The 45,109-nt window shown below is 66.8% G+C and carries 33 protein-coding genes; 15 read left to right on the top strand and 18 right to left on the bottom strand.

The genetic code is table 11. The features are described from left to right. On the bottom strand, window positions 1-1,048 hold a 1,048-nt coding region (locus ACODTW_RS01905), incomplete at its 3' end, for a two-partner secretion domain-containing protein (RefSeq protein ID WP_488944179.1). A gap of 30 nt (window positions 1,049-1,078) precedes the next feature. Continuing rightward, on the bottom strand, window positions 1,079-2,707 hold the full coding sequence (locus tag ACODTW_RS01900) for a ShlB/FhaC/HecB family hemolysin secretion/activation protein (protein ID WP_488944178.1): 1,629 nt from the start codon (window positions 2,705-2,707) through the stop codon (window positions 1,079-1,081). 452 nt (window positions 2,708-3,159) lie between these two features. Between ACODTW_RS01900 and ACODTW_RS01895 the strand changes: the two genes are divergently transcribed. Beyond that, a complete protein-coding gene (locus ACODTW_RS01895) occupies window positions 3,160-5,229 on the top strand; it encodes a PhoX family protein (protein ID WP_488944177.1) in 2,070 nt (689 codons plus the stop codon). Window positions 5,230-5,397: 168 nt separating this feature from the next. On the opposite strand, the gene ACODTW_RS01890 is transcribed toward ACODTW_RS01895, so the two are convergent. Further along, window positions 5,398-6,960 carry an MFS transporter gene (locus tag ACODTW_RS01890; RefSeq protein WP_488944176.1) on the bottom strand — a complete coding sequence of 521 codons (1,563 nt, stop codon included), beginning with the start codon at window positions 6,958-6,960 and terminating at the stop codon, window positions 5,398-5,400. Continuing rightward, the gene (locus ACODTW_RS01885) at window positions 6,957-8,129 is read right to left on the bottom strand and encodes an HlyD family secretion protein (protein WP_488944175.1); all 1,173 of its coding nucleotides are present in this window, start codon (window positions 8,127-8,129) and stop codon (window positions 6,957-6,959) included. Before ACODTW_RS01885 ends, ACODTW_RS01890 begins: the two co-directional genes overlap by 4 nt. Before the next feature lie 181 nt (window positions 8,130-8,310). Here ACODTW_RS01885 and ACODTW_RS01880 point away from each other — a divergent pair, with 181 nt between their 5' ends. The 7 genes from ACODTW_RS01880 (at window position 8,311) to ACODTW_RS01850 (ending at window position 16,137) form a co-directional block, all read left to right on the top strand. Further along, window positions 8,311-8,775 carry a MarR family winged helix-turn-helix transcriptional regulator gene (locus tag ACODTW_RS01880; RefSeq protein ID WP_488944174.1) on the top strand — a complete coding sequence of 155 codons (465 nt, stop codon included), beginning with the start codon at window positions 8,311-8,313 and terminating at the stop codon, window positions 8,773-8,775. Window positions 8,776-8,879: 104 nt separating this feature from the next. After that, window positions 8,880-10,451, top strand: coding sequence for a thiol reductant ABC exporter subunit CydD (cydD, locus tag ACODTW_RS01875; RefSeq protein ID WP_488944173.1), 1,572 nt, complete (start codon window positions 8,880-8,882; stop codon window positions 10,449-10,451). Then, complete coding sequence (locus ACODTW_RS01870; protein WP_488944172.1) at window positions 10,451-12,130, top strand: amino acid ABC transporter ATP-binding/permease protein; 1,680 nt, start codon at window positions 10,451-10,453, stop codon at window positions 12,128-12,130. The genes cydD and ACODTW_RS01870 overlap by 1 nt, the downstream gene beginning before the upstream one ends. 96 nt (window positions 12,131-12,226) lie before the next feature. Beyond that, window positions 12,227-13,801 (top strand): cytochrome ubiquinol oxidase subunit I, encoded by a 1,575-nt coding sequence (locus ACODTW_RS01865; protein ID WP_488944171.1) that lies wholly within the window; start codon window positions 12,227-12,229, stop codon window positions 13,799-13,801. A gap of 5 nt (window positions 13,802-13,806) precedes the next feature. Then, complete coding sequence (gene cydB / locus ACODTW_RS01860; RefSeq protein ID WP_488944170.1) at window positions 13,807-14,961, top strand: cytochrome d ubiquinol oxidase subunit II; 1,155 nt, start codon at window positions 13,807-13,809, stop codon at window positions 14,959-14,961. A 24-nt stretch (window positions 14,962-14,985) separates the two neighbouring features. After that, window positions 14,986-15,102, top strand: a complete 117-nt coding sequence (cydX, locus tag ACODTW_RS01855) for a cytochrome bd-I oxidase subunit CydX (protein WP_488944169.1) — start codon at window positions 14,986-14,988, stop codon at window positions 15,100-15,102. Window positions 15,103-15,225: 123 nt separating this feature from the next. Further along, complete coding sequence (locus ACODTW_RS01850) at window positions 15,226-16,137, top strand: aldo/keto reductase (protein ID WP_488944168.1); 912 nt, start codon at window positions 15,226-15,228, stop codon at window positions 16,135-16,137. Here ACODTW_RS01850 and ACODTW_RS01845 read toward each other — a convergent pair. Further along, on the bottom strand, window positions 16,107-18,590 hold the full coding sequence (locus ACODTW_RS01845) for an ATP-binding protein (RefSeq protein WP_488944167.1): 2,484 nt from the start codon (window positions 18,588-18,590) through the stop codon (window positions 16,107-16,109). The two genes, ACODTW_RS01850 and ACODTW_RS01845, sit on opposite strands and share 31 nt — an antisense overlap. Before the next feature lie 199 nt (window positions 18,591-18,789). On the opposite strand from ACODTW_RS01845, the gene ACODTW_RS01840 reads away from it, so the two are divergent. From ACODTW_RS01840 to ACODTW_RS01830, 3 genes are all read left to right on the top strand, one after another. Beyond that, window positions 18,790-19,614, top strand: a complete 825-nt coding sequence (locus ACODTW_RS01840; protein ID WP_488944166.1) for an alpha/beta fold hydrolase — start codon at window positions 18,790-18,792, stop codon at window positions 19,612-19,614. 100 nt (window positions 19,615-19,714) lie between these two features. Beyond that, on the top strand, window positions 19,715-21,046 hold the full coding sequence (locus ACODTW_RS01835) for an ATP-binding protein (protein ID WP_488944165.1): 1,332 nt from the start codon (window positions 19,715-19,717) through the stop codon (window positions 21,044-21,046). Beyond that, window positions 21,043-22,557 (top strand): peptide ABC transporter substrate-binding protein, encoded by a 1,515-nt coding sequence (locus ACODTW_RS01830; RefSeq protein ID WP_488944164.1) that lies wholly within the window; start codon window positions 21,043-21,045, stop codon window positions 22,555-22,557. The genes ACODTW_RS01835 and ACODTW_RS01830 overlap by 4 nt, the downstream gene beginning before the upstream one ends. Window positions 22,558-22,589: 32 nt before the next feature. Here ACODTW_RS01830 and ACODTW_RS01825 read toward each other — a convergent pair whose 3' ends face one another. From ACODTW_RS01825 to ACODTW_RS01795, 7 genes are all read right to left on the bottom strand, one after another. Beyond that, window positions 22,590-23,840 carry an alginate export family protein gene (locus ACODTW_RS01825; protein WP_488944163.1) on the bottom strand — a complete coding sequence of 417 codons (1,251 nt, stop codon included), beginning with the start codon at window positions 23,838-23,840 and terminating at the stop codon, window positions 22,590-22,592. After that, on the bottom strand, window positions 23,837-25,411 hold the full coding sequence (locus ACODTW_RS01820) for an MFS transporter (protein ID WP_488944162.1): 1,575 nt from the start codon (window positions 25,409-25,411) through the stop codon (window positions 23,837-23,839). Before ACODTW_RS01820 ends, ACODTW_RS01825 begins: the two co-directional genes overlap by 4 nt. Then, complete coding sequence (locus ACODTW_RS01815) at window positions 25,408-25,827, bottom strand: DoxX family protein (protein WP_488944161.1); 420 nt, start codon at window positions 25,825-25,827, stop codon at window positions 25,408-25,410. The genes ACODTW_RS01820 and ACODTW_RS01815 overlap by 4 nt, the downstream gene beginning before the upstream one ends. 203 nt (window positions 25,828-26,030) lie before the next feature. Then, on the bottom strand, window positions 26,031-27,986 hold the full coding sequence (locus ACODTW_RS01810; protein WP_488944160.1) for an amidohydrolase: 1,956 nt from the start codon (window positions 27,984-27,986) through the stop codon (window positions 26,031-26,033). Then, on the bottom strand, window positions 27,983-28,231 hold the full coding sequence (locus ACODTW_RS01805) for a DUF1427 family protein (protein WP_488944159.1): 249 nt from the start codon (window positions 28,229-28,231) through the stop codon (window positions 27,983-27,985). The genes ACODTW_RS01810 and ACODTW_RS01805 overlap by 4 nt, the downstream gene beginning before the upstream one ends. A 279-nt stretch (window positions 28,232-28,510) precedes the next feature. Beyond that, entirely contained in the window at window positions 28,511-29,167 is a 657-nt protein-coding gene (locus tag ACODTW_RS01800) for a hydrolase (RefSeq protein WP_488944158.1), read from the bottom strand. A gap of 193 nt (window positions 29,168-29,360) precedes the next feature. Next, window positions 29,361-30,254, bottom strand: a complete 894-nt coding sequence (locus ACODTW_RS01795; RefSeq protein ID WP_488944157.1) for a LysR family transcriptional regulator — start codon at window positions 30,252-30,254, stop codon at window positions 29,361-29,363. Between the two features lie 98 nt (window positions 30,255-30,352). Here ACODTW_RS01795 and ACODTW_RS01790 point away from each other — a divergent pair, with 98 nt between their 5' ends. After that, entirely contained in the window at window positions 30,353-31,549 is a 1,197-nt protein-coding gene (locus ACODTW_RS01790) for an MFS transporter (RefSeq protein ID WP_488944156.1), read from the top strand. On the opposite strand, the gene ACODTW_RS01785 is transcribed toward ACODTW_RS01790, so the two are convergent. After that, window positions 31,550-32,032, bottom strand: coding sequence for an Lrp/AsnC family transcriptional regulator (locus ACODTW_RS01785; RefSeq protein ID WP_488944155.1), 483 nt, complete (start codon window positions 32,030-32,032; stop codon window positions 31,550-31,552). A 91-nt stretch (window positions 32,033-32,123) separates the two neighbouring features. Continuing rightward, window positions 32,124-32,777, bottom strand: a complete 654-nt coding sequence (locus tag ACODTW_RS01780) for a YitT family protein (RefSeq protein WP_488944154.1) — start codon at window positions 32,775-32,777, stop codon at window positions 32,124-32,126. Between the two features lie 368 nt (window positions 32,778-33,145). Here ACODTW_RS01780 and ACODTW_RS01775 point away from each other — a divergent pair, with 368 nt between their 5' ends. Next, complete coding sequence (locus ACODTW_RS01775) at window positions 33,146-34,450, top strand: APC family permease (RefSeq protein ID WP_488944153.1); 1,305 nt, start codon at window positions 33,146-33,148, stop codon at window positions 34,448-34,450. Window positions 34,451-34,714: 264 nt separating this feature from the next. On the opposite strand, the gene ACODTW_RS01770 is transcribed toward ACODTW_RS01775, so the two are convergent. The 4 genes from ACODTW_RS01770 to ACODTW_RS01755 all read right to left on the bottom strand — a co-directional run bounded on the left by ACODTW_RS01770 (window position 34,715) and on the right by ACODTW_RS01755 (window position 42,101). Then, complete coding sequence (locus ACODTW_RS01770) at window positions 34,715-36,826, bottom strand: amidohydrolase family protein (RefSeq protein WP_488944152.1); 2,112 nt, start codon at window positions 36,824-36,826, stop codon at window positions 34,715-34,717. Further along, window positions 36,823-37,785, bottom strand: a complete 963-nt coding sequence (locus ACODTW_RS01765) for an ornithine cyclodeaminase family protein (RefSeq protein WP_488944151.1) — start codon at window positions 37,783-37,785, stop codon at window positions 36,823-36,825. The genes ACODTW_RS01770 and ACODTW_RS01765 overlap by 4 nt, the downstream gene beginning before the upstream one ends. Before the next feature lie 14 nt (window positions 37,786-37,799). After that, a complete protein-coding gene (locus ACODTW_RS01760; RefSeq protein ID WP_488944150.1) occupies window positions 37,800-40,760 on the bottom strand; it encodes a TonB-dependent receptor domain-containing protein in 2,961 nt (986 codons plus the stop codon). Between the two features lie 171 nt (window positions 40,761-40,931). Beyond that, window positions 40,932-42,101 (bottom strand): pyridoxal phosphate-dependent aminotransferase, encoded by a 1,170-nt coding sequence (locus ACODTW_RS01755; RefSeq protein WP_488944149.1) that lies wholly within the window; start codon window positions 42,099-42,101, stop codon window positions 40,932-40,934. Window positions 42,102-42,409: 308 nt separating this feature from the next. Between ACODTW_RS01755 and ACODTW_RS01750 the strand changes: the two genes are divergently transcribed. Beyond that, a complete protein-coding gene (locus tag ACODTW_RS01750) occupies window positions 42,410-44,095 on the top strand; it encodes a M61 family metallopeptidase (protein WP_488944148.1) in 1,686 nt (561 codons plus the stop codon). A 150-nt stretch (window positions 44,096-44,245) separates the two neighbouring features. Then, complete coding sequence (locus ACODTW_RS01745; RefSeq protein ID WP_488944147.1) at window positions 44,246-45,061, top strand: DUF2189 domain-containing protein; 816 nt, start codon at window positions 44,246-44,248, stop codon at window positions 45,059-45,061. Window positions 45,062-45,109: the final 48 nt, after the last annotated feature.

Genomic DNA, 45,109 nt, shown 5'->3' with positions numbered 1-45,109 from the left:
GCTTCAGCGCACTGGTCGCGCCAACGGCCCCATCCAGGGCCACCTTGCCCTTGCCAGCGTCGGCGATCAGGGCGTTGGCGCCATTAACCGTGCCCGTGATGCGGATATCGTCACCGGCACCGCCGGCCGTCACCAGGGTGCTGTCACCCGTCAGCGTCACGGGACCCAGGACGCGGATATCGCCGCCGGCAGCAGCGCTGTTGTCCAGCGTGCCGCCCAGGGCGACGACGCCCAGCCCGCCATCCAGAACGATGTCGCCGCCATCCTGCCGGGCCGACCGGGCTTCCACCACGCCCGACATGTCGATGACATTATCGACAACGCGGGAGGCCGTCGCCGCCGACAGCAGGACGCTGCTGCCACGGACCAGGCCCGATTGAACGACGCGGGCACCATCGATGGCGGAGGACGCATCGAAGCTGATCAAGCCATCGCCGGCCAGATCCAGGGTAAAGCGCTGGGCCGCCCCCAGCGTGGCGCTGCCCAGCGTGGCCTGAATGGTGCCGCTGTTGCGCACCTGCGGGGCCACCAGGGCGGCCATGCCGGCATTGATGGTGCCGGCATTGGCGATGCTGGCGCCGGCCACAGGGGATGCGATGTCGAACCGGTAATCCCCGGCCAGGAACCGGTCATTGGCGATATCGGCCGTGGTGGCCACCAGCGCGCCTACATCCACGGACGAACCGGCGCCGAACAGGATGCCGTTGGGATTGATCAGAAAGATGCGGCCATTGGCGGTCAGGGCGCCGTCGATGCTGGAGGCCTGCCCCCCCGTCACGCGGTTCAGCGCCACGGAACCCGCCCCGGGCTGGACGAAACGCGTCGTCTCCCCGGCGGCGATGTCGAAGCCGCGCCAGTCGATGATGGCCTTGTCACTGCCCTGCCGCACCTCCAGCACCGAACCATCAGTGCCGAAACCGACGGTGCCGCTGATCACGGTCGGATCGGTCGGGTTGGCGGCAGCGGACCCGGCGAAGGCCAGGACCATGCCGGTCAGGGCGGTGCCGGCCAGCAGGCGGCCACGGGCGGAAATCATGTCACGAACCATGGGACATCCCCTCGGGCGCAAGCGGTCGGATCAGAAGCGGCTGGTGACGGAAACGAAGAAGCGACCATCCCGGTCGCCCTTCGTCGCCACGTCACGGCGCAAAGGTTTGGCGAACTGGACATCGGCAGACAGGCTGTCGGCCAAGTTGGCGCGCAGACCGACACCGACGGATGCCAGGTCCACGCCGTCCATGCGCGTCACCGGATCATCGTTCCAGACCTTGCCCTGGTCATAGAAACCATAAAGCTGGGCGGCCACCGCCTCGCCCACGGGCAGGGCGTAGCGCAGTTCCACCAGACCGGCGACACCCTCGTCACCCGACAATTCACCATCGTCGAAGGCCCGGCCGAAGGCGGCACCACCCAGCTTGAATTCCTCCGACGCCAGCAGGGCGCGGTCGGCGATCTGGGCCGACAGGGCGATGCGGGCCGACCAGCCCTCGCCCAGCGCCTGCACCCGCTCCGCATCCAGAGTCATGCGGGTGAAGTCCGACGATCCGGCGGCACGCGACTTGTTCAACGACCCGTCCGGCGTGGCGTTCAGCAGATCCAGGCCCCGCACGGCGCGCACGGCGATGCGGTTGGCCCCGCCGGCCTTGTCGACCAGCCGGTAATCGGCGCCGATGGACAGGGTACGCAGCGTGTCGGCCGCGAAACGCTGGCCGAAGAAGGCGGTGCGCGTCTCATAGGCGGTGAACTCGCTGTCGATGATCAGCGTCTGGGCCCGCGAGCGCACAAACGGATGGGCGGCGCGCAGGGTCAGGCTGTTGGACCGCGTGACCACATCCAGCACGGCCAGACTGTCGCCCGGTTCCCCACGCTGCACCGACGCGCGCACGCCGATCAGCGTGCCGGCGCTGCCCACGGCCTGATCCCAGGCCAGGGTCATGCCCTGCTGTTCTTCGGTATCCTCCAGCGCGGTGGTGCCGCTCAGCATGAAGCGGCCGCCATCACTGGCACCGTTGAACGCGACACCGGCCGTCAGCCGCCACGGACCGGTATAGACGGACCCGCGATTATCGATGCCGGCATAGGCCTGGACGACATCCTGTTCGATCTTCAAGGTCAGGGTGGTTCCGCCCGTCTGGCCGGCGGCCGGTGACAGGACGGCGCGGGCCTGGACGCCCGGCAGATCGTTGACCAGCAGCAGCCAGCGTTCCAGGTCCTGGATATTGACCGGTCCCTTGGTGGCCGTCAGATGATCCAGATAGGCCTGGACACGGCCCGTCTGGTTGCCGGCATCGCCATCGATGACGGTCTTGGCGACGTAGCCTTCAACGATGCGGATGGTGGCAACACCGTCGCTGATGCGCTGGGCCGGCACCACGGCCCGGGTCAGCACCCAGCCGGCCGCACGATGGCGGGCCGTAATCGCGTCGGCCGCCGCTGTGAGGTCGGCCAGTGTGATCTGGCGGCCCGTGATGCCGGCCGTAATGTCCTTATACGCGGCCTCACCCAGGACCGACCCGCCTTCGACCACCACCCTGGTCAGGGTCAAGGTCATGCCGGCGGCACCGGCAACCGCCGCGGCACCGGGCGTCGGCACAATCTCGATACCGCCCGACGATCCGGTGCGGGGGGCCGTCGGCGCCGGCAGATCAGGGCGGCGCGGCTCGGCCGCCGGCGGCAATGCCTGCTGCGCCGCAGCGGACAACACCATCAACATCGCCATGGCCGTACCGGCCGCCAAGGCCCCACCCGAACGACGGAGATGCCGCGAAGAATGCGCAATACCCATGGTTGCCGCCAACCTTCCCCAGTTTCCGAAGCGATGCGCCGCGAGCCGGCGTCCGCCAGGGCCGCCCCCAGGGGCAGCGTGAAGACAGACCATCCCCCGTCCATGTGCAGGAGATGCGCCTAAGCTGTCCTGGCTTCTAACGGGATTATGTTACGGATTCATGAGAGTTTCGGGATGTATAGGCGCTAAAGACAGCAGCAGATCGGATTATGCCCGGGAAGGCATTTCAAATTTGATCTATCTGTCAGATCAAAAAACTGACGCATAAACTTCATACATCTCCAAAATTATCGACTTGTTTATGGGTGTAGTTGATGCCCGATCCATGACACCCCCCCCGGTGTCAGCGACCTCTACATCCAGGGAGCAAGTCCGTGAGCCAGATCGACGTCCCCGAAATCGACCGCGACAACCTTGAAGAGCGCGGCATCGGCGCGGACAAGACCTTCGACAAGGTGCTGGAAGCCAGCGTCGGCCGCCGCCACTTCCTGCGCGGTTCGGCCGCCACGGCCGCGGCGTCCGCCGCCCTGGCCACGTCCGGCATTTTCCTGACGGGCAACGAGGCCCAAGGCGCCACCGCGGCCCTGACCTTCACGTCGATCGGCGAGTCCAAGGCCGACAAGGTGGTGGTGCCGACCGGTTATGAAGCCAACACCCTGATCCGCTGGGGCGATCCGCTGGTCCCCGGCCTGGCCCCGTTCGACCCGACCAAGCAGAGCCCGGCCGATCAGGCCAAGCGCTTCGGCTTCAACTGCGACATGGTCGCCATGTTCCCGGAACGGTTCGGCGCGCCGGCCAAGCTGGGCCGCCTGCCCTACCCGTCCTATCTGATGTGCGTGAACCACGAATACACGTCGGGCACGAACATGTTCCCGAACTACAGCGCCACAGAGAACGAGGCGCTGACGGAGATCGAGGCGCATGGTGTCAGCGTTCTGAACGCCCGTGTGCTGAACGGCCGCTGGACCTATGACGTCACGTCGCCCTACAACCGCCGCATCACCGGCACGACGCCGATCAAGATCACCGGCCCGGCCGCCGGCCATGCCAAGCTGAAGACCCCGGCCGACCCGACGGGCACCGTGGTGCTGGGCACTTTCAACAATTGCGCCGGCGGCTTCACGCCCTGGGGCACCTATCTGGCGGCGGAAGAGAATTTCGACCAGTATTTCGCCAACCGGTCCAAGATCACGGACGCCAAGGTGGCGCTGGATCACCAGGACTACACGATCACGTCCGGCGCCACGGGCCGCAAGTGGGAGAATTACGTCGCCCGCTTCGACTGCGCCAAGGCGGAGGGCGTGAACGAGCCCTACCGCTTCGGCTGGATGGTCGAACTGGACCCGTATGATTCCACCTCGCAGCCCAAGAAGCGCACTGCCATGGGCCGCTTCAAGCATGAGGCTGCGACCATCGCCCTGACCAAGGGCACCAACAAGGTCACCGCCTATTCCGGCTGCGATACGACCTTCGAATATGTCTACAAGTTCGTGTCGTCGGGCACCTACAATGCCACCAACCGCGCCGCCAACATGGACCTGCTGGAAAACGGCACGCTCTACGCCGCCCGCTTCAATGCCGATGGCACGGGCGTGTGGCTGCCGCTGGATCTGAACGATCCGGTATCGGGTCCGCTGCTGGCCGCCTCCACCTATCCCGATGGCACCAAGCGCTTCCAGACCCAGGCCGACGTGCTGATCAACAGCCGCCGCGCCGGCGACGCCGTGGGCGCCACCCCGATGGACCGCCCGGAGGATCTGCAGGCCCCGGTCGATGATGACTTCTACGGCAACGGGAAGATGTACATCGTCCTGACCAACAACAGCAGCCGTCAGGCCGCCACCAGCACGGCCACCTATGCCAGCAGCGCCCGTTCCGGTGCCGGTCGCGGTGTGCCGGCCAAGGCCGATGCCGCCAATCCGCGCGGCCCCAATCGCACGGGCCACATTGTCGAGGTGACGGAGACCGGCGCCAACCACGCCGCCACCACCTTCACTTGGCGCATCTTCCTGCTGGCGGGCGACCCGGCCGCGGCCACGGGTGCGGTCGACAACAATGCGCTGAACGGCATGTCCACCTTCACCGGTGACCGGTTCGGTTCGCCTGACAACATCACTTTCGACAATAGCGGCAATATCTGGATCGCCACGGACGGCACGCCCAGTTCCTATCCGTTCAATGACGGTCTCTACGCCGCCCCGCTGACGGTCACGGCCGTCCAGCCGGTGCCGGTGAAGCGCTTCCTGGCGGTTCCGGCCGGGGCGGAATGCTGCGGCCCGCTGCTGTCGCCGGACAATACCTCGCTGTTCGTCGCCGTCCAGCATCCGGGCGAGGATGTCAGCGGCGTCTATGACAACAGCCAGTCCAAGTGGCCGGATGGCGACTATCCGCGCCCGTCCGTCGTGTGGGTCCGCCGTACGGATGGCGGCCGCATCGGGTCGTAAGAACAAGCCCCCGACTGGGGCCACGGCCACCGGTCAAAAGACCGGTGGCACGGCGGCGACCGCCGCCGCGCGGCACATGCCGCGTAAGCCAAGCCAACGGATGTTGGCGCCGGCGCTTGAGGTACAGCAAAACTAAACAACCCGCCCGTCGCAAGACGGGCGGGTTTCCTATTTTCGCGCCGGGTTCAAGGGTCCGTTGGGTGTCGGCCCGATGAAGGCCACCAGGAAGATGGCGACCAAGGCGATGAAGAAGCACAGCCAGAAGCCATCGATATAGGACAGCACCGTCGCTTGCCCCTGCACCATGGCCGATAGGGTAGTCAGCGCCCGGTCGGCACTGCCCAGCTTGTGCGTCAGGCCGGACAGGGTGGCCGTGACCGTAGGGTCGCCCTTCAGGACGTGCTGCCCGATCAGGTTGGAATGGACCTGTTCGGACAGGCGCAGCCAGGTGCTGGTCAGCGCCGTGGCCATGACCAGCCCGTCGATGCGCAGCACCTGGATATAGGCGGAGATGGAGGTGGCGCGCGCCGGATTGCTGTTGGCCAGCGACAGGATGACGATGGGCAGGAAGGTCAGGCAATGACCGATGGCCTGCAACAGCACCATGCCGGTGAAATCCTCCGTCCGCCATTCATTGGTCAGGCGCGTGCCCCACAGGGCGGAGATGGCAAAGCAGGTCAACCCGACAATGACCATATAGCGCCCATCGATACGGCCCAGCAGCCAGACCGCCACCGGCATCAGCAGGAACAGCGGGGCCGCCCCCCAGGCCATCAGCAGCGGGCCCGACTGCTCGGGTCGCAGATGCGCAACATTGGCGAGGAAATTGGGCACCAGGGAGGAGTTGGAGGCCGAGGTGAAGGTGTAGAGGAAGGCCACCAGCAAGAAGATGCCGACATTGCGCGACAGCACAACCGACAGGCTGGCCCAGGGCTGCTTCACCAGCGCTTCATTCACGAAGAACAGCGCCATCAGCACCGCACCACCGGCCAGGAAGCTGACTACCAGGCCCGATTCCAGCCAGTCCAGCCGGTTGCCATGGTCGAAGCCGATATAGAGCATGGCAAGCCCGCTGCCGAACAGCAGCATGCCGCCCCAGTCGGCATCGGCCAGCAGACTGCGGTTCACCGGTTCCGGCGGCGCGCCGTACCAGGCACACAGGGCCATCAGCGGCGCCAGCACGACATCCTGCCAGTAAAGCCACTGCCAGCCCCATTGCGCGGTATAGAGCCCCACCAGTTCCACCCCGGAATTGAGCGTGAAGGCCTGACGGAAGACATAGACGGCAATGCCCGCCACCCACCATTTCATCGGCAGATTGCGCAGGATGACGGTCAGTGTGGCCGGCACGAACAGGCCCAGCAGCAGCCCATGCAGCATGTGCGCGGACACCAGATAGGGCCAGTGTATCAGGGGCATGATCAGCGACAGCCCGGCATAGAGCAGGGTCGGCGCCACCAGCACGCGGCGCACACCGAAGACCGTGACCAGCCAGGCGACACAGGGCGCGATCAGGATCTGCGGGGCCAGGGCCGCCGTGGACAGCCACGCCCCTTCATCCTGGCCCAGCCCCAGCGCCCCGCGCAGATCCGTCAACCCGACGGAGAACAGGCGCGTGTTGAACCCCGTCATATAGGCGCCCAGCAGCACGGCCAGCACGACCAGCAGCGGGTGATGCGACCGCCGGCCGACGGAGATGGGACCGGAGGAGACGATGGCGGGGGCGGTCATGATGATGTGCCCACCTGGATGCGGGTTTCCACCGACATGCCGGGGCGCAGCCGGTCAACCAGGGGCTGGCCGGGATCGAATTCGATGCGCACGGGAATGCGCTGCACCACCTTGGTGAAATTGCCCGTCGCATTGTCGGGCGGCAGCAGGGCGAAGGTGGCGCCGCTGGCCGGGGCCATCTGGGCGACATGGGCGTGCAGCACGGCGCCGGGGAACATGTCGACGCGGACCTCCACCGGCTGACCGGGAGCGACGCGCGTCAACTGCGTTTCCTTGTAATTGGCGGTGACATGCACGGATGGCAGGGGGACGACAGCGACCAGGGCCGCGCCGACGCCGACATAGTCACCGGCCTGCACATTCCGTTCCCCCACCACCCCGTCGAACGGGGCAACGACGCGCGTATAGGACAGGCGCAGCCTCGCCGCCGTCAGGGCCGCCTCCGCCGCGGCCAGTTCGGCCTGGCGCTGCTGTTCCTGACCACGCAGCACATCCAGTTGCCGGCGTTGGGCCTGGGCAAAGGCGTCGGCGGCGTGGACATCGGCGCTGGCCTTGTCATGGTCGGCGCTGGCCTGTTCCAGCTTCTGCTTCGTGCCGACCAGCCCCAGGCGCAACAGGTCCTGCTGGCGCGCGGCTTCCAGGCCCGTGCGCTTTTCACCGGCACGGATCGACTGCACCTGTGCATCGGCCTGGGCGATGGCGGCCTGCTGCAGGGCCATCTGGTTGGACAGGTTGGCCAGGGCCGCCCGCGCGCCGGCCACGGACGCTTCCGCCTGTGCCACCGCGGCCTGAAACTCCGCCGGGTCCAGTTCCATAAGCAGATCGCCCGCCCGCACCGGCTGGTAATCGGCCACGGCCACGCGCGCCACCGTTCCGGCGATGCGCGCGCCCAGCCGGGTCACATCGGCCCGGATGGTGGCATTGTCCGTCACCTGGGCATCCGCCCCGCCCACCCAGCCGTCCCAGCGCGCCGATGCCAGCAGCGCCAGGGTCGCCACCGACCCCACGGCCAGCAGCGGTACCGCGATGCGCGCCAGACTGCCCACCAGCGCCGATCGCGGCTTGGCCCCCAGGGCACCGGGCCCGTGGTCACGGGGGCTGGACGGGTTGCCAACCGGCGTCGCCTGGGGATTGACGGCTTCTTTGATCGGCAGGGGCGCGACGGACATGCTGACTTTCTCTCGGGAGGATATATGTTTTGTGTACTGATATTCAGTATGCTGAATATGTTCTGGCGAAGCCGCTTCGTGAATCGCGCATCCGGCATGGCCGGGTTCCGCCGCATGCAGACGCGACAGGGCGGCGGCGACAGGATATTGAATGAAAGGAACACGGATGGCGGCAGCGGTGATGACAAAGAACCAACAATTGCTGGAGGAACTGCCCGGCTTCCTGATCCGGCGGCTGGGTCAGATTTCCACGGCCCTGTTCCTGGAAGAAACGGCGGGCCTGGATCTGACGCCGCCGCAATTCGGCGTGCTGCTGGTGATCGCGGCCCAGCCGGGCCGCGATCAGACCTGGCTGTCCTGCCGCACCGCGCTGGACCGCACCACCATCACCGGCATCCTGGACCGGCTGTCGGCGCGTGGTCTGATCCGGCGGGAGGTGGACCCCAGCAACCGCCGCGCCCGTCTGCTTTATCCCACGCCGGACGGGCTTGCCCTGGTCGAACAGGCGCGCGGACCGGTGGACCGGACGACGGCGCGCGTGCTGGCGCCGCTGTCGGCGGCGGAGCAGGAAACCTTCCTGACCCTGCTGCGACAACTGGTCGACGCCAACAATGACCATAGCCGCGCGCCAATGCGGCAGGGCTGATGCGCTGACCATGGGCGGGACATGTTGTCTCCCTTGCCCTTGCCGAATGGTTCGGGACGGTCCATGAATGCGCCCGCCTTCCGGATGGGCTTTGACCAGCAGAGATGAAACGACACCGCGCCCCGACACCGACCAACCAGACCCTGCGGTCGGCCGCCCTTGCCCAGGCCCTGGCGGCGATGCTGTGGATCGGACAGGCGTGGCTGCTGGCCGATGCGGTGCGGCACCTGACGTTGGCGGATGCCAGCATGACGGCCATATTGCCACACGCGGCCGGCATCGCTGCCATCGGCATCCTGCGCGCCCTTCTGGATAGCGTTGGCGGGCGGCTCGCCTTCCACGGTGCCCGGCGCATCCTGTCGGACCTGCGCCGCGACGGGGTGGCATCCATCACGGGCCGCGCGCCGCTGGACCCATCCCTGCCACCGTCGGGTCACGTCGCCGGTCTGCTGGCCGAACAGGCGGAGGCGGTGACGCCCTTCCTGCAACGTTATGTGCCTGTGCGCTGGCGGTTGATGCTGGTGCCGCCCGCCATCCTGCTGGTGGTGGGCTGGCTGTCCTGGCTGGCCGCCCTGATCCTGCTGGTCGCGGCCCCGCTGATCCCGCTGTTCATGGCCCTGATCGGCATCCGGGCCAAACGCGCGTCGGAGGAACAGTTGCAGGCCGTGGGCGGCATGAATGGCCTGCTGATGGACCGGCTGCGCGGCCTGCCCACCATCCGCGCGCTGTCGGCCGTGGATGGGGTGGCCGACCGCATCGGCGGTCTGGCGCAACGGGTGCGGCGACAGACCATGGCTGTGCTGCGCATCGCCTTCCTGTCCTCCGCCGTGCTGGAACTGTTCTCCGCTGTCGGTGTAGCCATGGTGGCCGTCTATATCGGCTTCCATCTGCTGGGCACGGTGGGTTTCGGCACCTGGGGCGGGCAGCTGGACCTGGGCCAGGGCCTGTTCATCCTGCTGCTGGCACCGGCCTTCTTTGAACCGCTGCGCGACCTGTCCGCCGTCTGGCATGACCGCGCCAATGGGGAGGCCGCCATCAAGGCGCTGAAGGCACTGACCGGCGCTGAGACGCCCCCGGCCGCCGCCGCCGCCATGGCGGAGACAGGCGACGGTGTCACCGTCACTGCCCTGCATTTTGCCTATCCCGGTGCCGCCCCCCTGTTCCAAGGCCTTGACCTGCGTATCGAACCGGGCGAGCGCGTCGCCCTGTTCGGCCCGTCCGGCTGCGGCAAGTCCACCTTGCTGGCGCTGCTGGCCGGCCTGTTATCGCCCGATGCCGGCCAGGTCGGGCGCGCGGGCGCTGTCGGCTGGATCGGTCATCGCCCCTATCTGCTGAACGCCTCGCTGTCGGCCAATGTCACCCTGGGTCGAAGGGGGTTGGACGCCCGACCCCTGCTGCAAACGCTGCTGCCCGACCATGATCCCGCCCGCCGGGTGGGGGAGAATGGTGTGGGCCTGTCGGGCGGGGAACTGGTGCGGCTGGCCCTGGCCCGTGCCCTGGCCGATCCGCAGGCCAACCTGATCCTGGCGGACGAGCCGACGGCGCATCTGGATGCCGATACGGCCCGGCAGGTGGCCGACGCCCTGATTGCGGCCACCGCCGGCCGCACCCTGATCGTCGCCACGCATGACCCGCTGCTGGCCGCGCGCATGGATCGCGTCGTGGAGATGGCGTGATGTTCCGCGACCTGCTGACCATCCTGACCCTGTTCCGCCGTGCCGCCGGCCGGCCCATGTTGGGGGGCGTGCTGCTGGCAAGCCTGACGGCCCTTGCCGGTGTGGCCCTGTTGGGCCTGTCGGGCTGGTTCATCACGGCAACGGGCATGGCCGGAGCCGTTGCCGCCACCGCGCTGGCCTTCGACACCTTCCGCCCCGGCGCCGGCGTGCGCTTCCTGGCCCTGTTGCGTACGGGCGGCCGCTATGCCGAACGGCTGGTGACGCATGAGGCGACGCTGGCCGTCATCGCCGATCTGCGCGTACGCATGTTCCGCACGGCCGCCCGCCCCGGTCTGGCCCGCGCGCTGGCGCAGCGGCCGGGCCGGCTTTTGTTCCGCATCACGGGCGATCTGGATGCGCTGGACACGCTGTATCTGCGTCTGCTGGTGCCGCTGTCGGTGCTGGCCCTGCTGTCACTCGCGGTCGGCACCGGTCTCTGGTTCCTGATCGGCCCGTGGGGGCCGGTGCTGGCCCTGGTCCTGCTGGGCACGGGCCTGGCCCTGCTCTTCTGGCTGGCAGGCGCCAGCCGCGGGCCGGGTGGTAAGCGGGCCATCCTGCTGGAAGCCCTGCGCCTGCGCCTGCTGGACCTGACGGCGGGCCGTGTGGACTGGCGGATGGCGGGACGGCTGGACGCCATGGCCGCCCTGACCCTGGATGCCGACCGCCGTCTGGCCCAGGCCGATGACCGCCTGAACCGCATGGACGTGTCGTCGGGCCTGATCCAGTCCCTGGCCGCCACCGGCCTGCTGGTCAGCGGGCTGCTGCTGGCGGCCTGGATGGTCGCAGACGGGCGGATTGAGGCTGGTGGGGCCACCCTGCTGCTGCTGACCACCATGGCCATGGTGGAACCCCTGGCCCTGCTGCGCCGGGGCGGGGTGGAACTGGGTCGGCTGCTGCGTGCCGCGCGCCGCGTCGCCGCCGATCTGGCCCCGGCACCCGCCATCCGTGTCAACACCCCGCCCACGGGGCTGGCCGTACAGTTAGACGGCGTGCATTTCCGCCATGACGGCGCGACGGCACGCCTGTTCGACGGTCTGTCCCTCACCGTGCCCGCCGGCCAGCATGTGGCCCTGATCGGTGGCAGCGGGGCTGGCAAATCCAGCCTGATCGCCCTGCTGACGGGGGAAGCGGCCCCGCAGTCAGGGTCGGTTGGCACCCTGGACTGGTCCCTGATGGGCCAGCGCGTCGACCTGTTCCAGGACGATATCCGCGCCAACCTGCGTCTGGCCGATCCCACCGCCGATGACGATCGTCTGTGGCAGGTGCTGCGTCTGGCCGGGCTGGAACGAGTCGTGCGCGAAATGCCGGCCGGACTGGATACGCCCCTGACGGAGGGGGGGGCCGGCCTGTCATCGGGTCAGCGCCGCCGTCTGGCGCTCGCCCGTTTCCTGTTGCAGGACAAGCCCTTGTGGCTGCTGGACGAGGTGACGGAAGGCATCGACCTTTCTGTCGCAGGGGAGATTTTGACAAAACTCAAAGAGTTGGGTGCCAACCGAACTATTCTCACTGTCACGCATTTGCGGCGTGAGGCGGCCCTGGCCGACCGGTTGATCCGGTTGCAGGGTGGGAAGCCAGTTCTGGATGTGGTGCGGGGCACCCCGGCCTTTGAGGAGGCGATGTCGACCCTGCGCCCGGACTGACCCCTTGCTTCCTCACGCCCCTGAATGAGGGGGCCCCGCCATCGGGACGGGGCCCGGCAGTGGGGAGCGCCGGCACGCGCCCGGCGACGAAAAAGAATGGAACTGGACATTGTCGGGCTGTCGCGCCTGCAATTCGCGCTGACCGCCCTCTATCACTTCCTGTTCGTACCCTTGACCCTGGGCCTTTCCATCATCGTGGCGATCATGGAAACGGTCTATGTCATGACCGACCGCCCCATCTGGCGGCAGATGACGAAATTCTGGGGCAGCCTGTTCGGCATCAATTTCGTGCTGGGCGTGGCCACCGGCATCACCATGGAATTCCAGTTCGGCATGAACTGGTCCTATTACAGCCATTATGTCGGTGACATTTTCGGCGCACCGCTGGCCATCGAAGGGCTGATGGCCTTCTTCCTGGAAGCCACCTTCGTCGGCCTGTTCTTCTTCGGCTGGGACCGGATGACCAGGGTGCAGCATCTGGCCGCCACCTGGGCCGTCGCCATCGGCTCCAACTTCTCGGCCCTGTGGATCCTGATCGCCAATGGCTGGATGCAGAACCCGGTGGGGGCCGTGTTCAATCCGGCCACCATGCGCATGGAAGTGTCCGACTTCTACGCCGTGCTGTTCAACCCCGTGGCCCAGGCCAAGTTCGTGCATACGGTGTCGGCCGGCTATGTCACGGCGGCGGTGTTCGTGCTGGGCGTTTCGTCCTGGTATCTGCTGAAGGGCCGGCATGTGCTGCTGGCCAAGCGGTCCATGGCCGTGGCCTGTTCCTTCGGGCTGTTGTCGTCGCTGTCGGTCGTCGTGCTGGGCGATGAAAGCGGCTATCTGGCGACCGAACATCAGAAAATGAAGCTGGCCGCCATCGAGGGCATGTGGGAAACCGAACCCGCCCCGGCCAGCTTCACCGCCATCGGCTTCCCCGACCAGGCGGCGCGGGAGACGCACCATGTCTTGCAGATCCCCTGGGCGCTGGGCCTGATCTCCACCCGGTCGCTGACCACGCAAGTGTCCGGCATCAACGATCTGGTGGCCCATGGCAAGCAGCGGGTGCAGAACGGCATCCTGGCCTACGACGCCCTGCAAGCCATCCGCGCCGCCAAGGGCGTGGACAAGGCCGACCCCGCCGTGAAGGCGGCGTTCGAGGAATATGGCCGCGACCTGGGCTATGCCTATCTGCTGAAGCGCTATGTCGATGATCCGCGTCAGGCGACGGCGGAACAGATCGACAAGGCGGCCTGGGATCTGGTGCCGCAGGTGGCACCGCTGTTCTGGTCCTTCCGCCTGATGGTCGGGCTGGGCTTCTTCTTCATCGCCCTGATGGCGGCCTTTTTCTGGCAATCGGCACGGCAACGGCTGGGCCAGCCGCGCTGGCTGCTGCAACTGGCCGTGCTGGCCATCCCGCTGCCCTGGATCGCGGCGGAACTGGGCTGGGTCGTGGCGGAATTCGGCCGCCAGCCCTGGATCATCGAAGGCGTGCTGCCCACGGCGCTGGCCGTGTCCAGCCTGGGCGTGACCGACCTGCTGCTGACCATTGCCGGCTTCACCCTGTTCTACAGCGTGCTGTTCGTGGTGGAGATGGCGCTGATGGTCCGCGCCATCAAAAAGGGACCGGAACCGGATGAAGACCTTCCGGCCCCGGCCGCTGTCGCCCTTCAGGGCGCGGAGTGACGATCATGATCCTGCATGAACTTCTGAGCTATGAGACGCTGCGCCTGATCTGGTGGGTGCTGCTGGGCGTGCTGTTGATCGGGTTCGCCGCCACCGACGGGTTCGACATGGGCAGCGCCATCCTGCTGCCCTTCGTCGGCCGCGACGATGTCGAACGCCGCACCATCATCAATGCCGTCGGCCCCGTCTGGGAAGGCAATCAGGTCTGGTTCATCCTGGGGGGCGGGGCCATCTTCGCCGCCTGGCCGCCGCTTTATGCCGTGTCCTTCTCCGGCTTCTATCTGGCCATGTTCGTGGTGCTGGCGGCCCTGATCCTGCGCCCTGTCGCCTTCAAGTACCGGTCTAAGCGGCCGGATGCCGGCTGGCGGACCGCCTGGGACTGGGCCCTGTTCATCGGCGGCTTCGTGCCGGCGCTGATCTTCGGCGTGGCCGTGGGCAATGTGCTGCAGGGCGTGCCGTTTCATCTGGACGATGATCTGCGCGCCTTCTACACGGGCAGTTTCTTCGGCCTGCTAAACCCGTTCGCGCTTCTGTGCGGGCTGCTGTCGGTGGCGATGCTGACCATGCATGGCGCGGCCTGGCTGGCCCTGAAGACGGACGGGGCCGTGGCGGCCCGTGCCCGCACCATCGGCATGGCCGCGGCACCCTTGTCCACGGCTTTGTTCGCGCTGGCCGGGCTGGCGCTCTATCTCTGGGTTGACGGGTTCCGCATCACCAGCGACATCGCCCCCGCCGGCCCGTCCAACCCGCTGTTGAAAAGTGTTTCCACCGCCCCCGGCCTGTGGTTCGGCAATTATGCCAGCATGCCCTTCCTGCTGATCGCACCTGCGCTGGGGCTGGCGGGGCCGCTGCTGGTCTGGGCGGGTCTGCGAGCACAGCGGGAGGGGGTGACCTTGATCCTGTCGGGCCTGTCGCTGTTCGGCATCATCGCCACGGTCGGCGTGTCGATGTTCCCCTTCATCCTGCCCAGTTCAACACAGCCGGTCAGCAGCCTGACGGTCTGGGACAGTTCATCCTCGCACCAGACCCTGTTCATCATGCTGGTGGTGACGCTGATCTTCCTGCCCCTGGTCCTGGCCTATACGGCCTGGGCCTACCGCATCCTGTGGGGCAAGGTCGATGCCGCCGCCATCCGCCAGGGCCAAGGCCATCATTACTGAACGCGACGCAAAAGGAGACCGATCATGTGGTATTTCGCCTGGATGCTGGGCCTTCCCCTGGCCGCCGCCTTCGCCGTCCTGAACGCCATGTGGTTCGAGATGCGGGAAGATGCGGCGGAGCGGGGTCGGCCGCAGGGCTGACCCCGAACCAACCGGACCGGTCACGCCCCCTGTCGCCTTGCTGCCAGGGGGCGTTGCATTTCCGGGCTTGAAGCAGCCCGCCCACCTTCCCTATGAAGAAGGCCGCCCAATCGGAGAGCCCGCATGCACACCCTGACCATCCGCCGCGACAACCGTCCCTTCATCGACGGTGTCCCGCCGTTGTCGCCGATGGGCTGGGGCATGTGGCGGTTCAAGGGGGATGACGTGGCCGCCGCCCGCGCCCTGGCCGATGCCGCGCTGACGATCGGGATCACCCTGTTCGACACGGCCGACATCTATGGCGCCGACACGCCGGCCGGATTCGGTTCGTCAGAGGCCCTGTTCGGCCGCGTCTTGGCCGAAGCGCCGGACCTGCGCTGCCGCATCATCCTGGCGACCAAGGGCGGCATCATCCCCGGCATCCCCTATGTCTCGCGCGGAGACTATCTGATCCGGGCCTGCGAAGCGTCCCTGAAGCGGCTGAACACGGACGTGATCGACCTCTATCAGGTTCACCGCCCCGACCTGCTGGCGCATCCGGCGGAGGTGGCGGCAGCCCTGGACAAGCTGCGCCGCGACGGCAAGATCCGGGCGGCCGGCGTATCCAACCATACGCCGGCCCAGGTCGCGGCCCTGCAGGCGCATCTGCCCTTCAAGCTGGTGTCGATCCAGCCGGAATTTTCCGCCGCCGCAACCTTCACGCTTTTCGACGGCGTGATGGATCAGGCGATGGAGCGGGGGCTGGCGGTGCTGGCCTGGTCACCGCTGGCCGGCGGGCGCCTGCTGGGGGCAGCAGGTGATGCCCGCACGGCGGCCACCATCGCCCAACTGGACCGTATCGCCCAGGCGCAGGGCGCCAGTCGCGCCGCCGTGGCCTATGCCTGGGTCATGGCCCATCCGGCCGCCCCTGTGCCCCTGATCGGCAGCCAGAACCCGCAGCGTATCCGCGACGCGGCTGACGCCTTCACGGTCACCCTGACCGATGCTGACTGGTACGCAGTGCTTCAGGCATCAATGGGCGCGCCGCTGCCCTGATCGTTCTGCGCCAGATAGGCCGCATAGCAGTCGCCCAGCGTCGATATCAGCGCCTCCGGGCTGTCACCGGCCTCCGGTTCCCCCACGGGGCCCAGGCCTTCCAGTACTTGCTGATGCACGGCCAGTTCCGGGCCTATCCTGTTCAGGCCCAGTTCGCGGACCAGCATATCCCCCATCGCGGCCATGCGCCGGGCCAGGGACGTCTGGCCCAGTCGCAACAGGACCAGGGCCCCGCGCTCCAGTGTCCATGCCTGGCTGTAGGTGTATTTGATGACCAACTCGCAGGCTGCCTCCGCCTGCACCACCGCTTCCCGCAGCCGGCCGGCGATGAGAAGATAGGAGGAGAGATTGGCCTTCAGCGTATGATCGACGGCCGGCGGCAGGACCCCATCGAACGCCAGCCCTTCCCGCGCCGCCGCCACAGCCCTGTCAATATCGCCCGCCACGAATTCGACATCGGCTAGCCGCAACAGGATGATATATCGTTTCAGATCATGGCGTTCTGCCAGGCCCAGGGCATGTGCAAACCGCCGCCTTGCCTCGCCCAAGTCCCCGTGATTGGCCTTGAAGGTACCGGAAAGGGTCAGGGCTCTGACCTCGTCGCCCCAATGTCCATTGCGCTGCGCCACGGCCAGTGCCTCATCCCACAGGGCAAAGCAGCCGGCGGGATCGCCCGTATAGCGGCGGAGAAATCCCGCGGACAGGTAGGCATCGAACAGGCGGCCCGGCGCCCCATCCCCGTCGCGCAGCGCCGCCAGCGCCGCATCCAGTTCCTCCCGCACATAGCGTTCGCGGTCGGAATGATAGGGCAGACGGATGGGGAAGGATTCGCCATAAAGCGCCAGACCCAGCTGCGCACGCACGGCCGGTGGCGTGTCGGGCCCACACAACCTCCACGCCAGTTCCAGATAGCGCACGCCTTCGGTATAAAGGCCCCGCAGGTTCCAGTATCGCGCGCTGTCCAGGGCTAATTGCTGCCCCAGAACGACATCGCCGCCGCCCAACGCCCAGGTCAGGACATTGTGGATGTCGGCGGCATCCAGGGCACCCAGCGAGTAACGGGCGACCCGGGCCACGGCCTCCCGTTCCCGCTTCCGCAACTCGCCGGTCAGCCACGCTGCCAAGCGCTGGCGCAAACCCTCGCAGTCGATCAGCCCCGGATTGCGGGCCATCACATGGTCGCGCACCGTTTCCAGCAGACGCATGCCTGGGCGCTGTGTCTGCAGGGGCCCGGCGACCAGTGACCGGGAGACCAGACTGGCCACCAGTCCCGGCACAGCGATGGGCGCCAGCGGGGCCTGACCACAGACGGTCACTGCCGCATCGACGGTCCAGCTTTCGGCAAAGACGGCCAGCCGGCCCAGCAGCAACGCCTCCTCCTCCGACAGCAGGTCGATGCTCCAATCCAGCATGCGGCCCAGATTGTCGTGACGATAGCCGGCAATGTCCGGCAGGGGCACATCGCGCAGGCGCCCTTCAAAGACACCCGCCACCCCCTCCACCGTGCCGTCGCGCAGCAGCGCTGCCAGCAGCAGCAGGGCCAGCGGCAGGCCGTCCAGATGCCGGCACAGGCGCGCCAGGGCCGGCATCTGCGCGTCGTCCGGGTCCGGCCGCCCCGGGACCCTCTGTTCACGCAAGACCAGCCGCACAGCGTCATAGTTCCGGATGGCTGCCGGATCGGTGACCTCCGGCGGCGGGCACCCCAGGGGGCATAGATGCAGCAGCATCTCGCCCCCCAGGTTCAGCGGCTCCCGGCTGGTCAGCAGCATCTGCACGCCGGGACAGGCGCCCAGGATGGCTTCGGCAAACTCGCACACCTCGTCCAGCAGATGTTCGGCATTGTCCAGCACCATCAGGACGGGCTGGCCGGCCAGGGCACCGATCAGCGCCTCCATCACCCCGACGCCCAGCAGATTGACCGACAGGGCCGCCGCCGCGGCCACCGGGATCAGGCCGCGTTGCCGCAGGGCCGCCAGATCCAGATGGACAACGCGCATCCCCTGGCATTCGGCTGCCGCCGCCAGCGCCAGCCGGGTCTTGCCGACACCGCCGGGGCCGACAATGCTGACCAGCCGTGACCGCGACAGCAATTCCTTGACCCGTTCCAGGTCGCCCGCGCGCCCCACAAGCAAGGGTCCGTCGGGGGCGGTGCTGTGCGGCGGCCCCGGTGCCAGCGATATCGCCAGCCGATAGCCGCTGCCCGGTACATTTTCGACGGCATCATCCCCCAATGCCCGGCGCAGGGCCCGGATCTGCACCCGCAGATTGCCGGCGGCCACGGTCGTCCTTGGCCAGACGCGGGCAATCAGACCATCGGCGGGAACCGGTCGCCCATCTGCCTGCGCCAGGGCCAGCAAAAGATCGAAGGCGCGATCGCCCAGGGAAACGACCGCCCCATCGCGCAGCAACTGGCGGCGCACCGGGTCCAGCAGATATCGCCCCTGGTTGTCCAACAATGGCCCCCTGAAAGATTTCCGTAATGAATAGAGGCGTTTAGCGATGAATGACCCATCTGATAACCGAATTTATTTATTTTAACACCACTTTTGCCCGTTCTCTGACTGAATTGTTTTCCTGCCGACCCCGCCGGAAACCCATCCGGGATGGGGCAAATCGGCATTCAGCATGCCTGCACCTACCCGGAGAACGACCATGGGCACGATCATCACCGATGACGGCACGCAGATTTATTACAAGGACTGGGGCAACGGGCAGCCGGTGGTGTTCTGCCACGGCTGGCCGCTGAATTCGGACAGCTGGGAAAACCAGATGTTCCATCTGGCCAGCAACGGCTATCGCGCCATCGCGCATGACCGCCGCGGCCATGGGCGGTCCAGCCAGCCCTGGCACGGGCACGACATGGACACCTATGCCGACGATCTGGCCCAGCTGATGGAAACGCTGGATCTGCGCGACGCCGTTCTGGTCGGCTTCTCCACGGGCGGGGGCGAAGTGGCGCGCTATATCGGTCGCCATGGCCGGGCGCGCGTCGCCAAGGCCGTGCTGGTCGGGGCCGTGCCGCCGCAGATGCTGAAGACCGACGCCAATCCCGGCGGCCTGCCGATGGAGGTCTTCGACGGTATCCGCGCCGGCAGCCTTGCCGACCGGTCGCAGCTTTACAAGGACATCGCGTCCGGCCCCTTCTTCGGCTTCAACCAGCCGGGGGCCAAGCCGTCGCAGGGCATGATCGATGCCTTCTGGATGCAGGGCATGATGGCCAGCCACAAGGCCACTTATGACTGCATCAAGGCCTTCTCCGAGACGGACTTCACGGAGGACCTGAAGAAGTTCGACCTGCCCACCTTGATCGTGCATGGCGATGCCGATCAGGTTGTGCCGATCGATGCCGCCGGCAAGGCTGCGGCCAGGCTGGTGCCGCACGCTGTCCTGAAGATATATGAAGGCGGGCCGCATGGCGTAACGGATACGCATAAAGACAGGCTGAACGCCGACCTTCTGGCCTTCATCCAGGGCTGAGGTTAAAGTACCGGTCCCTGTCGGTCGGGTGGGGACCGGTATCCCTTCAACGGATATCGTCAACAGGCGGGACGCGATGCACCGGGATGCGAGCCGTGGGATGCCGGATGGCCACCGGGCGGAACTGACCATCGGCGCTTACCGGTTCGACCGGGCCAGCGGCCGCCTGACCAGCCGCGCCGGCATGCCGGTGCCGCTGGGACGCCGTGCCGCCGCCATGCTGTCGGTCCTGGCCGAAAATGACGGGCAGGAAGTGTCCGCCGCCGATCTGCTGCACCGTGTCTGGCCCGGCCAGATCGTGGACCCGGCCAATGTCGCGGTACAGATCTCCGGTCTGCGGGCGGCCATTGGTGACAGTGACGGATCGGTGATCCTGACTGTGCATGGCCGCGGATACCGTCTGGCCGTTACCGCCCCGCTGCGGTCCTCCCGTTCCATCGGCAACATCCCGCTGACGCTGACCCCCCTGTCCGGGCGCGACGTCGCCCTTGCCAATGTCGTGAAGCGGGTCCGGCGTGACCGGCTGCTGGTCATCACCGGCCTGTCGGGCACGGGCAAGACAAGGCTGGCCTGTGCGGCGGCCCATGCCATGGCGGTCGATTATCCCGACGGGCAATGGCTGGTCGACCTGTCCAGCCTGGTGCTGACCGACGGGGAGGGTCTGGCCCTGCGCATCGGGGCCACACTGGGATTGCGGCCATCATCCGATCCGGTCGCGGCCGTCACCGACGCGCTGAAGGACCGTCAATGCCTGCTGCTGCTGGACGGGGTGGAGATGCTGGCCGACGCGGCGCTGGATCTGGTCCGGCGCGTGCTGGATGATTGCCCGGGCGTCGGGCTGCTGCTGACATCGCACCTGACCCATCGGCCGCTGAAGGCGCATTGCGTGCGGCTGTCGCCCCTGTCGCTGGCAGTGGAAGACGCGGCGGGGCCGGCACCGGCCGCCAGTCTTTTCCTGGAAGCGGCCAGTGCCGCCGGCATGGATATCGCCGATGACGCCCTGGCCGGCCCGGCCATCGCCCGCATCTGCCAGCATGTCGGCGGCGTGCCGCTGGGGGTGGAAATCGCCGCCCGCGCAGCCAGCCGTCTGGGTCTGGCGGCGGCGGACGATGCCAGCCGCGACCCGCTGCGCGCCCTGCCCGACCTGCGCCGGCCGGGCCCGGCGCGTCATCGTTCCATCGCGGCGGCCATGGGCTGGGCCTTCGGCCTGCTGACCCTGGCCGAACGCCATGCCCTGCGCGTGCTGTCGGCCTTTCCCGTCGATTTCTCGGTCGATGAGGCGCTTCAAGCCCTTGACCGGGCCGATCCGTCAAAAGCCCGTTGCGGTCTGGGCCTGTTGCATGGCAAATCCATGCTGGAGCGCAACGGCGACCGTTTTACGCTGAATCCGCTCGTCCGTGCTTGCGCCCTCAGCCCCGCGACGCCCCCATGATGCGACTGCCCCGCCTGCCCGCCCTGGTCCTGTCGGCCCTGCTGGCCATGAATGTCCAGGCGGCAGCGCCGCTGCGTGTCGCCATCGGGCCGGAACCGGACAGCCTGGACCCGCATCGCGGCACCAGTCTGGGCACGGCGCGGCTGCTGCTGGATCTGTGCGAAGGATTGCTGACCCGCGATGCCGATGGGCGGGCCGTCCTGGGCATGGCGGCCCGCCGGGACGTTTCGGCGGACGGGTTGACCCATGTCTTCCATCTGCGTCCCGACGCCCGCTGGTGGAACGGGGAACCGGTGACGGCGCAGGATTTCGTGCGCGGCTGGCGCCGGGCCGTCGACCGGGCCACCAGTTCCCCCGTTGCCGACCTGATGGATGTCCTGGAAAATGCGCGGGAGATCCGGCTGGGCGCGCTGCCGCCGGACCGGCTGGGCGTGCAGGCGGCGGATGCGCAGACCCTGGTCGTGCGGCTGGCCCGCCCCACCTCCGATCTGGACCTTGTCCTGTCCCACCGCATCAGCCTGCCCGTCCACGGCCCCACCTTGCAGACCAGGGGCGCGGACTACGCGGCCCCGGCCAACCTGATGTGCAACGGCCCCTATCGTCTGCTGGAACACCGGTTGCAGGACCGTTACAGCCTGGTCCGCAACCCGTCCTACTATGCTCCCGTCGGTGCGGAGCGGGTCGACATGATGATTGTCGATCAGGCGGAGGCGGAGTTGACGCGGTTCCGCGCCGGCGAACTGGACATCACCAGCACGGTGCCGACACCCATGGTGGAATGGGTCCGCGCCAACATGCCGGCCAATCTGCATATCTATCCGTGGACGGCGCTGGCCTATCTGCTGGCCAACCCGGCCGGGCCATGGCGCGACAATCCGGCCCTTCTGGAAGCGCTGGCCCTGGCGCTGGACCGTGAACAGCTGACCATGAACACGCAGGGCCGCGCCGTGCCCGCCGATCGGCTGGTGCCCCCCGAGCTGTGGCAGTTCCCGGTACCACCGGCCGAAGGGGTACCCGGCGATGCACGGCGTCAGGCCGCGCGTGACGCCCTTGCCCGCGCCGGCTTTGGCGAGGGCAAGGCGCCGCCGCGCATTGAACTGATGCACGCGTCCACCGATGTTGTCCGCCGGCGCGTGGTCGCCATCGCCGCCCAATGGAAGCAGGTGCTGGGCATCGATACCGATCTGGTGCCGGTAGAAGCCCGACTGGTGACCGCCAATATCAAGCAGGGCACCTACAAAGGGTTCGCGCTGAACACCTGGATTTCCTATTCCCCCTTCTACGCGCTGGCCCCGTTCCTGCCCCCCGATGCCCGGATCAACGCCACCGACAGCCGGGAACAGGAGGCGGAGATCAGGGGGTTGGAGCAGACGGTGCTGGACAGCCATCACGTCGTCCCCATCGCCTTTGCCAGTTCGCTGCACATGGTGGCGCCGCGGGTGACGGGCTGGAAGGACAATGTCTCCGACATCCATCCCGTGCGCCTGCTGGGTGTCACCGCCACGCCCTGACCCTTCCCTGACAGCCCGCAGGTCGCGGGCTGTCACAGTGACAGGCCCAGTTCCACGCCGGCCATGCGGATGGTCCGGGCCGGGCCTGTCGCCGCCAGGAGGCGGCCCGGCTCAAACACGGAAAAGGACGCGGCCAGGGACAACCCATCCTTTTCCCAGCCCAACACCATCTCCGCCTGGTTGCCGACATGGCGGCCGGCCTGTGGATTGGTGGGGCGCAGCAAGGCGCCCGGCAGGCTGTAGACCCCGTCCCCCCGGCTTTCCCGCCAATAGGCGATGGCCGCCAGTTGCAGGTCGAAGCCGCCGCCCAGATCCAGTTCCAGGCCGGGATGCAGGTTGACCATGTTGCGCGGCCCGATGGGCGTCAGCTCCCCGAAATATTTGGCCCGCGGGTAGAGCGGGTTGAAGGTGCCCAGCCGCCCGTCGCCCGGATCATGGTCGCCGCTGGCGATGTTGGCGCGCAGCAGCAGGCGCGGCGACAGCGGCATCCCCGCCAGGACATAGCCCGTCTCGCTGGCCAGCGACCAGGCCCGGATGTCGGTGCCGGCGAAATGCCCGCGCTGGATCATGGCTTCCCAGTTCCAGGACCAGGCATCGCGCGTGCCGGACAGGCGCATCCCTGCCGTCCGCCGCCTTTCCCGCCCCCTGCCCTGGGCATAGCGGGCATTGTCCTGGCCCGTGAACAGCAGATACAGGTCCATCGCCCCAAAAGCCCCGTTCAGCGTGCCATAGGCACCGGACAGGCGGCGGCCCGGCGCCGGCCCGTCATCGAAATCCCCCTGGCTGGTGGCGATGGGCCGTTCAGCCAGAATGTCGGCCTGCCAGTCGGCACCGGACAGGGTCAGGCGACCGCCCTGATAGGGCTGCGGGACATTGGCGCCATAGCGGCGGCCGACCAGCCGTTCCGACCCCAGCTTCAGCATCTCCCGCCCGGCCGTGGCCGACAGGGTGACATCCTCCGCCCGCAGCAGATCCGCCCCCACCGTCGCTTCCAGCAGGTCCAGCCCCGTGCGGTCGGGCGGGCCGGGATCGGCGCGCAGGCCATGGACCGTGGCGGCAAGGACCCGCAGGTTGGCCCGCAGCCCGTCCCCCTGATAGCGCAGCCAGGGCATGGCGCGCTGGAACAGATAGGCATCGGCCGGATCGTCGGTCGCATCGGAATGGTCCAGGTCCTCCCAGCGCAGGCGCAGGTCGATGCCCCCCGTCACCCCATCGGCCGGCGCCGCCCCTGCCGACAGGGGGATCAGCACGGCGGTCAGCAGCACAAGCAGACGATAGCTCATAAAGGCGCGATCAGGTGGCGGACGACGGGCGGCTCCGGTCCCAGATGGAAAGCCTTCACGGCTTCCTGGTTCTCCCGGTCGGCATGGGTGACGCGGTCATGCTGGCGCAGATGTTCCAGCCAGCTTTCCAGCACGAAACTTTCCAGCATGCGACCCGGTTCCGCCGCATCCTCATACAGCCCCCAGCTCAACGCCCCGTCGCGGTGGCGGATACGACGCAGGGACTGCATGGCGGCGGTGAAGTCGGCCGTGCGCGCCGGGTCGATGCGGTATTCGACCGTGATCATCACCGGCCCCCGGTCCACCGGTGCCTCCCCGGCCACGATGGGAGCCGGCCAATGGGCGGACGGGGCCAGATTGCCCGCCATGTCGCCGGCGATGCGCCAGCGCAGCGCCAGGCCCAGGGCCAGCACCATGCCGGCTGCCGCCAGCAGCAGCGTCTGCTGGATGCCGACACGGCCCGCCACCCAGCCCCAGCCCGTGCTGCCCGCCGCCATGGAACCTTGGAAAACCAGCAGATTGATGGCCAGCGCGCGGGCCTTCACCCAGGCCGGGGCCGACATCTGGGCTGCGACATTGAAGCTGGACAGCATGGTGATCCAGGCCATGCCGGCAAAGGTCAGCGCCAGGGCCGCCTGCGCGAAACCATGGGCAAAGGCCATGCCCACACAGACCAGCGCAAACAGCAGGCTGGCCCCGATGGTCAGGCCATTGGGCCCGACATGGTGGCGGATGCGCGGCAGCAGCACGGCCCCGCCAATGGCGCCCAGCCCCATGCAGCCCAACAGCGCCCCATATTCCGCCGCCCCCAGCCCCAGTTCACGCCGCGCAATGATGGGGATGAAGGCCCACAGGGCGGATGCAAACAGGAAGAAGCCCGCCGACCGGATCAGCACGGTACGCAGCGCGGGCGAATGGCGGACATAGCGCGCACCCGACCGCAGCGCCCCCACGAACCGTTCCGCCGGCAATGTCGGTGCCGCCACCTGACGGCGCCAATGCAGCAGCACTGCCGCCACCCCCAGCACCGACAGGGCGTTCAGGGCGAAGACAGCGGCCGGGCCGGAAGCGGCAATGATGAACCCGCCCAGCGCCGGGCCGATGGCGCGGGAGATATTGATGCCCAGACTGTTCAGCGCCACGGCTTCGGGCAGCACCTCGCGCGGCACCAGTTCCGGCACGATGGCCTGAAAGGCCGGCGATGACAAAGCGGCCCCGACGGCCAGCGCAAAGGTCAGGGCCAGCAGCAGACCGGGCCCAGTAATCCCCTGGAACGTCGCCACGGCCAGCAGCCCGGCACAGAGCAGCGCCCAGAACTGCGCCCCCAGCAGCAGCCGGCGCCGGTCGATAATATCGGCCAGCGCCCCACCGGGCAGGGCGAACAGGAACATGGGCAGGGTCGTGGCCGCCTGGACCAGGGCCACCATGATGGGCGCGTCCGACAGGCTGGTCATCAGCCAGCCGGCCCCCGCATCATGCATCCAGGTGCCGATATTGGACACGATGGTGGCGATCCACAGCGCCCGGAACAAGGGCAGGCGCAGGGGGCTTTGGGGCTTTTCCGCCGTCACATCCGCCTCCGCCTGTGGGTCAGCACGGCCACCAGGACCAGCCCGCCGATCAGGCCCGCATGTTCCAGAAAGGTGTTGCGCTCGTGAAAGCGGGCCATGGGGTCGGCGATGTCCCAGAATGGATGCGCGATCAGCGTCGCCACCGCCGTGAACACGCCCAGCGCCCCCGCTCCCAGCCAGGCGAACCGCCCGGCAATCACGGAAGCCGACCCGCCCAACTGCACGATCAGGGTGGCGATGACGGTCAGCCAGACCGGCTCCAGCCCGAAATGCGCGGCCTCTGCCAGGGCTCCATCCAGGTCCAGCAGCTTGGCAATGCCGCTGGTCCAGAACGGCAGGGTCAGCAGGACACGCCCGCCCAGGTTCAGGACGGGGCTTTCCAGCAGGGCGGATAGGGGGGCGGGGGTGTCGCGCATGAGCAGGACTTTCATGGCTGTACGCAGCACGATCTTTTCATGCCGCGCTGCTTTGTGCCTCCCCCGCGAAAGCGGGGGTCCAGGGGCCATCAGGAAAGACGCTGGGGATCAGATGGTCAGTGGCCAATCAATGTCGGGCATTTGGCCCCTGGACCCCCGCTTCCGCGGGGGAGGCAGGAAGGAAGACCGCCGACCCATCGGCACTACACCGCCCAGCAGCCACAGCCGAACGCGCCCCAGAACCCGGCCTCGTCCGCCACGGGGGCACGGTTGGCATAGGCAGCAGCGTGATCATGCCCATGCACGGCACAGGAGGCGGCACAGCCGCACAGCGATCCCATCTTCAACAGCTTGCCATCCTTGTCGCGCGCCGGCTGCCAATAGCCGCCAAAGGTGGCAACGGGCGACCAGTCGGGCATGGGCTTGGGCAGGGCCGGGGCCAGGGTGCCGAAATCGCCCGACCCGTGCACCACCTTGCCGCCCAGCAGGGTCAGGACGGACGTGATATGGGCGATCTCGCTTTCCGCCACGCTGAAATAATCGTCCGACAGCACGATCAGGTCGGCCAGCTGCCCCGCCTTGATCTGCCCCTTCTTGCCCTGTTCGTTGGAGAACCAGGTATTGGCCTCCGTCCACAGGCGCAGGGCCGTTTCCCGGTCCAGCCGATTGGCGGACGGGTACAGGCTGGTGCCGCCCACTGTCTTGCCCGTCACCAGCCAGGACAGCGACACCCAGGGGTTATAGCTGGCGACGCGCGTGGCATCAGTGCCGGCACCCACAGGGATACCCGATGCCAGCATCTTCGCGATGGGCGGCGTCGCCTCGGCCGCCTTGGCGCCATAGCGTTCGGTGAAATATTCGCCCTGATAGGCCATGCGATGCTGCACGGCGATGCCGCCGCCCAGAGCGGCAATCCGGTCGATATTGCGCTGATCGATGGTTTCGGCATGATCGAAGAACCAGTGCAGCCCGTCAAAGGGCACGTCGCGGTTCACCTTCTCGAACACGTCCAGGGCGCGGGTGATCGTCTCGTTATAGGTGGCGTGCAGGCGCCAGGGCCAGCGGTTCTCCACCAAGAGCCGCACCACCGGTTCCAGATCGCCTTCCATGTTGGGCGGCATTTCCGGCCGTTCCACGCGGAAATCCTCAAAATCGGCGGCGGAATAGACCAGCATCTCGCCGGCACCATTATGGCGATAGGTATCGTCGCCGTGACCTGGCTTCACTTGGCTGGACCACCCGGCGAAATCGGCCAGTTCCTGCTTCGGCTTCTGCGTGAACAGGTTGTAGGAGATGCGCAGCGTCAGCTCGCCATCGGCATGCAGCTTCTCGATGATCTGGTAATCGTCGGGATAATTCTGGAAACCGCCGCCGGCATCAATGACGCCGGTGACGCCCAGCCGGTTCATTTCCCGCATGAAATGGCGGGTGGAATTGATCTGGTATTCGGGCGCCAGTTTCGGCCCCCTGGCCAGGGTAGAATAAAGGATCGTGGCGTTGGGCTTGGCCAGCAGCAGGCCCGTCGGCTCCCCATTCTGGTCGCGCACAATCTCCCCGCCCGGCGGGTTGGGCGTGTCGCGCGTATAGCCGACGGCGCGCAGCGCCGCCCGGTTCAGCAGGGCGCGGTCATAAAGATGCAGAATGAAGACGGGCGTGTCGGGGGCCGCGGCGTTCAGTTCGTCCAGCGTCGGCAGGCGCTTTTCCACGAACTGATGTTCGGTAAAGCCGCCGACGACGCGCACCCATTGCGGCGGCGGCGTCACCTCCGCCTGGCGCTTCAGCATGGCCATGGCGTCGGCCAGCGTGGGCACCCCGTCCCAGCGCAGTTCCATGTTATAGTTCAGGCCGCCACGGATGATGTGCATATGGCTGTCGATCAGGCCGGGGACGACGCGGCGTCCCTTCGCGTCGATCAGCCGCGCATCCGGGGCCGCCGCCGCGCGCACCTCGGCTTCCGTGCCCACGGCCAGGATACGGCCATCGCGGATGGCGACGGCCTGGGCCTGCGGGTTGGCGCGGTCCAGCGTGGTGACCTTGGCATTGGTCAGGATCAGGTCGGTAGCGCCCGGCATGGCAGCTCTCCCAGGGTCGGCAAGGAACGGGGTCATGAACAGGGAAGCGGCCCCCTTCAGGGTGCCGCGGCGGGTCAGGTCGCTCATGTCTTGCGACTTTCATCGCCGGGCAGGCGACCCAGCACATGTTCGACACAGCCCGTGCGCAAATAGGCGGTCACCGCCTCCCCCGCAAAGACGCGCTTGGCCAGCGGCACCACCTGTTCGCCCAGAAGGATGCCCAGCAGCCCGATCAGGGCGATGGCGGGCGGGGCCGGCGACCGCACGTTCAGCAGGCTGTAGATCACCCCGACCAACAGGCCGGCAGCCAGGGACAGCAGATAGGGCTTCATGGTGGCTCCTGTGGTTGGGGGGGGGGGGCAAGGTCGCCGCAAAGACCCGCCGGGAACAAGGGATGGCGGATCACATAATAATGCCTCCCCCGCGAAAGCGGGGGTCCAGGGGCCACAAGGACCAACGCTTCGGTGCCCTTGGCCCCTGGACCCCCGCTTTCGCGGGGGAGGCAGCACGGGTGCTATGCTCTCGAAGCGCGGATGGACGGAGACGTATATGGAATCCTGAAACGAAAGTTCCGAAAACGGCGAAATCGCCGCTTTCGGAACCCAGCGTCGTTAATGCCCTTCCGACGCGCCGAACATCGACTTGGCATAGATGATGCCCAGGCCATAGGCGCCGCCGAACTTCTTGGCGATGCCGGTGGTCAGTTCATAGGTCTCGCCACGGGCCCAGTCGCGCTGCAGTTCCAGCATGTACTGCAATGCCGTCATCGGGCGGGCACCGGCCTGGACCATGCGTTCCACCGCGCGTTCATGCGCTTCGGTCGATACGTCGCCGCAGGCATCGGTGATGACATAGACCTCATAACCCTGGGCCAGCGCCGACAGGGTGGGGCCGACGATGCAGACCGACGTCCACAGGCCCGCGAAGACCAGACGGTCCTTGCCGATGCGGTTCACCTCGTCGATGACGGCCGCGTCTTCCCAGGTGTTCATCGACGTGCGGTCCAGCAGCTTCTGCCCCGGGAACGGCGCCGTGATCTCCGTGAACATCGGGCCGGAGAAGCTCTTTTCCGCCACCGTGGTCAGGATGGTGGAAACGCCGAAGCCGGCGGCCGCATGGGCGACCAGGGCGGCATTGTTGCGCAGTTCGACCGCGTCGATCGACTTGGTGGCAAAGGCCATCTGCGACTGGAAATCGATCAGGATCAGCGTGTGATCCTTGGGCGACAGCAGCAGCGGGCCGGGGGTCGGGGTCGCGACGATGGACATGGGCAATAGATCCTTCTGCCAGGGCACGACCGGGCATTACCAAAACCGTGCCGGCCTGATTTGGGAGGGGGGAAGCGGGGTATGGATGCCGGACAGGACGTTGCCTGCCCGAAAACGATCCTAGTCCGGTGTTTCCGCCTTGGCTTGCCTGGAATAAGGTCTTTTAGAACTTTTAACCCACAAAACCGATAGATCAGGCCGATATGACCAGACCCGCCAGCGCCTGCTGAACGGCGGCAATGAACAGACGCACCTTGGGCGGGACCAGCCGGGCCGTGGGGGTGATGGCCCAGATGGCGATGGGCTCCACAGCCGCATCCGTCAGGTTCAGCGGCACCAGCAGCCCATCGGCCACGGCGCGGGCTGCGTTCCAATCGGCCATGCAGCCGATGCCCACCCCCGCGACGCAGGCCGTATAGAGCGTTTCGATGGCATTGGTCGTCACGCGCCCGGCCACATGATGGCGCATCGGCCGGTCATCGACGATCAAATCCCAATAAGGATTGCCAGACAGGACCAGGCAATCATGCCCCTCCATGTCCGCCAGGCTTTGCGGCTGGCCCCTTGCCGCCAGATAGGCGGGGGCGGCGTAGAGGTGCCGGGGACTGTCGGCCAGGCGGCGGGCCACCAGACTGTTATCCAGCGGCTTGCCGATGCGGATGGCCAGATCCACCCCATCGGCCGCGATATCGACGCGATGGTCCGTGATCAGCAGATCCAGCTTCAAGGCCGGATTGGCCGCCAGGAATGCCGGCAGCAAGGGCGCCACCACCTTGCGGGCAAAGGCGCTGGAGGTGGTGACGCGCAGCAGGCCCGATGCGCCCAGCGCTTCCGGCCGCACGGCGGCGCGGGCCGCATTCTCCCCTTCCAGCATCGCCCGGGCATGGGGCAGGAACGCCTCCCCCGCCGTGGTCAGGGACAAGGCCCGCGTCGTGCGGTGAACCAGCCGCACACCCAGTTCCGCCTCCAGCGCCGACAGACGACGCGACGCGGCCATGGGCGCCAGACCCAGACGGCGCGCCGCGGCGGCCAGACTGCCGGCCGTCACCGCCGCCACCAGCACTTCCACATCGTCCAGGTCGATCATATCGATTTTCGATAGGCTGCCATATCAACCTTACCGACTATCATCAAAACGCGATCCAATCCATCTTCACGCCCATGTTCCCATGTGGAGTGATGGTGATGGATACCCAATCGGTGGCCGCCGCGACGGCCGACACGGTTCCCCAGGATCGGGGGCTGCACCGGGGCCTGACCTTTTCGATGGCGGCGGCGGCCGGTGTGGCCGTGGCCAGCATCTATTATAACCAGCCCATGCTGGGCCTGATCGGCCGCGATCTGGACAGCCCGCTGACCAGCCTGATCCCGACGGCGACACAGTTGGGCTATGCCGCCGGCCTGTTCCTGCTGGTGCCGCTGGCCGATATGGTGGAACGGCGGGGGCTGATCATCGCCACCTTCACCCTGCTGGCCGTCGCCATGGCGGCCGCCGCAGTGGCCCCCACGGCCGGGGCCTTGCTGGCGGCGTCGCTGCTGATCGGGCTGTTCAGCACGGTGGCGCAGCAGGTGGTGCCGTTCGCGGCCCATCTGGCCCCGCCGGCCCGGCGCGGTGCCGTCGTCGGCACCGTCATGTCGGGCCTGCTGGCTGGCATCCTGCTCAGTCGCACAGTGGCGGGGTTCGTTGCCAGCCATGGCGGCTGGCGCGCCATGTTCTGGCTGGCCGTGCCCGTGGTGATGGCGATGGCCGGCTGGATGGCGCTGCGTCTGCCGCGGCATCGGGCGGATGCGGGTCTGCGCTACACCCATGCGCTGCGCTCTCTGGCCCATCTGTGGCGGGAATTCCCGACCCTGCGCGTGGCGGCCTTCACCCAGGCCCTGCTGTTCGCTTCCTTCAGTGCCTTCTGGACCATCCTGGCCCTGCGCCTGCAACAGCCTGATCTGGGCCTGGGTGCGGATGCGGCGGGCCTGTTCGGGGTGCTGGGCGTGGTCGGCATCTTCGCCGCGCCCCTGTCCGGCCGCATCGCCGACAAACGCGGGCCGCAGGTGATGGTGCGCATCGGTGCGGCGCTGACCCTGCTGTCCTGGCTGGTCTTCGGCCTGTGGCAGAGTGTTGCCGGGCTGGTGGTGGGCGTCGTCATCCTGGATCTGGCCGTGCAGGCGGCCCTGATTTCCAACCAGCATATCGTCTATGCCCTGCGGCCCCAGGCCCGCGCCCGGCTGAACACCCTGTTCATGGGCAGCATGTTCCTGGGCGGGGCCGCCGGTTCGGCCGGCGCCATGCAGATCTGGCAGGCCGGCGGCGGCTGGGCCGGGGTCAGCCTGCTGGCGGGGTTGCTGTCGGCACTGGCCCTGCTGGTGCAGATGCGGCGGCAGGCCTGATCACAGCGCCAGCGACCCGCGCAGAGGCAGGGCTGTGGTGTATTTCAGTTCCTTCAGGGTCACCGTGGACTGCACATCCACCACGCCCGGCAGCTTCAAGACCACATTGAAGATGAAGTCCTGATACCATGACATGGAGATGGCATCGACCTTGATCATGATGTCCATCTCCCCGAAAATCGTATAGCATTCAAGGATCTGCGGGGTCAGTTCGATGGTGCGGATGAACTGGGCCCGCTGTTCCTCCGTCAGGGTCGACATCTTGATCACCGCGAAGATGATCATGCTGGGCCCCAGCTTCTCCCGGTTCAGCAGGGCCACCTGCCCGCGGATAAAGCCTTCCTCCTTCAGCCGCTGCAGGCGGCGCCAGCAAGGCGATTGCGACAGGCCGACCTTGTCCGCCAGTTCACCCGTGGACAGTGACGCGTCCTTCTGCAACTGCTCCAGAATGCGGATATCCGCCGCCGACAATTCTTCCGACATTGCATCCCCCCTGCTGTGCAGGAACGATAATCGCCGGCTTCACGGAACAGCAACAGGATGTTGATCGGGGCAATGCAGATTGGGGGAATTTTTATGCTGTCTGCTGCCGATCCGGGGATAAGGGAACCTGATCGGCACTGCGCCCCACATAACGGTCGGGCCGATGGTTCATGGCGATGATCATGTTGGCAATGACAGCGCCCAGCACCGACAGGGCCAGATGGTCGATGGGCAGCACGAAGCAGGCGGCCAGCAGGATCATCCCGTCCCAGGCCAGCTGCACATAGCCCGCCTGGATACCGACATGTTCCTGGATATAAAGCGCCAGGATATTGACCCCGCCCAGCCCGATGCGATGCCGGAACAGGACAAGCAGCCCCGTCCCGATCAGGGCCCCGCCCATCAGCGCCGCGAAAAGCGGGTTCAGATTGGCAAACCCGACCCAGTCCGACATCCAGCGCGTCAGGACCGAGACGATACAGACGGCGACGAAGGTGCGCACGGCAAAGGCCGCCCCCATGCGCTTCCAGGCCAGGACATAAAAGGGCAGGTTCAGGACGAAGAACAGCAGCCAGAACCCCGCCCCCGTCACATATTGCAGCAGCAGCGCCAGCCCGGCCATGCTGCCCACCAGCAGCATCGACTGTGCATAAATCACGGTGCCGAAGGACGTCAGCAGCGTGCCCAGTGCCAGGGCGGCGGCATCTTCGTAAAGACGATGCGGTGTCAGGTTTGTCGGTGCCATGAAATCCCCCTCCCCGGCGCGAATGGTCCGCGCCGGTGTCCCGTCCCCTCCCATATCCACTTTTTGCCATCCTATCATTGATGCACCGCAATGGGCTGCCGGATATGCCGTCAGAAGGACGATCAAAAGCGCATATCACCCAGAAACTGTCCGATCCGGGCATTTCCCACCCACCCGCCCCATTTCACCGGCAGGAATGACATCACCGCGATCAGGCAGCACGCAGGCGTTCCGCGCATAGCGATTTCCCGATCCGGCATATTCCGGCACAAAACCGTCGGCGCCCTGCCCTATCCTGCCAGGATGAACCGGGCAGCCCGCCGGGACCGGTTATTTGTTCCCTTCAGACGCTTTGCCGAGGATGCATCATGCCCCAGCCCACCCCCCACGCCCCTGCGGAATTGCGCAAGGGCATCGATCTCTGGGGTGTCGTGGCATTGGGGCTGGGCTCGGCCGTGGGGGTGGCCATCTTCTCCGCCATGGGGCCGGCGGCGGCGCTGGCAGGGCCGGCCATGCTGCTGTCGGTGCTGGTGGGGGCGCTGCCGGTCTTTCTGATCGCCATTTCCTATGCCTTCCTGGGATCGACCCTGCCGGTGTCCGGCGCCTCCTATGAATGGCCGGCGCGGTTCGTCCATCCCAAGATCGCCTTTGCCATCACCTGGTTGCGGCTGGTCGCCAATATGGGGGCCATGGTGGTGCTGGCCCTGGTGCTGGTGCGCTATGTCTCCATGATCGTGCCCTTGCCAACCAAGCCCACCATGCTGGGCCTGTTCACGCTGGCCCTGCTGGCGAACCTGTTCGGCGTGCATATCGCGGCGCGTGCGCAGAAGGTGCTGATGGCGGCCGTGCTGGTGCTGTTCGCAGTCTTCATCGTCTGGGGGGCGGGCACGGCTGTGGACACAAGCCATCTGACGCCCTTCGTGCCTCATGGCTGGATGGCCGTGCTGGCCGCCGCCCCTGTCCTGACCGGCCTGTTCGCCGGGATCGAAGCGGCGACAGAGGCCGGGGACGAGGTGGAGAACAGCCGCCGCAACATCCCACTTGGCATCGCTCTCTCCATCGGATCGGCCACCCTGCTCTATCTGGGCGTGGCCTTCGTGGCGCTGGGGGTGCTGGGCTCGGACGCGCTGGGCGGCAGCGACGCGCCGATCCTGGAAGCGGCACAGCGTTTCATGGGCCCGGCAGCGGTACCGCTGATCGTGGCGGCGGCCGTGGCCTCCATCGGCAAGTCCCTGAACGGCCTGTTCATGCTGTTCAGCCGCAGCCTGTTCGCCATGGCGCGGGCCGGTGTGCTGCCGGCTGTGCTGGCCCGCGTGCATCCGACCTGGAAGACACCCTACATGGCTCTGTTCGCGGTCTATGGGCTGGGCTGTGTCGGCCTGCTGTTGCCCATGGAACTGACCTTCCTGTTCCTGGCCGTGAACATCCCCAATCTGGTGAAGTACGCCACCATCTGCCTGGCCGCCGCCCGCGTCACCCGCCACCATCCCGATCTTTATGACAGGGCCGGGTTCAAACTGCCCAAGACGCAACAGGTGGCCGTCGCCGCACTTGGGGCTGTCAGCGCCCTGGTGCTGATCGTGGTGGGGTTCGAGGCCGACTGGCGCCCCTATGCCATGCTGGCCGTGTGGGGCGTGGTGGGGGCCGGGTATTACGTGGCGACGCGGCGGTGAAGGGGGAGGGACAGCTAAATTCCAATAAGTTAGTTCAAGACAACCCTCTCTTCCCGTCACCCCGGCGAAGGCCGGGGTCCAGGACAGAGCGGCGTCTGCCGCGACAAGACTCATACCGGCGCTGACCGCGCCTTTTGCTGGACCCCGGCCTTCGCCGGGGTGACGGTTGAAGGGACGGAAAACGACGTGCCCACAGCTTATCTTAGCGCCTATAGGCCACAGCATGGGTGGCGGTCGTGAGAACCATTTGGATTCTATTCCCCCCTAAAACCCCACCCCATATTCCCCTGCATGGTCGTGCCGGCCCGCACGCCCTTCCTCCGCCTTGCGCAGAGGCGCGTCGGGCAGGATCACCGCCGGCGGAGCGGCAAAAGGCTTGATGCCGACCGCATCCAGGATTTCGGCCGGGTAATAGACGGTCCCATCCTTCACCACCATGCGAATGCGCCGGATGGCGCCCAGGTCGGCCAGCGGGTCGCCATCGATCAGCAGGAAATCGGCCAGCTTGCCCTTGGCGATGCTGCCCAGTTGCTGATCGCGCTTCAGATATTGTTCCGGCCCCAAGGTGCCCAGGCGCAGCACGTCGGCCACCGGAATGCCGGCCTTGGCATAGAGTTCCAGTTCCCGGTGCAGGGACAGGCCCGTATGGTCGTCCGTGCCCGGCAGCAGCCGGATGCCCTTGTCATGGAACAGCTTCAGCAGCTCCAGCACCTTGGCATAGCCGGCGCGGTAGGCGGCGTCATCGTCGGACCCCTTGATGGGGGCGATGGCGTTCATGCGCCGGCGCTGCAACCCGATGGGCAGATGGTCGATATAGTCGGCCACGCAGGGACAGGCCACGCCGTTCCGGCTCAACATCAGCAATTCCAGGGTCACAGCCGTGGGGTCGTGGGCGATGTTGCCCGCCAGCATGGCCTTCAGCGTCTTCTGCACCGCCGGCCCGTTCAGGTCCAGCCCGCCCGTACGGGTCATGGCCGTCAGGCGCAGCGGCGTGCGCGTATCCTCCTCCGGCTTCAACACCCAGCCCAGCATGACCTGATTGATATGGGTGACCTCGTCATAGCCGGCGGCGATCATGGCGTCGGCATTGGTGAAGGCGGGGATATGGCCTGTCACGCCCAGGCCCAACCGGTGCGCCTCCGCCGCCAGGGCCGGGACCCAGGCCGGGTTCATGGAGTTGTAGATCTTGATCTGGGTATAGCCGCGCGCCGCGTACCAGCGCACAGCCTCCAGCCCCGCCGCCTCGCTGTCGACGACAAAGCCGTTGCGGGCGGAAAAGGGGCTGCGCCCTTCGATGAAGCCGTTGCGCACGATGCGCGGGCCCGCCACCTGCCCCTCGTCGATCTGCCGCGTCAGGGTCAGCAGCACATCATTGCTGTTGCCCATGTCGCGCACGGTCGTCACCCCGGCCGCGATATAGAGAAGGGCCGATTGCAGACTGACATGGGCATGCATGTCGTGCAGTCCCGGCAGAAGGGTACCGCCCGCCCCATCGACCAGCACCTCCCCCGGTGTGGCCGGGCTGTCCAGCGGTTCCACGGCACTGATCTTGGTGCCAAAGGTGACGACGGAGACGGGAGCGGACAGGGTGCCCGTCTCCGGCTGGAAGACACGGACATTGCGGATGCGCACCGGCTGGTCGAAACGGTGGGCCAGACGGCGCTGCAAATCGACATAACGGTCGGCCTCGATCCGTTCGGCGGCATGGCGCAGGCTGTCGGCCGCCGCCTCCTGCCCCTCGCGCACCACCACTTCACCGGCAGAGATTTGCGCGAACAGGCTGCCATCACGGTCCAGCAGCACGATGGCCGGTTCCAGATCAATGCCCTTGATCAGATAGGCATCATAGCTTTTCGCACCCTTGCCTTCCCCCGCCTGCACCTTGCCGACGGGTTCCAGCTGCAATTCCCCCGCCGGCAGGGCCGGCAGCCGCCGGTCCTTGTCCTTCAGCAAGGCGCGGGCATAGGCGCCCAGCGCCCAGGGGCTGGCATATTGCCCGACATAGACATGGCCGGCGGCGGGGCCGGTGCCGCTGCCCATGCTGTCGGTCCAGGCGGCATCGCCGCCTGTCTCCGCAAACCGTTCCGACACGGCACTGCCGAACAGCGATGATCCGTCCAGCGCCCAGGTGACGGGCAGCCCCGTGGCCCGGTCCAGCAGCAGCTTTTCGGCCATGGTCGGGCCACGGCCGTTATTCTTGACGTCATAGCGGATCTCAACGCGGTCACCCTCGACCTGCGCCTCCACGAACCCGACCTTCTCCCCACCGGCGATGACACTCAGGCGCTCGGTCTTCGCCAGGGCCAGGGGAGCGAACAGCAGGCCGGCGATCATGGTGCCAGCCAACAGGCCGCAGCGCAGGGGGGACGCGATCATGATGTCCGCAGGCTCCGATATAGATATTTGACGGCGGCCAGATCCTGAACGGAATGGCCCAGCGATTTGTAAAGGGTGATGTCGTCCGGGCCCCGGCGACCGGGCACCTGGCCCAGCAGCACTTCCCCGATCTCCGCCACGATATGGTCGTCGCCCACCAGGCCGGCCTGTCTGGCCGCCAGGAATTCCGCCCCGGCCAGCAGGACATTGGCCCGGCTGTCGGCGATATAGCGGCTGCGGCGGACCAGTTCGCCATCCACCTCCACCGGGCCGGGCACGCTGGACCCGACGAGATTGACATGCACCCCCGGCCGCAGCCAGTCACCGAACAGCACGGGTTGGCTGGCACCGGTCAGGGTGCAGATGACATCGGCCGCCGCCACGGCGGCCGGCAGATCCTCGACCGCCGCCACGGGATATCCCTGGGCGGCGGCCTGCGCTGCCACCGCGTCCGCCTTGGCCGCATCCCGACCCCAGACCAGCACCCGCTGGAACGGCCGCACCAGGGTCAGCGCCTTCAGGTGCGACCAGACCTGTCCGCCCGTGCCCAGCAGCAACAGGGTCCGGGCGTCGGGCCGTGCCAGGGCATCGGTGGCCACGGCCGTGGCGGCGGCGGTGCGGATATGGGTGACGGCCTCCGCATCGGCGACGCAGACCGGCCGCCCGTCCACGGGATCAAACAGGATGACCAGACCGCGATGCCGGCGCACGCCCGGCCGGTCCGGTTCGGGAAAGACGCTGATCAGCTTGGCGCCGAACAGGTCGTCATCACCCAGCGCACCCGCCATCTGCCCGAACAGCCGCCCACGCCCCATATCGATGATGGCGCGGGGAAGCTGTTTCGTAGTGCCGGCCGACAGGGCCGCCATGGCCTCACGGACGGCCTGGATACAGCCGGGATAATCCAGCCCCGCCTCCACGGCGGGACCATCCAGGGTGACCAGTCCATCCATGGCCATGACGCCGCCTGCCTTTACCAGAGGGTGACCTTCGCGCCGAAGAAGAAGCTGCGGCCAATAATGTCGTACTGCCCCTGATAACCCAGCGGGTACGACGGTTCACGATCAAAGACGTTGGTGACGCCGGCGCGCACCGTCACCGTCTCATTGATGGCGTAGCTGCCCGTCAGATCGTGGCGGAAATAATCGCCCACGCCCAGGATGTCGCGGTCCTCGCTGGTGTAGGTGACATTGTACTTGGCCGCACTCAGGTAATTGGTCGTCCAGGCCAGGTTCAGGCTGTCATTGCTGTACCCGACCGTGAAGCGGCCACGCCATTTCGGGTTGCCATATTCGCCATTGCTGCTGTCCAGGTCATAGCCCAAACCGGAAACGGAGGTTTCCAGCTTGTTGGTATACTGGACCATGGCGTTCAGGCTGATATCGCCCGGAACGGCGGTGACGCCCACATCGTCCAGCGCGAAATGGTAATCACCCGTCAGGGTCAGCGCCTCGAAATTGGTGAAGCCGGCATTCACATAGCCCAGACGGGCGTCGATCACCTGCCCCGCACTGTCGCGGGTGAAGCGCGAACAGATGGCCGCATCCGGGTTCGGGCTGTCATAGCAGGTGGAGAAGATGGCCGACAGATCGAAGGTCGTGATGGCGTCCTTGATCTTGATATCCACCCAGTCGGCGGTCAGGGTCAGGTTGGGCACGAAGTCCGGGGTGATGACGGTACCCACGGTCCAGCTATCGGCCACTTCCGGCTTCAGCCCCGCATTGCCGCCATTGGTAACGGCGCGCGGCACATTGCTGATCAACGACGTGAAACTGTCGCCCGCCTTCAGCCCCAACTGGGTGTAAAGCGCCTGACAATTGGCCGCGCGCACCTTCGGATTGTTGCCACCATTCACATAGCGGCTGTCGCACGGGTCCTGGCCCGATGCGGAGATGCTGGATTGCGGCAGATACAGTTCCAGCACCGATGGCGAGCGGAAGGTGCGGCTGTTGGACCCGCGGAACATCAGGTCCGACGTGACCTGCCAGCGTTCGCCGATGCTCCAGGCCTTGTTGGACCCGGACAGCGAATGGTCGACATAGCGCAGTGAGCCTTCGACCTCGAAGCTGCGGACCAGCGGGATGTCCATGTCGCGGCTGACCAGCGGCAGCAGCGCCTCGCCATAAAGCTCGTCCGTGTCATACGACCCCTTGGCCGGAATGACCGCCACGTCACGGCCCACGCCCAGACGGGAGGCGTCATTGGGATCGAACTTCGACTTCTCGTACCGGTGTTCATAGCCCAGGGCCACGCGCAGGTCGCCACCCGGCAGGGTCAGGACGCCACCGCCGACATTCAGCGTGCCGACCGCCTGATCCAGATCGTAATCCTGGCGGAATTCAGTATTCACATAATCACGCGCTGCCTGGCTGGGCGCGCCATAACCGAACAGGTTCAACGGCTTGCAGGTGCTGATATCGGCATTGGCGGAACCGGGATTGTCGCGGGTGACGCGGCAGACCACATTGCCGGCACTGTCCTTTACGGCATCGACCGCATAGGTGAAGCGGGTCTGGTTCACCTTCACTGCGCTGTAATAGCCGCCCGTGTGACCATAGACGCCGCTGGCGTTCCAGAAGAATTCCTTCTCGCCGACATCAAAGGTACCGTCCAGGCCCAGCACGGCGCGCTGGGTATTGGACTTGGCGACGATCTTGGCGTCGTCGGGCAGCACATCGTCCAGCGCACGCGACAGGTAGAAGCTGGTTCGGTTCTGCGCCGCCAGCACCTGACGCGCCTGATCGGACAGGAAGCCGTTTTCCGTGGTGATGCGCAGGGCAGCCGACGACCCGCTTTGCAGCGTCGTGTTGAACTCCCCCTGATTGGCGGGTTCAGAGGCATCGACCCACGAAGCCGACCCTTCGAAGCTCAGCTTCACCCGGTCGGTCAGGTCATAATGGCCGTTCAGATAGGCGACATCGCGCTGCACAGGCGACACCAGCGCCGTGACCTGTGCCAGGCTGTAGCCATCGCCGCCCGACGCATAGGCATAGGTGTAATAGGTGCCGACATTATAGGGCACGATATTGCCATTGGCGTCGAACTGGGCGCGCACGCGCTTGGTCGGGTCGGCCGGGTTGGGCACGGTCAGGGCCAGGGCCGGCACCGGCGCCGGGGCCGTGAACAGCACGCCGTTGCGGTTGAATTCCGACAAACGATGGTCATTGATGGTGATGGCGGCGGGAATACCGTCCGTGGTCGTCTTGTTGGCGGCATTGCCCGGCGTCGCCGTGGCCCGCGCCGTGGCCGGCCGATCGGTGGCCAGCAGGCCGCGTTCCTTCGACCGTTCATAGGCGAAGGTGATGTTGCCGCGATCGCTGTCGAAATTGCTGCCGACCAGGGCGGATACGCGATAGGTCTGATGGTCGCCGCGGTCGCTGACGCCACCCTGCGTGTCGATCTCCGCCCCTTCGAAATTATCCTTCAGGATCAGGTTGACCACGCCGGCAATGGCGTCAGAGCCATAGACGGAGGCACCCGTGGCCTGCACCGTCTCCACCCGCTTGATCAGGGCGGCGGGGATATTGTTCAGGTCGACCTGATTGCCGGGATTGGCGCCATTGGTGGACAGCGGGTTGGACGACACATAGCGCCGGCCATTGACCAGGGTCAGCGTGCGCTGGGAACCCAGGTTGAACATATTGATATAATTGCGGCCGACGCTGTTGGACTTCTGGTCGCCGCGACCCGTGTCCGACAGGCCCACCGACGGCAGTTCATTGATGGCATCCGCCGCCGTCTGAAAGCCGCGCTGGTCGATCACCGACCCGTCCAGCGCCTGCACGGGCTGGCTGGTGGTCAGTTCCGGGCGCGCGATGCGTGAGCCGGTGACCACGATCTCCTCCAGCTGCTGGGTCTGCGCCTGCGCGGCGACCGCCCCCAGGGCCAGCGTGGAAATACCCGTCAGCAGGGCCAGCCTGATCTTCATGTTCATGTCCAAAGTCCCCCTTCGAAGCTCCGTGCGGTCGTTCCCTTGTGGCGTGGGAACGGTTCTGCGTTGTTTCCAGGCTGGCACGGGTCAACGGGAATAGACGTGTCCGTTTATCGCGCCAACCCGGTATGGTTGGATTGGTTTCGGCCGTCATCCGGGCCGTGACGGCATAGATTATGCGCGGGCTGGCGCGCCCCCCTCAGACCGTTCCCCCCGCAGCAGGGCGTGCAGCCGGCCCAGCCCCCGGTCCAGCGTCGCGGCATCGCCGCCGAACCCGATGCGCAGATGCCGTCCGTCGCCGAAAAGCTCCCCCGGCACGGGCAGCACGCCCGCCGCCTGCCACAGCCTGTCGGCCACGGCACGCCCCGACAGGGGGACGGTCAGGCGCGGGAAATAAATGCAGCCCCGGGTCGGCACCGCGCCCTCGATCAGCCCGTCCTGGCGCATGGCCTCCACATGCGACAGCAGGACGGGGCGGGTCCGGCGCAGAATGGCCTGCCAATGCGCATCAAAGGCGGCACTGCTGGACAGCACCTCCGCCGCGACGGCATGGGCCAGCTTCGACACGCCCAGATCACGATGGGTATGGTGCGTGCGCAGCCGCGCGATCAGCCCTTCATCCCCCGCCACCCAGCCGCATTTCAGGCTGAACAGGCCATACAGCTTGGTCAGGCTGTTGACCGTGACGATGTGCGGGGCCAGCGCGGCGGCACAGGCGCCGGGATCGGCGAAGCCGCGATAGACCTCGTCCACGATCAGCATGGCCCCATATCGGCCGGCCATGTCCGCAATCTGCCGCATGCGGTCGTCGGACAGCGGCTGGCCCGACGGGTTGTGCAGGTTGGTCAGCAACAGCAGGCGGGCACCCGCCTTGAACCCGGCCTCGATCTGGTCCAGGTCGACATCATAGTCGGGATGGCGGCGGTCGATGAAATCGACCACGCCCCCCGCCTTGCGCACCAGCAGCGGCAGGATGTCGAAGCAGGGCCGTTCCACCAGCACCCTCGCCCCCGGCAGCACCAGCATGTCCAGCAGCAGATCCAGCCCGCTGATGGCACCCGTCGTCGTCATCACCATGCCGTCGCGCAGGCCATAGCGGGCGGCGATGGCGGCAATCAGTTGCGGATTGCCGGACCCGAATACGCTGACAAACCGGTCGCGCAGCCGCCCGTCCAGCCCGTCCTTCAGCACGGCCGACAGCGGTCCCGTCGGTTCCGCGATGGTGCTGTCGAAAAGGGCCACGGCGTCCGGCCGGCCGCGCAGGCGCCGGGCCGCGTCGATGGACCAGTCCGTATATGTCTGCCCGTCGGACGATCCCGCGGCGCATCCCTTGGCGAAAACCAACCTTTTCCCCTCCGGTTCGGCGGATAGATCCGCCACCTGACTTCTCGATTGACGACAAGCCTAGGGGAAGGAAGGTGATTAATTTTGCCTCAGTTTCAGGCGCGGACGGCACGCCGCGCCCGGAAATTACCCGCAAAGGCGGGATCGGCGGCATGATCCTGTCGGGGGCGGGAAGCGAAATTTATGCTGGTTCAGCCCTCCGACAGGTTGGAATTTTCCGCAAACCCCTGCGCCCACGGATTGCAGATACCGCCCCCGATGCCGGACCATGACCAAGGTCCGATGCCTTCACGACAAGGGATGTCCCCATGCGCGCTCTGCTGCTCACCACCGCCCTGGCCGGCGCCCTGTTCGCTGGCACGGTACCGGCACTTGCCGATGACCTGTCGCTGGTGATGAAGCCGGGCGCCATCGATGCGGGCGGTCTGGTGCCCTATGTCGATGTGGAGATGACCATCACCGGGCCGGGCGCCGCGGCCGGCAGCCCCCTGCTGCGCCTGCCCATCGTCGCCAGCAATGTCGTGACCGTGGCCAACGATTTGCGCGACCTGACCGTCAGCGACGCCCAGGGTCCGGTCCCCGTCAGCAGCAGTGACGAGGCGGAAAAGGGCCTGACCGCACACCGCATCTGGACCGCCGGCCGGGCCATCACCGGGCCGTTGACCGTGCGCTATCGTGCCCCCATCACCAATGCACCGCTGCTGCGCGGGGCCGCCCCGCCCTTCAACCTGCGCAGCGAGGCCGGGGGATTTTCAGCGGCCGGCAACAGCTTCCTGATCCTGCCGGCCGATGGTGAGCATGCCTATGATGTTACGCTGCGCTGGGATCTGTCGGCCCTGCCGCGCGGGGCCGCCGGCCTGTCCAGCCTGGGCATGGGCGATGCGCAGGCGCTGAAGATGCCGGCCGACCGGCTGGCCGATGCCTATTACATGGCGGGCATGGTCGGATATTACGGCCGTTCCGACGGCTATTTCGGCGGCTGGCAGGGCAAGCCGCCCTTTAATGCGGCCGACATGCTGGCCTGGGGCGATCAGTTGCACGGCTTCTACTCCCGCTTCTTCGGCGACAGCACGCCCGGCGCCTATGGTGTGTTCATGCGGCCCAACCCGGTCAATCCCGGTGGCGGCGTGGAACTCAACAATTCCTTCGCCCTGACCTTTGATGACAAGACCGATGCCGATGATCTGAAACTGACCCTGGCGCATGAGATGCTGCACACCTGGGTCAATTCCCTGGACGAGCCGTCGGGTCTGCTCTCCTCCTGGTTCGGGGAAGGGCTGGCTGTCTATTACCAGCGCGTGCTGCCCCTGCGCGCCGGCATGATTACCCCGGACGAATTCCTGGCCGACCTGAACACCCATGCCGGGCGCTATTACACCAATGCCCTGGCCGGCACGCCCAATGACGATATCCCCAAGCTGTTCTGGGCCGACACGCGCGTACGGGTGCTGCCCTATGACCGGGCGTCGCTCTATTTCGCCCATGTCGACCATCAGATCCGCAGGGCAAGCAAGGGCAAGCGCTCGCTGGACGATCTGGTGAAGGTGCTGCTGGCCCGACGCAAGGCGGGGCAGAAGCTGGCCCAGGCCGATTGGGAAGCCCTGGTCGCCAAGGAACTGGGGGACCAGGGGCGCATCGATTTTCAGGCCATGATGCACGGTGCGCTGGTCCTGCCTGCATCCGATGCGTTCGGGCCGCAATTCCAGCGCACGACCAAACGCCTGCGCCGGTACGAGCTGGGGTTCGAGCCGGCTTCCCTGACCCGTTCGCCCCGCGTTGTCACCGGCCTGATCCCCGGATCAGCGGCGGACAAGGCCGGCCTGCGCGACGGGGACGAGATCATGAAGCCCGTGGGCCAGGATGGGTTGCAGGGGCGCCAGGATGGCTGGCTGATCCTGGATGTGAAGCGCGGTGACGACCGCATGGAAATCCGTTACCAGCCACGCGGCGAAACGGTCGACGCCTGGCAATGGGAACGCGCACCCGGCCGCTGATCACGCCCCCCGTGACGCCAAGAAGGAATTCGACATCAAGGCGTTACAAAAGGGGCTGTGCAGGTGCGACAAAATGGGTCACCATACCTTACGCGACCGGCCCGACAAGAGGCGTGGCGCAGCCCTGTCCAACACAGGTGGGAGGTGACCATGGTAGCTTTGCGTGACGGGGAGAGCCTGCTGCCTCTCCCTTCCGATTATGTGCCCGTGCCGACATCGCGCCGGCTGAACAACAATGATTTGCAGGCGGCCCTGGCCGCCGGCTGGGATGATTTCCGCTGCGAGCCGGCCTATGGCGTGCTGTTCGGTGGCATCTACGCCCTGCTGGGCCTGGGTGGTGCCATCGCCGTCGGCTCGCTGGGCTGGCAGCACCTGCTGTTCCCGGCCATGACCGGATTTCTGCTGTTCGGCCCCTTCGCGGCGCTGGGTCTTTATGAGATCAGCCGACGGCGCCAGCGCGGCCGGCCGGTGGAAGCGCCGAAAGTGTTCTTCGCCTTCCGGCGCCACGGCGGAAGCCAGATCGGATTGCTGGGGGTGTTCCTGCTGTTCGCCACGATGGTGTGGCTGCGGATCGCCACCCTGATCTACGCGCTTTATTTCGGGGCGGTGTCGATGGACGTCGCGACCTTGTGGGCCACTGTCACGGGAAGCATCTACGGGCTGCAATTCGCGGCCACAGGCATCGTGGCCGGCGGCATCATCGCCACGACCATCTTTGCCGTTTCGGTCTTCGCCGTACCGATGTTGCTGGACCGCGACATTGATGTCGTGACGGCCATGATCGCCAGCTTCCGCGCCGTGACCACCAATCCACAGATGATGCTGGCTTGGGCCGCCATGGTGGCGGTGGTGATCGGCGCCAGTGTGCTGGGCGGCTTGCTGGGTCTGGTCGTGACCTTGCCCTGGTTGGGGCATTCCACCTGGCACCTTTATGTGCGTGCCTTTGGGGAGATCAAGGCGGATTAAGGGCTGCCGCCGGTCGCATCAGCGATAAGGATAGCAGGGGCGGGCGCC

It is taken from the genome of Niveispirillum sp. FG148, from assembly GCF_057809655.1.
This window is presented reverse-complemented; position numbering and strand designations above follow the sequence as displayed.

Bases quoted from the DNA above. Each gene is read 5' to 3' on its own strand.
- ACODTW_RS01900 (WP_488944178.1), bottom strand. From the start codon at position 2,707: ATGGTGTTGTCCGCTGCGGCGCAGCAGGCATTGCCGCCGGCGGCCGAG.
- ACODTW_RS01890 (WP_488944176.1), bottom strand. From the start codon at position 6,960: ATGACCGCCCCCGCCATCGTCTCCTCCGGTCCCATCTCCGTCGGCCGG.
- ACODTW_RS01885 (WP_488944175.1), bottom strand. From the start codon at position 8,129: ATGTCCGTCGCGCCCCTGCCGATCAAAGAAGCCGTCAATCCCCAGGCG.
- ACODTW_RS01880 (WP_488944174.1), top strand. From the start codon at position 8,311: ATGACAAAGAACCAACAATTGCTGGAGGAACTGCCCGGCTTCCTGATC.
- cydD (WP_488944173.1), top strand. From the start codon at position 8,880: ATGAAACGACACCGCGCCCCGACACCGACCAACCAGACCCTGCGGTCG.
- ACODTW_RS01870 (WP_488944172.1), top strand. From the start codon at position 10,451: ATGTTCCGCGACCTGCTGACCATCCTGACCCTGTTCCGCCGTGCCGCC.
- ACODTW_RS01865 (WP_488944171.1), top strand. From the start codon at position 12,227: ATGGAACTGGACATTGTCGGGCTGTCGCGCCTGCAATTCGCGCTGACC.
- cydB (WP_488944170.1), top strand. From the start codon at position 13,807: ATGATCCTGCATGAACTTCTGAGCTATGAGACGCTGCGCCTGATCTGG.
- cydX (WP_488944169.1), top strand. From the start codon at position 14,986: ATGTGGTATTTCGCCTGGATGCTGGGCCTTCCCCTGGCCGCCGCCTTC.
- ACODTW_RS01850 (WP_488944168.1), top strand. From the start codon at position 15,226: ATGCACACCCTGACCATCCGCCGCGACAACCGTCCCTTCATCGACGGT.
- ACODTW_RS01840 (WP_488944166.1), top strand. From the start codon at position 18,790: ATGGGCACGATCATCACCGATGACGGCACGCAGATTTATTACAAGGAC.
- ACODTW_RS01835 (WP_488944165.1), top strand. From the start codon at position 19,715: ATGCCGGATGGCCACCGGGCGGAACTGACCATCGGCGCTTACCGGTTC.
- ACODTW_RS01830 (WP_488944164.1), top strand. From the start codon at position 21,043: ATGATGCGACTGCCCCGCCTGCCCGCCCTGGTCCTGTCGGCCCTGCTG.
- ACODTW_RS01825 (WP_488944163.1), bottom strand. From the start codon at position 23,840: ATGAGCTATCGTCTGCTTGTGCTGCTGACCGCCGTGCTGATCCCCCTG.
- ACODTW_RS01815 (WP_488944161.1), bottom strand. From the start codon at position 25,827: ATGCGCGACACCCCCGCCCCCCTATCCGCCCTGCTGGAAAGCCCCGTC.
- ACODTW_RS01810 (WP_488944160.1), bottom strand. From the start codon at position 27,986: ATGAGCGACCTGACCCGCCGCGGCACCCTGAAGGGGGCCGCTTCCCTG.
- ACODTW_RS01805 (WP_488944159.1), bottom strand. From the start codon at position 28,231: ATGAAGCCCTATCTGCTGTCCCTGGCTGCCGGCCTGTTGGTCGGGGTG.
- ACODTW_RS01800 (WP_488944158.1), bottom strand. From the start codon at position 29,167: ATGTCCATCGTCGCGACCCCGACCCCCGGCCCGCTGCTGCTGTCGCCC.
- ACODTW_RS01795 (WP_488944157.1), bottom strand. From the start codon at position 30,254: ATGATCGACCTGGACGATGTGGAAGTGCTGGTGGCGGCGGTGACGGCC.
- ACODTW_RS01790 (WP_488944156.1), top strand. From the start codon at position 30,353: ATGGATACCCAATCGGTGGCCGCCGCGACGGCCGACACGGTTCCCCAG.
- ACODTW_RS01785 (WP_488944155.1), bottom strand. From the start codon at position 32,032: ATGTCGGAAGAATTGTCGGCGGCGGATATCCGCATTCTGGAGCAGTTG.
- ACODTW_RS01780 (WP_488944154.1), bottom strand. From the start codon at position 32,777: ATGGCACCGACAAACCTGACACCGCATCGTCTTTACGAAGATGCCGCC.
- ACODTW_RS01775 (WP_488944153.1), top strand. From the start codon at position 33,146: ATGCCCCAGCCCACCCCCCACGCCCCTGCGGAATTGCGCAAGGGCATC.
- ACODTW_RS01770 (WP_488944152.1), bottom strand. From the start codon at position 36,826: ATGATCGCGTCCCCCCTGCGCTGCGGCCTGTTGGCTGGCACCATGATC.
- ACODTW_RS01765 (WP_488944151.1), bottom strand. From the start codon at position 37,785: ATGGCCATGGATGGACTGGTCACCCTGGATGGTCCCGCCGTGGAGGCG.
- ACODTW_RS01760 (WP_488944150.1), bottom strand. From the start codon at position 40,760: ATGAACATGAAGATCAGGCTGGCCCTGCTGACGGGTATTTCCACGCTG.
- ACODTW_RS01750 (WP_488944148.1), top strand. From the start codon at position 42,410: ATGCGCGCTCTGCTGCTCACCACCGCCCTGGCCGGCGCCCTGTTCGCT.
- ACODTW_RS01745 (WP_488944147.1), top strand. From the start codon at position 44,246: ATGGTAGCTTTGCGTGACGGGGAGAGCCTGCTGCCTCTCCCTTCCGAT.